This window comes from Serratia ureilytica, from assembly GCF_013375155.1.
Taxonomy (GTDB): Bacteria; Pseudomonadota; Gammaproteobacteria; order Enterobacterales; family Enterobacteriaceae; genus Serratia; species Serratia ureilytica.
Genome location: NZ_JABXOF010000006.1, coordinates 55593 through 113263, shown reverse-complemented (window position 1 = coordinate 113263; position 57671 = coordinate 55593). Strand labels below are relative to the sequence as shown.

The window sequence follows — 57671 nt, the reverse complement described above, 5'->3', positions numbered from 1 at the left end:
ATCAGTTTGTTTTGCGCTATGACCTGGGACTGGGTGACGCTGATCTCGATAATTTTTTAGCCGCACTTGAGCCGTTGCACATTAAGTTTGATCGCCAGAGCGTTAAGCCCGGTGATGCAACCTCCTTGATCCGGCTTTTCTGGCTGTTGCAGCACGAGTCATTGGGTAATGATTATCATCGGAAATTTTCCGCTTTCTTTAACGAATCGTTGTTTGAACGTTACTCAGAAATCTGGCACTTGCATAGAAATTACACAGCAGATCCGGAGCAAAAAAGATCACTGAATCGCTTCTATGCTTTTGAGCTTATCGCAGGTATCCAGCGCTATGCTAACCGCAAAGCACCTGAATTAAGTATGCAAAAAGAAGAGTTCTTCTTGGGTGAGTTTGGTGGGGTAAAAATAACCGCACCGGTAGAGGTGAAGCCTGATTGGGATGCTATCCGTAATAAACATACGGCTCATCCAACTGGCTTCGATGTCTATTTAAAGGTGGGGCGAAATCCACTGCCGCATATCCATATCGGACTTAATTTGTTCGAATTATTGGACAAGTTGAATAATGGCTATCGTCCGAATAAATACGATAAAAATGCCATCGTGTTACTGGATGAAATTGTTGAGTTGATCGCGGAGCAGGCTAAATCCAGCAGCGAAATCAAATTTTATGATGGCAGACAACGGGTTTATCGTGCAAAGGCGGATGACGATATGATCACTATTAGCGGTATGGAGGGTTAGCAGAATGTACCCTATCGCGAACGAGTTAAAAGTGGGTAACAATCAATTGGATAGTTACCTGCCTGTGCGCAATAAAAATAACGATATTAGCTGGCAATTCGTCACTGGTCTGGTCCTTAGCTACGCCCTGAAACGCAAAATCGAAGCTTACGATCCCGAACAATTCCGAGAAGATTGTAAAACACATCTCCAGGAACTGCTTGATGAGCCTGCATTCTGGTCCGTGCTGGAACGGATGTATTTTTCCAGTCAGGATATTTTCCATGTCTCCCCACTTTTTTTACTGTTCCACGCCCAGTTTAATGGTGAAAAAATAAGTGCGAGTTCAACGGCAGATAAACGACTTGGCACGCTGTTTGCCCATTTGATGGGAGATTTCAGCCTTCGTTATCCCATACAGGACAGACTGAACTTCATCGAGCAGCAAATGCTGAATAAGCTCAATGAAAAAATAAAGCTGTTGGGGAAAGGACCGTTTGCTGAAGAGCAACCGTATCTTCCGTACATGGTAACGTGTTTTCAGTCCGATTTGGCGTTTTTGGCGGAGCACCCACAATACCTTTTACAAGAATTGACCAACACCCTACGTTTGTACGCCTTTAGCTGGTGCGCTCAACTGGCGCTCAATCTGGACAACTGGCAGGACGGCGAACCACAAAGCAAATCACTGTTTTTTATTCTTGATAGCGAAAAAGCCAGCTCCGAACGTGAAAAGGTGAAACGTTATGGCTATAAGCTTTTCGCCAGCCAGAGCGAAAAACTGTTTCCGATACTTTCCGCGCTGGAGGTGTTGCAGGTAAAAGGAGAGAAAAAACGCCCTCTCTGGCAGGTATATCAGGATTGTTTGAATTATTCTGGTCCCCCAAACCAGGTGTTAGATGAGATTAATGATTACATACAGAAATTTATTAGTAAGGACGAACGAGATCTTCCTGCTCGTGACCGCGCAACAAACCTGGAAAGTGCTTTCAAACAGCTATTATCCGTTGCCATAGAGCAATTCCAGGATAAAAAAACTAACCGCGCGGATATAAATAAGAACTACATTAAGGAGCTGGAAAGCCAGATTTGCACTGACTTCATTCAGGTCCGTGGTCGGGCAGGGAAAGTGCTGGTGCTAAATCAGGATCGTCTTCTGTTACTGACTAATCTTACTGTGGGCATAAATGACAAACTCCGCCTGCATGAACTGCTGCGTGGTTTTGAACAGCGCGGTTTTTATTTGGACAACCAATCGGCGCAAACGCTGGTGGCGTTTTATGAACGCATGGGAAACGTAGAGCGAATGAGTGATAGTGGAGACGCCGTATATGTCCGTAAAACAGTATGAAACCTATCTGGCAGAAACCTTTATTGAATGGGTAGGTGGCATCATTCAGCCCGGCGAGCGCTACCAGTTCAAATCTCCCGATCCCGATAATGCCCTAAAACTCTGGGAAGCATTCGTCTCTCTGGCGGACGGCAATCAGTTGGAAATTGCGCCAGGGCAGTATATTGATTGCCTCCCCTGCAATGGTGTTCAGCTTATTCCTGTACTGCACGGAGCCGAGGCTCCAGCATTCACAGAAAACTACATTTCTCATTTGCGCGATGAAGTTGCAGGGCGCAGCGGCATTTTTGCCCAAACAGCGCTGTTGATTATTCACAACAGTATGCTCGATACCCTGATTAACAGCACAAAAGACGTAGCTGCACCGGATGCTATCTGGTATCCACAAACTTTCAGTCATCAACTGGAAAAGCTTATTACCACTGGTAGTAACCGTTCGGAATTGTCCCGTTGTTTGCTGGAGGATCAACTGGCGACGGTACTGGATGAAGGGGCGACCGTATTTGGTTTCTCTTCGCTGTATCGCTTGCTGGATGATGGCAATCTGGATTTCTCCGAGCTTCATCTGTTTAAAGATGATGAACTACTGAACTATAGCCAGAAGCAGCTACGCACCCGACTGAATGAAAACCGGAAATTATATCGCCAGATAGAAGATAGTGTTGAACGCTACAGTGGACAGCTGGAGAATGTGCTGCCTGAGTTTAGTTCAAAATTCATTCAGGAGCATTTTTACGATAAAGATGACTGGCGTGAGCTCGATTTCTCCGACTACAGAAAAGAGAAAGAACAGAATAGTGAACAAAAACTGGTGCTGGAGAACGTCTCCGTCGAAAACGGCGAGGTTTGGCAACGGGCGAAAAGCGCCAGTAAGGCAGGCAAACGAGACATCAGCCTGCTGGTGCAGGTGCAGCCAGGGCAATCAAAGGCTGAGCTGGAGTTCAGTTTTCAGGGTAATGATCTTCAGGATAACCAGATAAAGATTGCCCATAATCGGCAGTTAAAGAATGCACCTTTCTGGCGCACTAGCCGAGCGGGAGGCAAGACTTCCCGCATTATGGCATCGGTGCCTTTTGACGGGCATCCTTGTTTCTTTAGTCTTGAACTGACCAACCGCAATAATTCAGCTGAAGAGTATAAATTTCGCCTGTTGTTGGTCGAGCAGGGACAATTCTGGCTTAACGATATCCAGCACTGTTACCGCATTGAGCCAGGTAAAGACCAAATAACCCTGCAACTGGAAGATAACACTCTGCGTATTGCCGAGTCTGGCAACTTGATCTGTACGTTGGATGACGAGAGTGAAGATATCAACTGCCAGCATTATGCTCATGTGAATTTTGAGACGCTGGCAAATAAAAGTGACCTGGTTCAGTTTGCGCTCGTTTCCGGTGATTCCCGTCTGTCGTTTAACATCGAGGGGCCGGGAGCAGAAGAAGGGCTAACGTTGCCGTTGCTTTTTGACCAAAGTCGTTTCAATAAATTGTTCAAAGAAGAGGGCAATGCAACCTGGAACCGACTAAAAGGGCGCATCATTCTCGATAATACTGAACACAAGGTCGTCGGTGTACGCCAGCAGTTGTTGATACTGGAAGCCTCATTAATTGAACAACGTCTGCTGGGTAAGGGAAGTGACGATAGTGAGTTTGCGCTGGATGAACTTCTTGCTAGTTACCCCGATCTCCATAACGCCTATGAGCAGTTATTTGCCTACTATCATCGTCGTAACACCCTACCGAGTCTGGTTTCGTGGTCAGCGGAATATCGCACACTGGTCAGCTACATTGTTACTACGTTTGAACGGTCACTCCAGCAAATAGGCCTGAGCAGAGCGCTGACAGCGCAAGAGAAACGTCTTCTGCATCTGGGGATTTGCCGCAATGATAGCCATGAGCGTCTCTCACCACTGCACCCATTAGTGCTGGCCTACCATCTACAACTGGCAGACACTATCGTTGCGGAGTCGGAACAGAACGATTCGGCTTCATTTGCCATACTACCGCCGATCACTCTTGATCGCTTGATGGTTTCCGGGTTAATGCCGTTTGTTTACCACAGTGAGCATGAATATGCGCAACTACAGCCGGTGGAGGAAAACCGCTTCTGGATTGATGCGGTTCCTCAGCGGCAGGTCAGCCATGACTACGTTAAACGTTTGGTAAAAGACAAACTCAATGAGTTCACAGACGCTTATGCCCGGTTGTTCCAGAGCGCTGAAAACAGTGCGTTGATTATCAGTGCCATTAATCAAGGGAATGCTAAAGAACTGTTTCTGGGATTAGTAGAATATTTTAAGCAAGAAAAAGAGCACGCTATTTCGGTTCATGTGAACTGCTATGATGAACGTTTGCTACCCAATATGTTCGATCACTTTGCCGAAAGTGGTAGCTATGAGCAGCTTAAAAACGATCTCGATCTGAACAGCGGCGTATGGCGGGCGGAAGCCGATATGCTGATTGACCTGCTGCGTAGCCGGTTAACGTTCAGCAAATTTGTTCTGCCGTCAGAAAGCGACAAGCTGGCCTATGCACATCTGGCATTTTTCACCAATACAGCACCTGTGGATTGCCGCCAGATCCGCATTGAAGATGCGTCTAGCGGGGTATTGTGTCATGGGTTGATCGCTGGGGAAGGTGCCGAAACGCAGGGGGATGCTTACTTTACCGCGTTTGGATTGCGTGATGTGGATACTGAGTCCTACTGCGCCCTGCGTCTTGCCCGACTAATCGGCTGCCTGTGGCAACCCGCACGTCAAAGCAACAGCCAGTATCATGGACAAGGGATCGGCCTGGCCGTGAGTGGCAATTTTAAACAGCTGCTCAATTACTCTTACAATAGCGCGCTCTGGACCACCATCATTGATCCTAAAGTCACCCTCGACTTTTTTACCAGTCAGCAAGATGTGGTGCTTATCCACTATTCTGACCAGTACACCAGTTGCGCGGGCTACGATGCTGTCACTGTCACGAAGCAGGTTGATTTATTCCTGCGGTTGCTCCAGACCGGAAGCCAGTCAGGGCAACCTGCTGTTGATAGTCAGCATCTGTTGGCTGAATTTAATGCCTTTAACGGTGAATGGCTGCTGAAAATGCTGCGTTCCAGTGAAAGAGAGCGTAAAGAGAAGCATGGCATTATAGGTGCGTACAAATTTGTGCAATCTATGTTGCACCAGTCCGATATTTGCTGGATTCCGTTATCAGTAGCCGAAATGATCCGCGTGTCCGGCAATGTCGGGCTGAAAATGAAAGAGAGTGATTTATCAAGAAATTTACAGGGTTATCGTAAAGGTGCGATCTCTGATGATGTGCTCTTTGTGGGATTCAAAGAAGACCGCCTCCATCTGTTGCCTCTGGAAGTTAAAACCGGGGCACGACCGGACTACAGCTACGCGGGCCAACAGGCTCGTGAGCTGAAACGTTATTTACAGCAGGATATTCTGGAACCACAAACGCTGGCATCACAGCTGTATCGGGCGCTCTTTATACGTCAGGTGTTGATGCAGGTGGAGAAACTACGTCTGTACGGGGTGCTGGACAGTAACAAACTGTCTCCCTTGCTGGATCGACGCGAATGGTGGTTAACGGGCGACTATCAGTTAGGTGAGTTGACCGACTATGCGGACGGCTTCGTTGTGGCGCATGTGGACAGCGCAACCTGCTTCGATCTCTCTTATAAAGAGACAGCGGAGAATATCTTACAGATCGAAATCCCTTATTCACTGTTGCCTTCGCTGATTGCTGCGCAGGGGGATGAACCACCGCTGGCGGAACGTTACCGGGTGCCGGAAAAATACCTGCTTAAGCCAGAGTGTGATGCCAGTCCGTCACAACCCGAAGTTGTGGTAAAAGTCACAACGCCGATCACTGCACAGTCCATTTCGGAACCAGAGTTGTTACAGCCTGCTGTATCGGTAGCGGCTCCTGATATTAGCGATACTCCATTACGGATCTTGTTTGGTCATGATGCTACGCGTCAGAGTCCGTTATATTGGGAGCCAACCAACACCGCCAAGTTCATGAATACCAATACCGGCATTATTGGAACGATGGGCACCGGTAAAACCCAGTTTACTAAATCACTGGTCACACAGTTGATGCGTAATCAGTCCTGTAACGTTGACGGTAAACCTATTGGTTTGCTGATCTTCGATTACAAATCAGACTATGTGGATGAGGCTTTTCTTGATGCAACGGGTGCTAAAAAGTACAAGTTATTTAAGCTGCCTTACAACCCCTTATCTCTGTTTGGCGATACGCCAATGCTACCAATCCATACCGCTGGTGGACTATCGGAAACGATGGCGAAAGCTTATGGGTTGGGCCATAAGCAGCAGCTCAAATTAGAAAATCTGATTTTAGAATGCTACGAAGCGGCAGGTATTTCGCCGGAAGATCCGACAACATGGTCAAGGACTGCGCCGACGATTGAAGATGTATGGCAGCGCTTCCTCGATCAGGAGAAGGTTGAAGAAGATTCGCTTTACGCAGCACTTTCTAAACTGGCGCGTTACAAGATATTCGAGACTATCCCGGAGAAGATGACCAGTTTGTACGAATTGATTGACGGCGTCACCGTGATTGAACTGGCTGGCTACCCGCCAGAAGTGCAAAACCTGGTAGTTGCGCTCACGCTGGATCTGTTTTATGCGCAGATGCAAAAGCGCGGTAAACCAGTGGTTCGGGGGGATTATCGTCAGCTCACCAAAATGATTCTGGTGGACGAAGCCGATAACTTTATGCGTCAGGATTTTGCCAGCCTGCGTAAGATCCTTAAAGAAGGCCGTGAATATGGTGTTGGTGCGATCCTGTCAACGCAGGAGATCACTCACTTTAAGACCGGGGAAAATAATTATGCCTCCTATATTTTAACGTGGGTAATCCATCGTGTTTCTGAGATTAGGAATGCGGATATTAAGGCGGTATTTAACGTTGATGATAAAGGTGAGCAGGAGTCTTTGATGGGGCAGATTCGACAGCTTGAGAAGCATTTTAGCCTTTATATTGATGGTTCAAAAACCGTTTCAAAGTTACGTGACAAGGCGTTCTGGGAACTAGATTAGTAAAATTTACTGGAGATATTGAATGAACGTTAAACCTGAGTATATGTCCTTTGGCGAATTATTTAAGAATAGTAATATTTTCTATACGCCTACATATCAGCGAGACTATTCATGGGAAGATGAGCAGATAGAGCAATTTTGTAATGATATACAAGATGCTTTGAGGAAAAAGAAATCCCAGAAAAGTTGCGAACATTTTTTTGGAGGAGTTGTCTGTGCTCAAGAGAAAACTTTTGGAGGGCACAGAAGGATAGAGAATTTATTAGTGGATGGCCAGCAAAGACTATCCACTATTGTACTTTTCTTTTCTGTCATTCGGAATATTATTAATGCACTTAATTGTGAGGAAGAAAAAGACGCCGAATACAGAACCATGATTTTAAAGGATATCTATAAATACTTTCATCTTGATGAAAGAGAAAATCGTGAAATTAAAAAACATGTAAGAATTACAATAGGCAATGCTGATAACGAATTTTATCAATCATTAATTGATGCTAACCCATTAAAAGCTACACGGAATTCGCATGAATTAATGTTAAGAGCTAGGAAAAACTTTAATGCCTTTATTAGGGATAGTCTATTTAAAAACAAAAAAATCTCCGAATGTTTAGAAATCATAGATGACATAGTCAAGTTATTTGAAGAGTCTTTTTTAGTTATTCATATTGTAACCAATAGTATTGATGATGCATACAAATTATTTACCGTACTAAATGATAGAGGCATTAACTTAACTGAAGGGGAATTACTTAAAGCATATACAATAGGTATATGTAGCGATAACACTTCGTATCAACGGAGTATTTCAGATAATTGGGATGCCATACTTAAACATCCATCAAAGAAAGTAACTGATTATTTAAGATGGATTTTAATTATGTTAACCGGCACTAATATTACTGCCTCGTCTGTTTTGGAAGAATATAAAAAAACAGTATTTAATGAATCAATAAATAAATCAGAAATAAATAAAACAGTCGCTTACATTAGAGAGTGTGTTGAGAGGCTGGAGTATATATCAAGTGGTGAGTGGCCCTTCGAGAATGATGATAATAATAAATGGCATAAAAGCAAATTAGACCTCCTTATCAATAAATTAAAACATTTGCATGCAATGCCATTATTACTGGCTGCAAGTTTCTCATCCGAAAATAACTTTAAGCATATTGTAAATGAAACAAGCAAATTTTTTATTAGATGTAAAATGATTAGTGACTTACATGCAAGTATTTTCTCAAAATTATATGCAGCCCTAGCATTAAAAATACATACGGAGCGTGATAGATTTGATATTTCTAATTTACATAACGCGTTTAATGAAACTCTCTTAGATAAAGATCATGAAGATGTAAAGTTTAGTGCTAATGTTAGAAGTTTGATCTATCAAAAAAAAGGAGATAATAAACCGATAAAATGTTTATTAATGACAATTCAAGAAAATTGGGAGTGGTTAATACAGCCTTGTCAGGGTAATAGCCTAAATAGATTAAAGAGAGAGGATCAAACTGTGATTTTTGATTTTAACAGTATGACTCTTGAGCATATATATCCATATTCAGCACACCAAGAGGATAAAAATATGGATATGGAAAAAATTAAAAATAACATTGGGAATATTGTCCTTTTAGATCCTTCTCGGAATAATAAGAATGATAATAAGTCTTTTATAAATAAGAAGGATACATTTAAAAATACAGGAATTGGTATTCATTCATGGATTTATGAACAAGAAAAGTGGACGGAAGAGTCTGTTAAAAAACTTACAGACATGTATGTTGAAGCTGCCATAAAGGTATTTTCTTTCTCTTAGAGAAATATATAAACATGGCGCTGTTATTAGCGCCATGTTTGTTTATATATTGTTAGATAAATCTCTCAAATTTCGATAATTTCTTAATGCAGCAATCCCATCCTCAACATGCGCCGCCCACGCCTTTATTATGTCCTTCTGTGTCAACTGCGGATAAAGCATCTTCAGCACCAATTCCGTAGCTTGCAGCGTTTCCCCAAGCCACGTTATTTTATCCAGCACTAGCGAGCCATCGAGCTTCTTAGTATCACGCTCAGGCGAATAACGAAACTCACTCTCCACCGAGCGGAAGAATGCCAGTCGAGTCGCGACATTGGGCGTAATCCCAGTATATCCTTTTAACTTCTTGAGCTGGTCTTCAGTCTGACGACTAAGCACCATTCGATTCGGGAGCATCAAACAGCCTCCTTAGTTAGTTCCCAGAAATAACCGGGTTTCAGCGCAGATGATTTGGTATGCGCATTAAACACAATCTCATAAGCATGAGAAATATCATCACGCAGTCGGTCGACGAAATAACGCTCGTCCACTTCAGTATCGGTGGATAGCAGCACAACCTGATGGCTGGCCTCCGGGAAATAATGATTAATCAACTTATCCCGGTGCTGAGAATCCAGACGCCCTAACGGCGTATCAATAATCACCGGGAAATCACGCCCAGAGGTTTTTGCAAGCGCCTCAAGAATCGCAATCGCATAAATCTGCTTTTCACCCGCAGAAAGCAGCTTACGATTAATCACCGAACCTTTTTCATCCACCAGTTCAACATCAAATGTCTGTGGGTTTATGTGCGCATTAAGCTGTAAATCCTCTTTACGAGCCAGCTTATGGTAGGCAATTTCAAAGTTAGCGGATAACTTTTTCACTCGCGCCTGCGTTAACACATCGCTGTAGTAATCGAGCAGGTTAATGGTCTCCTGCGCGTTTTTAAACGCACTGCTAAGACCATGTTGGCTACGGGTTATGTCATGTGCTTTCTGTACCTGACGAACACATTCCAGTTGCTGCTGTTTCGTCCGTTTAGCCTCTTCCAGCAATGAGCGATATTTTTGCCGCTGTTTTTCACGCTTATGATCGAGATCGCGTAGTGCTGCAAAGAGATCCATTAACTGCTCGTCTTCCGGGGCGCGAGCAATATTAGCAGCGGCTTGTTCCAGTTGTTGTTCAATATCCGCTAATTGATGGCGGTACATATCAAAACGCTGCCATGCTTTTTTGCTGTCCTGCTCAATGGACTGCTGGAGCATACCGGCTTCACGTTCAGAAATATCAAACAGCAAATCACCTTTTGGTTTGGCTGCCATATATGCGTCCAAATTATTGGTAATCGCTTCGGTAGCAATGGCTCTGGTACTACTCTCACTGCTGGAACGGAACGCGATATCATTTTTGAGTTGAGTTAAAAATTGATTTAACTCCGTCTCAAAATTTTTCGCCTGCTTGATCTGTGCTTCATTGGTAATTTTTTCCAGCAACCGCGACAACGTATTAGGCGCTAACGCATAGGGCAACGATCCATCGCATTCCTGTCGTAACGCTTTTTCCAGACGCTCTTTTTCTTTTAACAGCGTTTCAACTTTCTGTTTTTCCTGTGCTTTAGTCTGGGCAAATGCGCCGCCCTGCGCATTTAACAATCCCTCATGGCGAATAATGTCCTGGGATAAAAATTCAATCCGCGAGTTGACGAAATCGGCCTCTTCCAGCAATTTCTCTGCCTGACCGGCAAGCGTTTTAATCTTTGCTTCAAGCGCTTCAACCTGCTGTTGCTGGGAGCCAGCCAACTGCGCGGTTTGCTGGCGTTTGACAAAAATCATCAGGTCATTTTGTAGTCTGGCGATCAGATCCAGTCCCAACAAACGACGCACCGCTGTACGCAGAATATTGCCAGATTCATCTTCCGCCAACTCTGCAATCTTCTCTCCATCAAAAAAGAAAAGATCGGCGACACCGTGAGGAATTAATTCATTCAAAAACCCTTGGCACTGGTCATAACTGAGTTCACTACGCGGTTGTCCATCCTGTTGCAAAGAGAGACGATCTTTCTTTCCTTTCTTCCAGCTTCGCGTGACGGTGAATTCAGTCTCATGGCCGTTTTGGTTGTAGGTAAAGGTCAGTTCTACTGCGGCCTCATCCGGACGCTCTGCTGTATACGTCCCGTTGTGCACCAGTGCCCCGAGTTGTTCAACATACTCCTGCTGCTGCATTGCCGGGCCAAACGCTAAACGCCCATACAGTGCCAGTCGAATTGCCGACAAAATAGATGTTTTCCCTGCACCATTTAAACCACCAAATAGCACAATCGGGCGAGGGTTTACTTCATGCGGACGCTTTCTGGGAGCCAGATCGATGGTGTGTGTGCCGCAAAATACGCGAAAATTATGTAATACTAGTTGCTTAATGAGCACGTTCATTTTCCTCATCGATAAGCACAGACGATTCGCCTGCATCGATAATTCTGCGCTGTAAAGTCTGGAGTTCAGCTTCTAGCTTATCCACTTCGTCCTGATGAATATCTCGGTCGTTGCGTTTTTGCAGCGTTGCCTGTTGCTGCTGGATTTCTTCCAGGCTGCCCCAGTCCTGCTTTAAAATTGTTCCGAGCTTGTCAAAAATCCCCTGGCGACGACTTAACCCTTCCATCGAGGTTTCCAGCTCAATCAGTTTCATCACCATTTCAGGTACTACGTCGAACCCTTGCGTTATCTGCGCCAGCAAATCAGCATCGCTGGCATCAAAGCGCGACTGATCGTCAACCACCCAATTCAAATCCTGCTGATATACCTCGCGGTAAATCCCCGGCAATGTGTCGTGCCAGTCTGGCTCGTTAGGATCTTTCAACCACTCCTGACGGATAGCGTGCAGCTCCGGCTGGGTAATTAACGTAATCGTGTGGCCCTGGGCGTTTAAATCACGCTCAATTTCCAGTAAGTCTTTTAACCACTGCTGGCGGTATTTGAGCCAGTAGGGGCCAGGAACATGCTTACGCTCTGCGCTACGATCTTCGCCGTCTTTAGCGTACTGATAGCTCACCTTACCAGTGCGGCGTTTATAGTTGCGATAGGTGTCTTTATTCGCCGGATCGGTGGTAAACGCCAGCAGATCACGATATTTCAGCAAAGGCGACATCCACTCTTCGCCATTTTTGATCAGACTTTCCATCGCTTTATCTTTGGTGACTACGGTACAGGTCCAGCAGCCAAAGCGAGAATTCCCGCAAGAAGGGGTACTTTCGTCGATCACCAAGGGACACTCACCCTGTGCGGAAGAGTCCATATACAACGTCCACAGAGGACGATTGTTTCCTCCCCACGGGCTTTCCCATTCGTCGATATCTTCAGGAGCATAGCGGAACGCGCCGCGTAGCAGTTTCCAGACGTCTTCTACATCCCAGGTATCAATAGGGGTATAGATAAACGCATTTGCTAGTGTGGTGTGCCGGGCCAGGCGGGAGCCATCAATTTTGTGCTTTGCGATGACCTGCGCACGGGAGGCACTCTCGCTACTACGTGAGCCGAGGACAACAATCACTTCATCAAACTGGCTGACCTTATCTTTAATAAAGTCGCTCACCGGATTGATTTTCATACGCTCGGTACACCAGCGAAAACTACGGGTTGGGGCCGGATAACCTTTTCCCAGCAAATTAACCCAGAAGGTTTCATTGGTTTTTGGCATCACGGCATGTTGGGTGATCGGCAAGCCATTGCGTTTTGCACAAGCCTCAATCTGCAACATGGTTTTCTTAATAAGATCAACAACTACTGGCGTTTCTACCAAAGTGTCGGAGGATACTAAGAAAACATCTTTGCTACGCATTTCAGGGGGTAAGCCCAGTAAGGCCAGATATACCAGCGTAATAACCGCTGAAGAGTCTTTACCACCACTGTAGCCAATTACCCATGGGCGTTTATCTGCGCAATAAATTCTCTGAACTTCAGCAACATATTCGGATAAGGGGCGTCCAGCGAACAGCTCCTGATTAATAAAATCTTCGTATTCGGCCAAATCGTAGGCCTGAACTAATTTACTCATGAGACAACCATTTGAGCTTCAAGCTCCTGTTCTTCAGGAGTGAGGGGGATTGAGAGCGCGATTTTTAGCGCATTACAGGTGAGCTGGATCGCCGTACTGGTTTTACTCAGTTTGCCGTGCTGCATCGCACGTTTGACGAGATCCGGGTTGTTTCTGCGCCAGTTAAAAGTTTTAAGTGCGGCTATTTTCTCCGGCCATTGCTCAGGATAATCCGTTAGCAGGGTATATCCCAGTTGCCCAAGTGCCTGCAATCCAATGCCATGAGCGTGAACATAATCTTGTCGTAACTGAACCGGTGAAACCTCTTTTTTAGCCGCTAGCTGCCAATCCGGCATCACGCTAAAAATAGCTTGCCAATATTGGGTAGCAATTTGGGTGCATTCCTCAAAGTTGTTCTCTTTGGGATCTTTACCCAACAATGCGCGGGTAGCCTGCTTGATGCTGCTCAACGTAAATAACTTATTCGACCGCTGACTGATGCCAGATTTTTCCAGTTCTGTCATCCCAACAAACGGCTCTATGGACATCGCCAGGTAACGTGCCAGATTTGAACTGGCATCGCGATGATCGTATAGAGACGCTAGCGACGGGCTGGGGCGAATGGCGTATTTATTCAGATCGGCGAACATCTGCTGGCTGCGTTTTAACCCTTCATCGACAAAAAACAGCACCGGAATATTATCCTGCCCCAGTTCCGGGCGAGCGTCTAAAGCGTCTTCAATTGCTTTACGGCGATGCTGGCCATCATTAATGAGGATTTGTGCATCCATTGGCACACATAACGTCCCCAGATTGTTTGTACCTGGGTGCTCATCAAACTGGACGTCAACAGCGATGGACGCTGTTAGTGCGGAAAATACATAATCTTTCGGATTTTCAAGAAGATAACGAACCATTTCGGGGATGCGTGATTTATTCAGCGTGCGCTGCGCGCGTAGCTCAGGCGGTACGTCGTTTTCATCAAAGCTGAATATCTTGGGGATGATGCGCATCGGGCACGTGGCGATGTAGAAAGGGCGACCAGCCTGAATGCCACGTATAGCTGGAAACGAGTAGCAATAATTTGCATCAATATTAGCCATACTAAAATCCGTTTAGATATCCAATGAATTTCATTACGTGATATTTTACGTAATCTACGGCTGGATTTATAGCTTTTTTACGTGAATTTTTACGTACTAAAATTCATTTTTCATCAATATGTTACTATGTTACTAATAACCAAAGTATTCTGTAGCTGTTGTGACTCCTGGGTTTTATATTTTTTATTTACAATCATAAGGTTAAAAATTTCTGGTGCTTTGGGAATCGTTCCTGCCTTGTGATCTCTTCCCTTTGTTCAGTACCGACGTAAAGTGGAGTTTCCGGCCTTTCTTTCCCTGAGCAAATGAGGTCATCCGGCATGAAAAAGAGGCGTTATACCGAAGAACAGATAGCTCTTCCCTGAAGCAGGCAGAAATAGGCACGCGGGTGGAGGAAGTCTGCAGAAAGATGGGGATTTCTGAGGCTAATTTTTACAATTGGAGAAGAAGTTTGGCGGCACGGGCGTGACGGAACCGTGTCGGCTGCTCCAGCTGGAGGAAGAGAATCACCGCCTGAAACGGCTGGTCGCCGATCTCAGTTTGGACAAGGAAATACTGTAGGGCGTCATCCGAAAAAGTTCTGAGGCCGGTGCAGAAACGCGAGGTGGTCGACTATCTGCTGGCTGCGTACTGCATCGGGGTTCGCAGGGGATGCCGGCTGATGATGCAGAGCCGAACGGTCTATAACTACCGCAGCTGCCGCGATGATAGGTCCCTCACGCAGCGGATACGGGAGATTGCAGAAACCCGCATTCGTTATGGTGTGCAGCGGATCCATATCCTGCTGCGGCGCGAGGGCTGGCTGGTTAACCACAAGAAAACTCATCGGATTTACTGTCTGGACGGGCTGAATCTGCGGTCAAAACGCCCGCGGCGGCACGTGACCGCCAGGCACAGGCGTATCCGCCCGGGCGTGACCGCTGTGGATCAGTGCTGGAGCATGGATTTCGTTGCTGATAATCTGTTCAACGGACGCCGGATCCGTGTCCTGACTGTAGTCGATAATTTTAGTCGTGAATGCGTGGCGATCGAGGTAGGCCAGGGACTTCGCGGTGACGATATGGTCACCGTGATGGAACGTATCAGGCAGACACAGCATCGTTTACCACAGCGGTACAGACGAACAATGGCAGCGGATTTATCTCGAAATTCCTCGTAAATAACCAGACTCCGGCAGAATTTATCCGAAGCCTGCAAAAAGGCCCGGTTCTCTGATTTAGCCTGGCACTGATCTTGGGAAGAGATCAGGATCACGTGGTATAAAGAAGTTTGCTTTTGATCGGTGAAAAATAGGAAACTAAAGCACCGTTTCGTCTGCAACATCAGCCTGTTCACCTTCCTGTGAAGCTCAACGTTTGAGCAGCTAAGTCTGCTACTCTGCTACGTTGCATCGAAACAAAAAATTTGATGGGTATTGAAAGTGAATAGCTGTGAGTAATTTTTGATCAAAAGCAATCAAAATGTTATCAATGGTTGTTCTGTCGTGTGTTTTTTGAATATATAACAGGTAAAACTATGTCCTGGCTTAATTCTGTCTTATTGGCGCTCACCTCGGTGCAACCTTATATGGTGCCGGCAACCGTTATCGGCCTCGTCAGTTTTGCATTCCTCTGTTTTATTTTCTTTTATCTTTTTAGATCAGTTAAAATTATTAACAACCTGAAAAAGTATACTCAGTCGATTAATAGCATCGAAAATAATGAGCCAGATGATCAACTTCAGCATCTGCAAAATTTGTTTGTACAGCCTGAGATAAAGCACGCCTGGAATGAATTCGAAGAATCATTGCACTCACAATATGAGCTGGAAGATGGGGAAGAGAAAATCGTCCGTATTCGGGCTACTGCACCAAGCGCCAGCTTCTTCTCGGAGCAACAGCTGGTCGATATTCCTCTGAACACCGAATTTTTCAAACATCTGCCCGGCATTCTGACGGGGGTAGGGATTATCGGTACCTTCTATGGTCTGATGATTGGTCTCAACCACTTCGACCCCAGCACACCAGAGCAGGTTTCCAGCAGCGTCAATAATCTGCTGCGCGATGTGTTGTACGCCTTCCTGGGATCTGCATTTGCTATTTTCGCCTCCATTCTGGTCACCTGGCTTGAAAAATTATCCATCGCTAAGTGCTACAAATATCTGGAAAAATTCACAGCTGCCCTCGACGCACTTTACGTCAGCGGCGTGGGCGAGGAGTACCTTGCCTCACTGGTAAAATCCAGTAATGAAAGCGCGACCCAGGCTCGCCATCTGAAAGAGAGTTTGGTTACCGATTTACGTGATATGTTGCTGAATCTGGCCGAACGCCAGAAAGTGGAGAACGAGCGGTTGGCAACCACGCTTAGCACGACCTATCGAGAATCAGGGCAACAGTTTGCCGAGCAAGTCAGTGGCGCGATTGAAAATAGCCTGAAGTCACCTCTGGATAAAATTGCCGGCGCAGTGCAAACCGCGAGTGGCGATCAAAGCGGCATGGTGCAGAACATGCTCCAGGATGTGCTGACGGCATTTATGGCGAAACTCGATACCACCTTTGGTCAGCAGTTTACAAATCTTAACGACATGATGGGGCAAACCGTTGGCTCGATTCAGACAATGCAAACCGGTTTTGCCACGTTGCTACAGGACATGCGTCAGGTGAGCGATGATTCCCGTCAGGGCAGCGCCCAGCTCATTGAGCAACTGTTGTCAGAGATGAAGTCTGGCCAGCAAGCTATGCAGGCTGGCATGAATGACATGCTTACTAGCCTTCAGGCCTCAGTTGCCAAAATGGGTGCTGAAGGCGAAGGTGCTGGCGAACGCATGGCCCGCCAGCTTGAGAAAATGTTTGCCGACAGTGAGGCGCGGGAAAAAGCACAGGCAGAACACATGTCCGCCTTTATTGAAGCCATTCAGAATTCAGTACAGCAGGGCCAAAGTGCCACGATGGAAAAAATGGCAACCTCTGTCGAAGCGCTCGGTGAGCAATTGGGTAGCCTGTTTGGGCAGATTGACAAGGGCCAACAACAGATTTCAGCGAATCAGCAAGCGAATCAGCAGTCCCTTCACGAACAAACACAGCGTGTAATGAGTGAGGTAGACGATCAGATTAAACAGCTGATCGACACTGTTGCCAGCCAACATCAGGGGACGACTGAAACACTCCGCTTGCTCGCAGAACAAACTAACCGACAGATTCAGGATATGCAAAACGGCGCGGAAAAAATGCGTCTGGCTGCCGAACGCTTTGAGCATGCAGGTGATCGGGTGTCGGAAGCAAACCACCTTACCGCTGACGTGCTGAATAAAGCGCAATCAGCAGGTTCATCACTCTCCCTTGCCACCAGCGAACTCACTTCCGTTGTGGCTGATTATCGTAACAATCGGGAAGCTGTTAGCAAATCCATTGCCATGCTGGAGCTGCTCGCCGCCAATACGCAGTCTGAACAAACCACACGCAATCAATTTATCGCCGATCTTAAGCAGCACGGTGAGCGTCTGCAGAGCTATAACCGGGAAGCACAGGCCTTTATGGAAAATGTCAGTAACGTGCTCGGGAAAGGGTTTGAAGACTTCTCTGAAGGAGTTTCACGCAGTCTGGATAAAACGCTGGGCAAACTGGACGTCGAAATGGCGAAGGCCTCTACTCTACTCGCGGGTTCTGTCGAACAGATCGGAGAAAGCGTCAGCGAGCTTGATGATGTCCTGTCACGCGTTCGTGCCTAAGGGGTGACGGCTGATGTTTGGAAATGCATTTGGCGTTAAAAAACGCCGCAGCGATGAAGCAGAGAAACCCTTCTGGATCTCCTATGCCGATTTGATGACTGCCATGATGGTGTTATTTCTGGTCGTTATGGTTGCTTCGCTGAGTTCCGTTACACAACGTATTCAACGTGCGGAACAAGGTGAAAAAACAAGGGGACAGGATATATCCAGACTGTGTGAGCGCCTGGAACTGCATGCCCGCAACGTGAATAAAACCATCGTGGTAGATTGCCACGATAACCGTATCAGCTTTGGCGAAGCCGGGCGTTTCAATCACAACCAATTTTTCCTGAACGCTGAAGGGCAAACAGCGTTGCAGGATGTTGTTCCTCTTGTGCTGGAAGCGTCCAACAGTGAAGAAGGCAAGAAGTGGTTTAAGCAAATTGTCATTGAAGGGTTTACCGATACCGACGGTTCGTACTTATACAACCTACATCTTTCCCTGCAACGATCTGAGTGGGTAATGTGTAGTCTGCTCGATAGCCGCAGCCCTCTGCAAAAAAATATATCTGCAGAACAGCAGCTCCAAATCCGTAAACTTTTCCTCGCGGGTGGCGTCTCCTTCAATAATGCCAAGGAAAGCAAGGAAGCTAGCCGCCGTGTCGAATTACGTATGCAGTTCTTCGGACTTAAAGATAAACGTGATGGGACCGGTGAGGTGGATTTTCCCCCCGTCGTCAATAAAGAAGTTTGCCAGTTGGTGATGCCGCAATGACACCCGCACTCAATTCTCTTTCTCAACGCATTGCAGCGAGACTCTCTTCCAGCCAACGGGATGGCCATTATCTGCATAATGATTTCCACGCGCTGGCCTCCGCTGCTATCGAAATGGAAAAGCGGTTTGATAAGGCAGAAAAAATCCCTTTACCGCCACAAGAAATGCGGCTGGCGGCTATGCGTCGCCTTCGTCTTGCACAAGAACTTTCGGAACGAGAGTGGCGGATGGTGTTTTATGGTCTCGCCGATAATGATCCGTCATATCCTGATCAGCCAATACTGCTTGAGGATGATGCTTTTTTCCCTGAAGTAAACAATGCCATCAAAAAACGTCTTGAAACTAAAACCCTGAAACGTCGAGACTGGGCCGCACTTTGTTCAAGCTATTTTGCCTACCAGAACCCATCACCTGAGACAAACCCACACTGGTGCGTGCTGCGTGGGCATATCGCTCAGGGTTACCTGGTGGTGAAAGCGGCTATACGAAGAGAAAAGTCGTGGATTAAAACCATTGATTTTTATAATGATATCTTTACCCCACAGGCGGGGGACCTGATCTCCAGACAGTTACTTGCGGGTGAGATCAATTCATTTTCGTCATTAGAAAAAATCGCACAAATCCCTGATAGCAGTTGGTTGTGGAAACGTATTTTCACGGTGCTTTTAGCTCAGCTAGACACACTTGACGATCCCCAGTTTCTGGACAAAATTAGCTGGTTGTTAGGTCTGGCTGCGCAGTGGGTACGTTTCCGTGATGACATCATGAGTGCGATCCTGACTCGTTATTACCATTCTATTTATCGCGATCAGTCTCATTCAGCTCTGAAACAGGCCGCGCTGGAATACTGGGATAACCCGCAACTGAAAAGCCAGCAGAATAAATGGCACCAGTACGTTTCTGAACCCGTAGCAGCCATGGTGCGAGGCTGGCTGGCTAAACAAGACCTGATGCATTTCTTTGAACTGCTGCGCGGTAATGGTGATGTTGATCAGGCTCGATTGCACTACTGGCTGCGTTTTGCCAATCAGATGGGATTTACTCGTATCGTCATGGGGCCGGATGCCTGGCAAGATTGTGGTAGCGATTTTGTGAAATTCCGCGAAGAGAATAAAGGGCGGTTGAGCTATTTACGAGGCGGACGCAGCCTCGATAACGCAATGATTATGCAGATCAATGATTATCTGTTCGTCGAGTTTTCCGGAACAGGCAATGCAATGTATGCCTACAGGATAGGACACGCGCCATTTAACCCTGAATCTCGTACCCTGGACATCAACCATCTAAAAGATCAGGTACGCTGTGCGATTCGCATGCCTCATACGCCACGAGCTGAGGGCTATAACAAGGTCCGTATCACGGGTTGGATGCTGAAATACGATGATGAGTTACGCAAGTTAGGCATTCGGTGGATGGCGGAGGAATCCGTTAAGTTTGTCGATAAAAATGCGTCCTCCCCTGTTTCTCTGTCTGCCATCAAAATCATCAATCCGTTGCGTGATACGGCTATACAGCACTTGGTTGATGGTAGCTCATGTGTCGTCAGCGATAATCGACAAAAAGGCGGCGTGCTGTCCGTTCAGCTCAGCATACCTGATGACACCATAGAAAGAGAGTTGTTACGATTAGGCTTTGCGCCTGTGACTAAAGAACCACATCGTTACTGGATCAAATAATGCTGAAACGTCTGTTAAGTAAACTGACGGGAAACCGTCAGCAGATAGAACGCCACCTCAAGAATCAGTACCAGGTTGAGGAAAACGGGCTCAGTTTTCCTCAATCTTTGGTGAATGATCCCGAGCTTTGGGCGCTGGCATCCTGGCTTGAGCAATTGGCAGAAGAAGACTATCTGATATCACTCACAGACCGGTGGTTGTTGAGTTGGGACTCGCTGTATCGCCTACTGGGGGATGAGGAACATGCCAGCAGCCTGCCTCTTATCGGTGTACCTGAGGTAATGCCTTTACGCGCAAGCCTGAGTTCACGTGGCGCATTAAGTGACTGTGATTTTCGCGTCTGGATTGCTGAATGGGCTTCGCTTCCCGCCCGCAAGCCGATCCGTTTTAGTCGTACCGGTGCCATTTTAACCCATGAAAATCAGCAATACCTGTTATCGCGGGAAAACTGGGCACTCTTACAGGCAACAGAGCAACTCAATGCACAGCAAAATCAGACCCCTGGCGAAACCACTAATCAATTGGGATGGGCCGCAATCCGCAAATGTGCGAAACAAGCTGCCGCAAAATTTGATGATTATTTAGAAAAAACGCATGTCGTCAAACCAACTTCACTGTCATTACGTCTGCGTAAAGCAACGGTTGCCGATACTGAAGTTATCGAAATTGAACCCCATTTCGAGGACCAGCCACCTAACTGGCTGGGCAGTTTTGACAAGAACTCGCAGGTTCACGATAGCTACCGCATCCCCGGCGAGAATGGCGAACTCAGCCATGTCATCATCCCTCCCGAAGTAAAAGAGGTATTAAATTCAATACACTCGATCCCAGGTCGTCGAGTGGCCGGAAGTGAAGCGCTTTCCTTTGTTCGCAATCCTTATACATTTTTGGGTGAAGAGGCCGCCAGTGTTATTGCCCCTGAGGAACACGAACAGGCATTGTTTGATGCCAGGATTTTCTTTCATCATTTCAGGTTGATACCGCAATTGAGTGCTGAGAATAAGATCGCGGAAGTTATGCTGATACTTGAGCCCGTTTCACCTGTTCCCCAGCCAGAAATCACTTTTGTGTTCTCAGCGCCCTGGGAGCTGGAAAAATTCATACAGCAACTCGGTATTAGCGTTGCTGCACAGATGCCTGCCGGTTCATGGCAAGGCTACGAGCTGGAATTAAGTCAGTTCACTGAACAACAGTGGCTCGATTGCCAGACACTACTCACTCGCTGGCAGCAAGAAATTGAAGGAAAAGAATTTAGCGATGTGCTGGATATTGCTAAGTATGGCGATCGGGTGATTGGCATTGGTGAGTTTGAAAAAATCTCCTCACCCTGGCTGACCAAAGCGCAGAGTGAAAACTGGCTTCCAGATGACATCGATTTCTCATTCTCAGCATTTTCAGGCGAAGTACTGGGTGGTTGGCAGCCCGAAAATTTTAACCATTTAAACGAATTGCAGGAGAGAATTGCTCAGGCAGATGCAGCTGGTGAAATGCATATTGCCGTACCGTGGAATGATAGCCAATTACCGCTGGATACAGCCAAAACCTTCAGTAAAAACTGGGAAAAACAACATAACACTGAAAATGATGCTCAAGACAACGTTGGTGATAAAGCGGTCCGAGCTGTACTCAAAATTGAGCAGAATATTGAAGAAGCTGCCTACATCAAACAGCGCCGTGATTCACTCCTTAGTGCGCGTCATGCCAAACCTGAAATTCCCCTGAGTCTGAAAGAGCACATCCGACTTAAAGACCACCAACGTGAAGGTATAGCCTGGCTCCAGCAACTCTTCCTTCGTTCTCCTGAGGAAACCGCAGGTTGCCTGCTTGCAGATGATATGGGGCTGGGAAAAACGCTGCAAATTCTGAGCTTCCTGGTATGGTTCATTGAAAAATTCCCTGATGAACCACCAAGTCTCATTGTTGCCCCCGTATCTCTTTTAGATAACTGGGAACGTGAACTGGACAATTTCTTCTACCCTGCTGGGATTTCGGTGTTGAAATTGTATGGTGACACCATTAAGGCGATGAAATATCCGAAACAGGCTATTCCTGCTCATCTGCAGTCTCAGGGGATCAAAAATCTGCTCAAACCCGGCTGGCAGGGTGAGTCGAAAATCATTCTGACAACCTACGAAACGCTTCGCGATCAGGAGTTCTCGTTGGCGCGCCAGCCGTGGTCTATCATGGTGTGCGACGAAGCACAAAAAATAAAGAACCCTGCTGCATTAATTACCCATGCCGCCAATGCGGTACAAGCTAGGTTTAAAGTGGCATGTACAGGCACGCCAGTCGAAAACACACTTGTCGATCTGTGGAGCCTATTTGATTTTGCCCAACCAGGATTGTTAGGGGCACTAAATGAATTTGGTAAACACTATGTTCGTCCTATCGAAAACGAAGCGGGCCGGGATACAGGAAGACTTGAGAATTTACGCGCGTTGATCGAGCCGCAGACGTTGCGCCGAACTAAAGAAGAGGTTGCGCGTGATTTACCACAGAAAATTGAAGTGGAAAGCTGCAAGCAATTGATGTTGTCTGGTGCGCAAAAACAGCTCTACCTTTCGTCTGTTGCAAACTGGCAACAGCAGCAAGCACTGAGCGAAGGGATGCAGCAGGCCGGAACCGGTATGTTAGGTTTGTTACACCGGCTGAAACTCATTTGCGCGCATCCTGCAGTAGTCAATCCAGAGCAACGTTTTCGTGATAACTCGCCCAAGCTTAGCTGGTTGCTGAAAATACTCTCAGAAATAAAAAACACCACTGAAGACAAGGTTATTATTTTTACCGAGCTTCGAGATTTACAGCGCGAACTTCAACATGCGATCCATCAAAAGTTTGGTTTTCGTCCTGTTATTATCAATGGTGATACCAGCACCAAAAGTCAGAACCAGAACAGCCGTCAGCGATTGATTGATGATTTCCAGGCCCAACTCGGCTTTGGCGTGATTATTCTCTCCACGGTCGCTGTTGGTTTTGGGGTTAACGTACAGAAAGCCAATCATGTCATTCATTTCACTCGCTGCTGGAACCCAGCCAAAGAAGATCAGGCAACGGACCGGGCGTACCGAATTGGGCAAACTAAAGATGTGTATGTTTATTACCCGACGGTAAGGGATACTGAAATAACCACATTTGAAGAAACTCTGGATGACCTTTTACAGCGTCGACGTGCATTAGCCAGGGATATGCTCTGCGCTACGCCTGATTTGAGTGGTGCCGATTTTGAGGTCGTTTTGAAAGGGGTATAGCTTTACCTGGTTTTGTAAGTGAATAAACGGAGCTGAAAGTGGACTGCTCTTATGCCGGTAGACGATTCTGTATTATATTTTGAGCATAGGAAGAGCGTATGGGCACACCACAATTTACACCTGAATTTAAGGAAGATACCGTCCGTCAAATAACGGAACGTGGTTATTCCGTTGCCGAAATATCTGACCTTTTGGTCGTTTCTGCATATAGCCTCATTTTTATCTCTGGCTGTCCCAGGAGGGATATGTCCAATCTCTATTACTTGAAAAGTAAATTTCAGACGAAAAGTGGGGTTTCCCAATGATAAATAACCCTCCGATACCCATGTAAGCGAAATAGGAGAGTTTTTTTCTATACAGTGAATCTATATGAAACCGGCTTCTTTCAGCTCTATTTTTTTCATTAAAATCTTATTAATGTCCTTCCCATCCACCCCGCTATGAATCCGCCGATGGCAAGTTGGGCAGATGGCGCCCACCCACTGCGGATGATCGGGGCCTTCGTCGGCTAGGCGTTTAGTGTGATGGGGTTCGAGGTAGGGCTCGCCGTTCTTTTTCTTGAACGGTGCCGGCTGCTCGCAGGCTTCGCAGATGCCATTGGCGCGCTTGAGCACGTATTTTTTTACGTCTTCGCTGCGTTTGAACCAGGATTTTTTGCTGTCGCTCTGTTGGCGCTGGCCCGATTGCTGTGAGGACTGCAGTGCCTTCTTGCGCAACTGTTCGAGCGTCTCTGTCTGCGTATCAGCTTCATCGGTTTCTGCATCTTCTTCAACCGCATGCAGTGACGAGACTTTGAAAAGGTTAAAGGTAATGCCTTGCCGCAGGTTATTTTCGAAATCTAAGCACTGAATATGATCCCAAGAATCGCACTCGAACATGCCAAGATAGCGGACGCCTTTTTCTTTTTTGTTGTCTTCAAACAGGAAGATGTCTTTGCCGTCTTTTTTATGGTCACGGATGGATTTATTACCTCGAATAAATTCCATATCGCCTTTTTGGCCTTCTCCCGTATAAGAGAAGCTGCCTTCGGCTGTCCATCCATCTTTATAGCCGTAGGTTTCGCCGCTTTCTCCGGTGAAGATAAAGATCACCGGGAATTCCCGCGGGGTCCAGATACCGCCTTGCAACTGCCCGCCGTAGAGCTCGATAAGCGCTTTGCGTGTGTACAGTTTGCCTTCGGTTAAATAGTCAAAAGGATGTGGCGTTTCGACGATCTCAAAACCGAGGCCTTTGAGAAATTGGATGGCTTTTTCCGTTCCGCTATCGGCGTTGATTCCCTTAAACGGATAACCATTCTGCTCACTGTATGCTCTAGCGGCAATGCCTCGGATGTCGTACTTTTCGCCATTATAATGAAGGGTGAATTTTTTAAATCGCTTAATTTTATGTTGTTTTAAGAATTCATCTCGGCCAAGTTTTTTATATTCTTCGATGGCTTTTAAAACGGATTCTTTTGAAGATAACGCCTCTATTGCAGTTGCCAAAACCACTCCCTCACATTGCCGAGTAGCCTCTGAGCAATGTGCTTGCTGACGAGAGCAGTATGCATCAATACCCAGCAGTTAACTCATCGATTTACCGAATGAGTTAACTATGCCAGGTAGGGGAGGAAATGCCTACCTTGATGAATGCTTTTGTTGTGATATGTCAGTCAGATCTATTGGAAAAGCGTGAGTAGGAAGGGGCGATGAGCATCGCCCTGATTGTCGCTTACGTTAGCCGCAGGCTTCCATCTCCCGCAACGCCCGCCCATAAAGATTACAAAGCGCAGGAACCAGATGCGCTGTAGCGTTGAGATAGCGGTTCAGCTGTTCCCAGCCTTCGGTATCCAACTGCGGGGTCTCTTGCAGTAAATGGCCGAACAGCATCAGCCCGTGGCACAGCCCTTCTGCTTGCTCGGCAGAAAGTGCGGCCAGGTCTAAAAGTTCTGAAGGGTTAAAAGCGCTGAGATCGAGGTGGTTGAACAGTTGGCGATAGAGAGTGAGGGTGTTGGGGATGGTTTCAGAAGCGTTGGGTAAGTTTGTGTTTTCCATATCGGCTATTTCCATTGGGAGAGAAATACCGCTACCAGAAGAGACGCTAAACTCGGGTGGTAGCTCGAACGGCGTTAGCGTACCGGCCCCAACGGATACCGGCCTTCCCGGAGGAAGCACCGCCCGAGCCACCATTGTTTGGGTGCGCATCGGCATGTTCGAATTTATACCATATTCGATCAGGGTTGGGGGATTCGGAACGCTAACTCCGGCTGCGGATTTTGCCGCAGCAGAAAAACTATAACGTTATCAGTAAAAGGAAAAAATAAGCTGTATGGAATTACAGGCTGTTTACTCATGAGGTTGGAATGCAGATCGCAGTTATTAAATTTTAATTCAGGCTAATCAGTTAGGATAATTCATTTGCTAAATGAATTATTAAATCTGTGAATTTTGTTGTCACGAAATACGTTGAAGTGAATGAATGTAAAAAGAATGGTTGAATGTTTATCCTGTGTACCTAGGGTGCTATTATCAACCTCTTTGTTAATACTCGCGGTAGTGAGTTTTTTAAAATAATGACAGGGATGCACTACGATGGAAAAGAAAGAGGGGGCTTTAAGGCTATTAACCTCCGGGGAGATCGGCCTTGCGAAGTCGGTATTTGGTGGTTCAATTATTTATGGGAAAGTCTGGGTTCATCACGATAGCTACTTCCCCTTTGGCTTACAAAATCGAAACACTGCGATGTCACCCAATGGTGAGCTGTATTTTAGAGACTGGTACGTGCCCGATTTCTCAAAGGAAGGGTATAGTCATAAACATCTTTTCATCCATGAAATGGTTCATGTTTGGCAATACCAGCGTGGTATGTGGGTTAAGACTCGAGGCCTCTACAGTTGGTTGGCAAATTACAGTTATGAACTGGATGGATCCAAACATCTAAAGAACTACGCTATGGAGCAACAGGCTCAGATCGTTGCTGATTATCATTTGTTGACCTCTTCAGGTTATGCTGTTTGGAGAAATCGCTTCGGCAAGGAAGTGACTTATAGCGGTAATGACTATGCCGATGTGAGAAAAGTAAAAGAAAAATATGAGAAAGTGTTAGTCGGTTTTCCTTACAAGTAAGAGGATTGATTATGAAGGCGAGATTGTTCTGTGCCGTTGTTGGTGTGACCTTGCTAAGCGCCTGTGTAGGCGATCGTCTCGATCAGCGCTATGCGCCGGATATCCCTATCACCGCCCATGCTAAAGCGAATGGCGACATCTGCATCTATCCGTCACCAAAGGAAAACGAAAGGCCAGATACGCTCTTTCTCAGTGGTGATGCTGATGAGAAATTGATTGAGGCGGGGAATCAGGATCTTAAAAAGGGTATTTGCGTTATGCAGAACGATTACCCGTTTCAGGAAAATCATACCTACAGCATGAGGCTAAATTTTGTGCCGATTGAGAAGCGCAGAAACCTGCAGGATGTTTCCGGCAGGGCCTTTATTGCTCACTTCAAAGTGACAAAGCTCAATGGTGTTTACGAAATTGAAAATATCACACAGGGCAGCAGATAACGCAGAGACAAAATGAAACGGATCTTCCCCCTCGCATTCCCCTTCCTGCTCGCCGGCTGTCCGTCGATAGGCGAGCGTATCCCCGTAGACTATCCCGCTACCGCCGGCCTGCGTGAGGGCAAAGTATGCATCACCGTTCAGCCGCAGGGAGATGAAAAGCTTGCGGGCATCTCGATCTACCGATTGGATGAGGCGCAGAGCCGCACGTTCAAATTCTTCGATCCGCTGCGGGATGTCGCTCCCAATCAGTGCGTCCCTGATGAGGGCTACGTATTTACGCCGGGGCAGCAATACCATTTCTCCGTGAAGCTGGTCTCCCAGAAGAAAGAACAGGCAGGTGAGTTCCCCTCTGCACGTGAATTTGTCGCCGAATTCGTTATGCAGCAGGAAGGCGATCAACTTAGGTTGGAAGCCCTCCGCACCCCACGCTAACCCCACCGCCCCAACCTACCCCAAATCCCCCCCATTGCTGGCGATCACTTTCTTATACCACCAGAACGATTTCTTGCGGGTGCGAGCGAGGGTGCCGTTGCCCTGGTCGTCGCGGTCGACGTAGACAAAGCCGTAGCGCTTGCTCATTTCGCCGGTCGAGGCGGCCACCAGGTCGATGCAGCCCCAGGTAGTGTAACCCAGCACCGGCACGCCGTCGGCGATGGCGTCGGCCATGGCGCGGATGTGTTCGCGCAGGTAGCTGATGCGGTAGTCGTCCTCAATCTCGCCTGCTGCATTGAACTCGTCGTGCGCGCCCAGGCCGTTTTCCACCAGGAACAGCGGCTTTTGGTAGCGGTCGTACATCATGTTCATGGTGATGCGCAGCCCTAGTGGATCGATGCCCCAGCCCCAGTCGCTGCGAGGCAGGTGCGGGTTCGCCAGCGATTTCACCACGTTGGCGGCGCTGCTGTTGTTGTCGTTCATGTCGGCGGAGGCGCAGCGCGAGGCGTAGTAGCTAAAGGAGACGAAGTCGACGGTGTGCTTCAGGATGTCGGCGTCTTCCGGTGCCATTGCGATGCTCACGCCTTTCTCGCGGAAGACGCGGGCGGCGTAGGAGGGGTAAGCGCCGCGCGCCTGCACGTCGATAAAGAACAGGTTCTCGCGGTCTTTCTCCAGCGCGGCCCACACGTCTTCCGGCTTGCTGGACCACGGGTAGAAGTTGCCGCCGGCCAGCATGCAGCCCACCTGGTTGGCGGGGTTCACTTCGTGGGCGATGCGCGTCGCCAGCGCGCTGGCCACCAGTTCGTGGTGCGCGGCCTGGTATTTCACCTGTTCGGGGTTTTCGTCCGCTTCAAACACCAGCCCGGCGCCGGAGAACGGGCTGTGCAGCAGGATGTTGATCTCGTTGAAGGTCAGCCAGTATTTCACCAGCCCGTCGAAGGCTTCGAAGCAGGTGCGGGCGTAGCGGGTGAAAAATTCCACCATCTTGCGGCTGCGCCAGGAGCCGTATTCGGTCACCAGGTGCATCGGCACGTCGAAATGGCACAGGGTCACCAGCGGCTCGATGCCGTATTGGCGGCACTCTTCGAACAGGCTGCGGTAGAAGGCGATGCCCTCGGGGTTGGGCGTCAGCTCGTCGCCGTTGGGGTAAATCCGGCTCCAGGCGATGGAGGTGCGGAACACGGTAAAGCCCATCTCCGCCATCAGCGCGATGTCGTCGCGGTAGCGGTGGTAGAAATCGATGGCGTCGTGGCTAGGGTAAAACTCGTCGTCGCGCAGGTTAAAGCGCTTCTCCAGCCCGAGTTTGACCGCCATGCGGTTGGCGCCGTGCGGGATCATATCGACGGTGGTCAGCCCTTTGCCGCCCTCGCGATAGCCACCTTCCGCCTGGTTGGCGGCTAAAGCGCCGCCCCATAAAAATCCTTTAGGGAATGTTGAATTGGACATGCAATCCTCTGGTGTCTCAATGCGTTGCGCTGGCGGCGTTCGCCGCCGGTGCGGTTTGGCCGGGCGCGGCGGCGTTTTCCGGCAGATCCTCGAAGCCCAGCATCAGCGTGAGCGCGAACGACAGCACCACCGAGAGCGCCATCACCGCCACCACCCACACGATGCTCATCGGGTTGGCCGGATCGAAGAACTGCACGCTGGTGAACAGCCCGGGCGAGGCCATCGAATGGCTGGCCAACCCGCCGATGCCGGCGACCGCGCCGCAGACGAAGCCGCTGATCAGACTGGCGATCAGCGGCCGCTTCAGGCGCACCGCCACACCGTACAGCGCCGGTTCGGAAATCCCCGCCACGATGGCGGAAGCGGCGGCGGCCAGCGCGGTCTGGCGCAGCTCGCGGTTCTTGGTTTTCAGCGCCACCGCCAGCGAAGCGCCGCCCAGCGACAGGTTGGCGCCGATCTCCGAAGGCATCACCATGCCCTCTTTGCCGGTCTCGGCGATGGTCTGGATGATGGTCGGGGTGAACACCCGGTGCATACCGGTGATCACCAGCAGCGGCCAAATCGCCCCCATGATGGCCACGGAAAGCCAGCCCAGGTAGCCGTGCACGGTGTAGACCAGCGCCGAAATGCCGCTACCGATCCAGATGCCGAGCGGCCCGATAAGCAGAATGGCGATCGGCGCGGCGATCAGCACGATCAGCATCGGCTTGAGGAAGTTTTTGGTCACCGCCGGGGTGATACGATCCACCCCGCGTTCGATGTGCGACAGGATCCAGGTCATCACCAGCGCCGGGATCACCGTGTAGGTGTATTTCACCGCCGTCACCGGGATGAAGGCGAATTCCACCGCCTGGCCCTGCGCCGCCTTGGCCATCAGATCGATAAAGTTGGGATGCACCAGCACTCCGGCGATGGCGATCGCCAGCGACATGTTGGTTTTGAACTTCAGCGCTGCCGAGGCGGCGACCATCACCGGCAGGAAGAAGAACGCGCCGTCGCCGATCACATTGAGGATGACGAGGGTCGAGGAGCCTTTCTCAAATACCCCGGCCATATCCAGGATCATCGCCAGCAGCTTCACCATCGAGCCGCCGATGATGGCGGGGATCAGGGGCGACATGGTGCCCACCAGCGCGTCGAGAATGCCGGCGCCGATGCCCTTCAGGGTGAGCTTGCGCTTCACCGGGGCGGCGGGGGCCGCCGCGCCCGGCATGCCGAGCGCCAGCACCGCCTGATAGGCTTTGGCCACCTCGTTGCCGATGATCACCTGGCACTGCTCGCCGCTGTGCACCACGCCCAGCACGCCGTCGATGGCCTTCAGCGCCGGCGTGTCGATCTGCGCTTTGTCTTTCACCACGAATCTCAGGCGGGTCATGCAGTGGGTCACGGCCTCGATATTGCCCGTGCCGCCTAGGGCGGCCACGATGGCGTGCGAGATCTCTGCGTAGTTCTTCGGCATGGCGTGTCGTCTCTCAGATAGCAATTCGGATAGCCCAAAGGCGAATATTTACTGCCTGGGCGATCCGTCGTTCCATCCGTATGAAACGCCCATAAGAAACCGGTTTCACAAAATCATGTATTTGTGTTTTGTAGTTGGCAAGAACTATGATTTTTGGCGTTTCGTTTTCGTGATCTGGATCGTCAGGGATAAGTGCGCACCGACGCGCAGGGGCGCGAAAGCGTTCCAAACGCCGGGCGTCTTGGGTAGACTGCGCTGAACCCATGGATTTTGGCGGCGCACAGATGGCAACGATACTCGAGGTGGCGAAAAAGGCCGGCGTTTCAAAGGCGACGGTGTCGCGCGTTTTGTCCGGCAGCGGCTATGTCAGCGAGGAGAAACGCGCGTTGGTGGATAAAGCCATCGCGGAAACCGGCTATCGGCCCAACCTGCTGGCGCGCAGCCTGGCGACCAACACCACCCAAACCCTCGGCCTGGTGGTTACCAACACCCTCTACAGCGGCAACTATTTCAGCGAACTGATGGCGCAGTCGGCGCGCATCATGGAGGCGAACGGCCGCCAGCTGATCCTGGCGGACGGCAAGCACACCGCCGAAGAGGAGCGGGCCGCCATTCAGTTTTTGCTGGATCTGCGCTGCGACGGGGTGATCATCTATCCGCGTTTTCTGTCGATCGCGGAAATGGACGAGATCGTCTCCCAACACCGCCAGCCGATTCTGGTGATCAACCGGCGGCTGCGGCTGAACGACAGCTACTGCATCTTCAGCGATCAGCACGCTGCCGGCGCGGCGGCGGTGGCGCACCTGATCGCGCGCGGCCATCGCGACATCGCCTTTATCACCGGTTCGCTCGATTCCCCCACCGGGCTGGAGCGGCTTTCCGGCTACAAGTCCGCGCTGGCGCAGCAGGGCATTGCGGTTAACGAGGCGTTGATCGTCGAAGGAAAATGGAACGCGCAAAGCGGCGTGGCGGCGGTCGATGCGCTGCTGGCCGGCGGGCAGCCGTTCAGCGCCATCGTCGCCGGCAACGACGAAATGGCCATCGGCGCGATGAAGCGGCTGGCGGAGCGCGGCGTGGCGGTGCCGGAGGCGGTATCGGTCGTCGGCTTCGACGACATCCCGCTGGCGCCCTATACCGTGCCGTCGCTGTCGAGCATGAAGATGCCGGTCACCGAGATGATCCAGGAGACCATCAACCGCCTGCTGTCGATGCTGGACGGCGGCGAGCTCAGCAAGCGCCCCAGCTTCCCGGCCAGCCTGATCGAGCGCGAGTCGGTAGCGGCGGGGCCGTATTTTCAAAAGGGGTAAAACGGTAGGGTTGGCTTATTGTTCGCCACGGTAAGTCATATAAATTTTCTGTACTTCAGGATCGTCCATGCTGCCGTAGGAGATATTTTCTTTATCTAAACCATCCAGTCCTTTTATTCCACCGATGATGTTTGGCCAATCATCGCGGCTGGCTATGTCGATGACAAAAGGTTGCAGATATTGGTCGAGATGTCTCTGAGCGGGGGCGTTTATCTCGTCAGTCATAGCCTGGAGGTAGTCATGCTTATTCGTTTCCGCCCAGTTAATGCTGAACCCGGCACGGAAGCTGAGCTCCATGAAGACTAACAAAATTGTGCGGCCGTTGCCGTCCAGAAAGGGATGTGCGAAAGCCAATAATCCCATGACTTCCCCTGGCCGTTCCCTGAAGCGTTGTTCGTCTGCTGCAAGCCGCAGCGCATAATCAACGGCTCTGCGGATAGAATCAGGACGTTCGAAGACCGTATGGCGCGGTTCGTTCTTTGAGCCTTTGAAGACGGCAAGATGGGGGACCAGCGTGTTTCTGTCCTTTCCCGCCCAAGGATAGAAACCAGAGAACAGGATTTCGTGAACTTTCAGAATAGACGGGTAGTCTATGCGCTGCGTTTGGGCGAGGTAGCTGAGGGCGTCTTCGATGCTTAATTCGAATGAAAGATGTTCTGCCTTTTTTATTTCATCGGGATCTTTAAGCTTCAGGCTATTTTGCAAATAGCCGTTGGCATCAAAATCGCCGAAAGGATCAAACATCATGCTTTGAATTTCTTACGAACGGCCCTCTGTTCGCGGAAATAACGCCCCTGAAGGCTGAGAATTTCAGATTTGGTCAGGATACCTTTTCGTTTAAGGTTAACCAGTAATTGTTCCACCTCATCCAATTCGACAGCGTCGTCAGCCAGGCCGGTAATGGCCACCGCCATACGGCTCATGCCGTCGCGGGAATGTGTAATTTCATGGTCTTTAGCCAGTTGATGAACATAGTTGGCAACGCTAACGATGGCTCTTTGGGTCATGGGGCATCCTCCATTATTGGTCATATTTTAGCATGCCAATACGGCGATGTCGCCAAAGCGCAGCGCGTTGCGATGCGTCAGCGTGCCCCATGGGCGCGTTTTTTCGCCCTTACCCCAACCCCCCAATCTGCTCCCGAATCTCCTCCTCCGGCAAATCCACACCGATAAACACCAGCGTGCTCTTGCGCTCTTCCTCAGGCAGCCATTCCCGATCCCAGTCGGCGTTATACAACCGCTGCACGCCCTGGAACAGCAGGCGGCGCGGCTCGTCTTCGATAGACAGAATGCCTTTGTAGCGCAGCAGGTTGTCGGCGTATTCCAGCAGCAGGCCTTCCATCACGTCGGAGATTTGCATCAGCGGCAGCGGGCGCTCCAGCGTCACGACAATTGAGCGGATGTCGCTCTGTGGCTGCGGGATACGGCGGAACAGCGGGGTGGCTGGCGTCAGGTTCAGCTTGTCGTTCAGCGTGAAGCCTTCGATGTCGAACAGCACGCTTAGATCGATATCGCCGTGCGTGACCTTGTAGACCGGCGCGCGGGCGTTCATCCGCTGCAGCCGCTGGATCAGCGCCTCGCAGTCCGGCGCCACGTCGGTTTTGGTCAGCAGGATGCGGTCGGCGTAGCCCACCTGCGCCTGGGCGATGCTGAACTGGCTCAGCTGCTGCTCGGCGTGCGCCGCGTCCACCAGGGTGATGATGCCGTCCAGCAGGAAGCGCTCGCACAGGATTTCGTGCGAGAAAAAGGTCTGGGTAATCGGGCCGGGATCGGCCATGCCAGTGCATTCGATGATCAGCCGGTCGAACGCCAGCTGGCCGCTGTCGACGCCGTCCAGCAGATCCAGCAGCGCGTCCGCCAGTTCGTTGGACTTGCTGCAGCAGATGCAACCGTTGCTCAGGGTGGTAATGCGGCTGGCGCGATCGCCGATCAGTGCGTCATCGATCGGCACTTCGCCGAACTCGTTCTCGATGACCGCGATTTTATAGCCGTGTTCGGCGTTCAGGATGTGGCGCAGCAGGGTGGTTTTGCCGGCGCCCAAAAAGCCGGTCAGGATGGTGACTGCAATGGGTTTCATACGGGTCCTTGTGACTGCGGGTTAACAGCAGCGCATGCCGCCTTTGCCGTCGCCGCCGTAGCGCGCTTGCTGGCGCTCGCGGAAAAATTCTTTATAGGTCATCACCGGCTTGTCCGGGTGGTTGTCTTTCATGTGCTGGACGTAGGTATCGTAGTCAGGCACGCCCACCAACATGCGCGCCGCCTGCCCGAGGTACTTCCCCGCCTGGCCGAGATTTCCGAACATAAACCTTCTCCAACTTTACCCTGCATCACTACAGCGCTTGCTTAAGCCTGATATTAGGGGAAGCCGGGGGATGGGGTTCCCGCAGGGATGCCCCACCTCCGGGTCGCCCCGGGTATCTCGATTGCATCGCGCCGCACGCCTGGCATCTTGCGATACGCAGGCCGTGCGGCTTTGGGTACTACTTAACGTTTATTATGCAGGGTATCCGTTAAATCACATCAATGCTGGGTCGAAACTTTGACCTCCCCCTCAGTTACGCCGTCGGTGGGCGCCGCCTGCGGCACCGGCACGTAAGGCGTTTCCTGATCGGTGCGTTTCGGGTTCTTGTGCGCCGCCATCGCGGTTTTCACCCCGTAGAAGATGATGCTGTACACCACCAGCAGGAACAGAATGCTCAGCCCGGCGTTGGTGTAGTTGTTCACCACGATGTGGTTCATGTTGGCGATCTGCTGGGCGCTCAGCTCGGCGCCGCCCTCGGCGATCTTGCGTTTGTATTCGCCGGCCAGGAAGAAGAAGCCTTCCAACTGCGGGTTATCGCTGAACAGCTTCAGGCCCAGCGCATAGGTGGTGCAGATCAGCAGCCACACCGCCGGCAGCACGGTCACCCAGATGTATTGCGCGCGCTTCATCTTAATCAGCACCACGGTGCCCAGCACCAGCGCCACGGCGGCCAGCATCTGGTTGGAGATGCCGAACAGCGGCCACAGGCTCTTCACGCCGCCGAGCGGATCCACCACGCCCTGATACAGCAGGTAGCCCCACAGCCCGACGCAGCCGGCGGTGCCGATGATGCCGGCCACCAGCGAGTCGGTTTTCTTCAGGAATGGCACGAAGTTGCCCAGCAGATCCTGCAGCATAAAGCGGCCGGAGCGGGTGCCGGCGTCCAGCGCGGTCAGGATGAACAGCGCCTCGAACAGAATGCCGAAGTGATACCAGAAGCCCATGTTGGCGCCCGGAATGATCTGGTGGAACACGTGGGCGATGCCCACCGCCAGCGTTGGCGCGCCGCCGGCGCGGTTCAGCACCGAAGGTTCGCCGATGTCGGTGGCGGTCTGCAGGATCTGTTCCGGGCTGATGACGAAGCCCCAGGAGCTGACCGCCGCCGCCGCGTGCACGGTCACGTCCTTCAGCGAAGCCATGATCATCGGCGCGTCTTCAGTGCCCAGGCGGTGCAGGTCCGGCATGGTGATGCCCAGCGCCGCCGGCGGGGTGTTCATGGCGAAGTACAGGCCCGGCTCGATGATGGAAGCCGCCACCAGCGCCATGATGGCGACGAAGGACTCCATCAGCATCGCGCCGTAGCCGATAAAGCGCGCGTCGGTCTCATTGGCCAGCAGCTTCGGCGTGGTGCCGGAGGCGATCAGCGCGTGGAAGCCGGAGACCGCGCCGCAGGCGATGGTGATGAACAGGAACGGGAACAGCGTGCCTTTCCACACCGGGCCGGTGCCGTCGACGAACTGGGTCACCGCCGGCATTTTCAGCTCAGGGTTGAGGATCACGATGCCGATCGCCAGCCCGACGATCACGCCGATTTTCAGGAAGGTGGCCAGGTAGTCGCGCGGCGCCAGGATCAGCCACACCGGCAGCAGAGCGGAGACGAACGCGTAGCCGATCAGCGTGAAGGTGATGGTGGTGTCTTTAAAGGTCAGCGCCGGGCCCCAGTACGGGTCGTGCGCCACCACGCCGCCGAACCAGATGGCGGCCACCAGCAGCACGATGCCGATGATTGACACTTCACCCACGCGGCCGGGGCGCAGGTAGCGCATGTAGATGCCCATAAACAGCGCGATCGGCACGGTGGAGCAGACGGTGAACACGCCCCACGGGCTTTCCGCCAGCGCTTTCACCACGATCAGCGCCAGCACCGCCAGGATGATGATCATGATCAGGAAGCAGCCGAACAGCGCGATGGTGCCCGGTATCGGCCCCATCTCTTTTTTGATGATCTCACCGAGCGAGGCGCCGTTGCGGCGCGAGGAGATGAACAGCACCATAAAGTCCTGCACCGCCCCCGCCAGCACTACGCCGCCCAGCAGCCACAGCGTGCCGGGCAGGTAGCCGACCTGCGCGGCCAGCACCGGCCCCACCAGCGGCCCGGCGCCGGCGATGGCGGCGAAGTGGTGGCCGAACAGCACGTTCTTGTTGGTCGGCACGTAGTTGAGGCCGTCGTTGTTGACCACCGCCGGGGTGGCACGGCCGGCGTCCAGCTTCATCACCCTGGTGGCGATGTACAGGCTGTAGTAGCGGTAGGCCACCAGATACACCGCCACCGAAGCGACGACGATCCACAGCGCGCTGATGTGTTCGCCGCGGCGCAGCGCCACCACGCCGAGGCAGGCTGCGCCGAGTATCCCCAGCAGCATCCACGGAATGTGCTTTAAAATCCCCTCTCGTTTCATGAGGTATCCTTAATTCCAGTCTGCAAAATATGAATGAACTCATCCGCTTGTAAGAGATGTCAGAGTGGCGCGGTGAGCCGTAGCGTCTTTCCCGAGGTAAGGCGGGTTTAGGAACAGCTCATCATCGCCGGGGGTTAGGGGGGAAGACAGGCGTATTTCGGTCAGCGGTCAGATCCGCCGGGTGAACGGTTGGATTGGCGGGGTGAGCGGTTTGTTGCATAACCAACAGCCGCCCGTCAGCCGCTGTTGCCAATGCAGCACCCGCCCGCACCCGTCGGCTTTAAACGCCCGGTTTTTCAGCCAGATGCCTTAACGTGGCGATTGGCACGCATCCTGCTATCGGTTTTATAACCAAAACAAGGTTTTCAATATTTGGAAATCAATAATGGTTATATGCGCGCCGCATAACGGCGCCGACGGTCAGAGGGAGAGAAGCATGTCAGCAGCAAACCACTCGCAGCAGCCGATTCAGTTCGCCTACTGGGTGCCGAACGTTTCCGGCGGCCTGGTGATCAGCAATATCCCGCAGCGCACCGGTTGGGACATCGGTTATAACCGCAAGCTGGCGCAGATCGCCGAGCGCGCCGGTTTCGACTACGCGCTTACCCAGATCCGCTTCACCGCCGGTTACGGCGCGGAGAACCAGCACGAGTCGGTGTCGTTCTCACAGGCCCTGCTGGACGCCACCGAAAAGCTGAAAGTGATCGCCGCGCTGCTGCCGGGGCCGTGGAACCCCACGTTGGCGGCCAAACAGATCGCCACCATCAGCCATCTTTCCAACGCGCGCATCGCGGTGAACATTGTCAGCGGCTGGTTCCGAGGCGAGTTCAAGGCCATCGGCGAGCCGTGGCTGGATCATGAGGAGCGCTACCTGCGCTCGGAAGAGTTTATCCGCTGCCTGCGCGGCATCTGGACTGAGCCCAGCTTCACCTTCGCCGGCGATTTCTACCGTTTCCGCGACTACTCGCTGAAGCCGAAGCCGCTGGCGCCGTTGCCGGAAATTTTCCAGGGCGGCAGCTCACGCGCGGCGCGCGACATGGCGGCGCGGGTCTCGGACTGGTATTTCACCAACGGCAACAGCGTGGAGGGCATTCGCCGGCAGGTGGAGGACATCCAGAGCAAGGCGCAGGCCAATCACCATCGGGTGAAGGTGGGGGTGAACGGTTTTGTCATCGCCCGCGAGAGCGAACAGGCGGCGCAGGCGGTGCTGCAGGAGATCATCGATCACGCCAACCCGGAGGCGGTGCAGGGCTTCGGGCACGAGGTGAAGAACGCCGGGGCGGCCTCGCCCGAGGGCGAGGGCAACTGGGCCAAGTCCACCTTCGAAGACTTGGTGCAGTATAACGACGGCTTTAAAACCAACCTGATCGGCACGCCGCAGCAGATCGCCGAGCGCATCATCGCGTTGAAAGACGCCGGGGTGGATCTGCTGTTGCTGGCGTTTCTGCACTTCCAGGAAGAGGTGGAGTACTTCGGCCGCGAAGTGATCCCGCTGGTGCGCGAACTGGAGCGCCAGCGGGCGGCGGCCTGAGCGTTAACCCGTTTGCAGGGTTTGCAGCAGGTGGATAAAGGCGGCGCTGAGCGGCGGCGTGGCCGGCTCATGGCGGGTAAAGACATAAAAGCGCGCGCTGATGTCGATCCCCTGCGTCGGGATTTTCTGCAGGTGCAGCTGCGGGGCGTAGTGCGCGACGACCCGATCGCTCAGCAGCGCGATATAGCCCTGCTGCCTGACCAGGCACCAGGTCGCCAGAAAGGAGTCGGTCTCGACGATCTGGCCGTGCGGCGTGTAACGCTCGGCGATCTCGCGGATGGCGGCGTGCCCCACCGAGCAGGAGCGCGGCACCACCCATTTGGCTTCGGCCGGCGGCTGCCCGGCGGCGGTCAGGTCGCCCCCTTGATAGAGCGAGAAGCGCTCGCTCTTCAGCGCCTGCATGGCCAGATCGGCGCCGCCCGCCGCGCCGTTCAGGCTGCTGACCGCCAAATCCAGCTCGCAGTTTCTCAGCCGGGCGAGCAGGCCTTCCGGGCCGTCTTCCACCACCGTCACCCGGGTATGCGGGTAGCGGCGGTTGAAGCCTTCGAGCACCTGGGGCAGGTAGCACAGCAGCGGATCGACGCTCATTCCCACCCGCAGGCGCTTCTCGCCGCCGGCGCTCATGCCGCGCAGCTCGTCAAACGCGCTGAGCAACTGATTGGTGGCGGCGTCTATCCGCCGGTAAAACAGCTCGCCGACCGCCGTCAGGCGCACGCCGCGGTTGCTGCGCTCCAGCAACCGCGCGCCGATGGACATTTCCAGCTCTTTGAGCACCCGGCTTAGCGTCGGTTGCGAGACGGCCAGTTTTTTCGCGGCATCGTGCAAACTTCCGCAGTGAACGATGTCTTTGAACATCGTCAGATGAGCCAGTTTTGGCATGGTTTTCATGGTGGATCTCCCTGGAAGTGAACGGCATTAGCCGGAGCCGGCGATGCGGCTGTAATAGGCCTGTTTCATCATGCTGTCGTTCAGCAGTTTATTGATGGTCTGGTCGAGCACCGGCGTGGTGACGGAGGCCGGCATCAGCGTGGCGGTGATCTCCACGTCGTCGTCGCCAAAGGGTTCGATATCCAGATGCGAGATAAAGCAGTTTTCTCCTTGCAGCACCTGTTTGAATTTGGCCAGCGCTTCACGCTGTTCATGCTCGAAGGCAATGACGCAAATCTGGTAGGTGGATTCGCCGTTAACGTCATTGAAGGGCTGTTTGTTGACCATATTGACCAGCGGGCGCAGCAGGGTGTTGGCGGCGAGCACGAACAGCGTGGCGGCCAGCGCATCGCCGTACAGGCCGCAGCCGGCGCAGGCGCCGACCGCCGCGGAGCCCCAGAGCGTGGCGGCGGTGTTCAGGCCGCGGATGTTCATCCCTTCTTTCATGATGGCCCCGGCACCGAGAAAGCCGACGCCGGAGACCACGTAGGAGATGACGCGCACCGCGCCGCCGCTGCCGTCGATGGTCATGGCCAGGTGGACGAAGATCGCCGCGCTGGTGGCCACCAGCGTATTGGTACGCAGCCCGGCGGTGCGCTGGCGGAATTGTCTTTCATAGCCGATGGCGGCGCCCAGGACGGACGCGGTCAGCAGCGTCAGCAGTGTATGAATGAAATGCATGATAATAACTCGATGTATTATCCGCTTATCATGAGCCACCCGTGGCGGGGTGACTCTTGATAAACAGGTAGTTAAGTTGGCGGGATCCGTCCCGCCAGGCCAGGGCGGCGCTCAGTGCGCGGCGGCGATCTGCCGGCTGAGCGTCTCGCTGATTTTGTCCGTCAGCGGCTGCATCCCCTCGCGGGTGCGCGTCTCGCGGCGCTGCGCGATGTGATAGCAGCCGTCGAGGGTGCCGGCGCCCAGCAGGAGGATGCGATCAGACATCATCACCGCTTCCTCTACGCTGTGGGTCACCAGCACGATGGAGCGGGTTTTGATCTGGCGCGTGCTCCAGATGCGCAGCAGATCGCTGCGCAGGTGTTCGCCGGTATAGACGTCCAGCGCGGAAAACGGCTCATCCAGCAACAGCAGCATCGGTTCTACCGCCAGCGCGCGCGCAAAGCCGACCCGTTGGCGCATGCCGCCGGAAAGCTCGCGCGGGTAGGCGTCGCGGTAGGGCGCGAGCCCGACCAGATCGAGCATTTTCAGCGTCTGGGTTTCGACCACCTGCGGCGGCAGATCCTGCGCCTGCAGCCCGAAGGCGATATTTTGGTAGACGTTCAGCCACGGGAAAATGGCGAAGGTCTGGAACACCATGTTGATCTGCGGATTCGGCCCCGAGACTTTTTTATCCCCCAGCATCACGGTGCCCAGATCCGGCGCGATCAGGCCGGAAAGTATGCGCAGCAGGGTGGACTTGCCCGAGCCGGACTGCCCCAAAATGCTGACGACCTCGTTGTCGTAGAGGCGCAGGTTGATTTCATTCAGCACCAGGCGTTTTTCTTTACCGGTAGGCTGAACGCTTTTGCTGACGTTATTAACCGTCAGCAGCGTGGTTTTTTTTACCATCATGATGTTTCTCCACTCAATTAAAAATATGAGCATGGAAAAATGGCCGATAGTTATCGCCGCGCAGGGGTAAAATAAATGCGAGCGCAAATAAGCCTGAGCGTTATCGGACTGTTAATAAGCGTATGCTGGAAGGATTAGCCTGTCAGGCGCGCCGGAGCGGCGTGCGCGTAGGCCATGCGCTGAAGGGGTAAAGCGAAGGGATGTGGTAACTGACGCATATCCTGACACTTTCAGGATGCAATGGGATGACTATTGCTCCTGTGACCTCAGCGATTCCAACAATAAAATAAACAACCAACTGTCGCCGTCCATATCATTTCCCCGTTATTTTTCGTGTGGCCATAATACGCGTGATATTGCCTGTGATTCAATGTGGTTAGGCGGAATTATCGCGGCAAAATGTAATTTAATATGAATGCGGGAAAGTTTTTCTTTATTTATTAAACGGGGCGTCAACGAAAATCATGAGAGTGAATATAGGCGCTATTTTATGGAAATATAAACCTGAATTAAACGAGAGAATAACAGGGCGGGCGCAAGACAAATAATGAACCGGCCGCAGCGGGTGCTGCGGCCGGTATCGGGTCAGAACTGATACATGATGCCGGTTTCGACAATGTCGTCGGCGCCGGCGCCGACGGCGTTCTGCCGTTGCAGCAGGTTGAGCTTGTACTCCACGTAGGTCGACATATTGGCGTTGAAGCTGTAGTTCAGCGCCAGATCCAGGTATTTGACCAGATCGGCGTCGCCGATGCCGGGCAGGTTACGGCCGCGCGTTTGCAGGTAGGCCACCGAGGGCGTGACGCCGGAATCGAAGTGATACTGCGCGACCGCCTCGACGGCGTCTGCGCGGGGGGCGAAGCCGGCGTAGCGATCGCCGTCGACATAGGTCATGTTTTCGGTGCGCGCATAGCTGGCCGCCAGGTAGAGGTTGTCCAGATCGTATTTCAGCCCCAGCGTCCAGGCCCGGGCGCGATCGCCGTCAGCCAGGCCGAAGCGCTGCTGCGCCAGGGTGCGCGCAGAGTTGGCGTAGGCGGCGCCAAAGTTTAGCCCCGCGCCGGTGTCGTAGGTGGCGGAAAAGGCGTAGCCATCGCCGTTTTGCGTTTGAATATCCTTCGCCCGCAGAGCGTCGTCCCCCCGATTCTTCCCCTGATATTGCAGGCCGAGATCCAGACCGTCCAACAGCCCGCCCAGGCTGCGGTTGTGGTAGGTCAGCAGGCCGTTGGCGCGGCCGGTCATGAAGTTGTCGGCCGCTTCGTAGCTGTCGTTGCCGAATTCGGGCAGCACGTCCGTCCAGCCGGCCACGTCATACAGCAGGCCGTAGTTGCGGCCGTAGTCCAGGCTGCCCCAGCGGCCGAACGTCAGCCCGGCGAAGCCCAGCCGGGTATAGCTATTGCCCGGCCCGGCGCTTTCCGGCTGATCGAGCCCCGCCTGATATTCCCATTGGCCATACCCTGTCAGCCCGTCGGCGATCTGCGTCTCGCCTTTGAAACCGAAACGGGTGTAGGAGCGATCGCCGTTATTGTCGGCATCGCTGCTGAAGTAATGCACCCCGTTCAGTTGGCCGTAGAGATCCAGTTTATTGCCGTCTTTGTTGACGATTTCTGCCCCGGCGGCGGCCGCCGGCATCAGGATGACCAACGCCATCAGTAAGCTTTTATGTTTCATTTCACTACCCTGAGTTAACGAAAATGCGGCCTTATCCGGCCGGTTGCGCCCGCGCGATTTTTCTGTACAGGCAGCTGCGGATCCGATCGGTGAGGTGCCGCAGGCTGTCCCGGTTGCGCGCCGCGCGGGGAATATTGATGCTGAATTCGTCATCGATCCGTTTGCTGGTCGCGTCCAGGATCAGCACCCGATCGGACATCAGCACCGCCTCTTCGACGTCGTGCGTCACCATCACCATGGCGCGCGTGCGCAGCCGGTTGTCTCCCCACAGCGCCAGCAGATCGCTGCGCAGTTTTTGCGCGGTAAAGATATCGAGGGCGGAGAAGGGCTCGTCCAGCAGCAAGACATCGGGCTCTACCGCCAACGCCCGGGCGAAGCCCACCCGTTGGCGCATGCCGCCCGACAGCTCGCGCGGCCAGGCGTGCTCATAGCCGCTCAGCCCCACCAGGCGCAGCAGCGCCTCCAGCCGTTCGGCGATCGTCTGCGGCGGCAGCTTTTGCGCCAGCAGGCCGAAGGCGATGTTGTCGTACACCGTCAGCCAGGGGTAGAGCGCGTAGGATTGAAACACCATGCCGGCGTTGGCGCTCGGGCCGCAGACCGGTTTGCCCGCCAGGGTGAGCGTGCCGCTGTCCGGCGGGATCAGCCCGGCCAGCATGCGCAGTAGCGTGGACTTGCCCGAACCGGATTGCCCCAGAATGGTGACGAACTCGCCGGCGTGCACGGTCAGCGACACGTCGCGCAGCACGGGGGTGGGGCGCTTGTTTTCGCCGATAAACGTCTTGTTCAACCGACGGGCGCTGATAATCACGTCTTGAGTCAGCATGTTGTTCCCCCTTGATCAGTCATATTTGAATTTGGTTTCCGCAATGCGATACAGCGGTTGCCAGACGAAGATGATGCACAGCGCCACCAGCGCGCACATCGCGGCGCAGCCCAGTGCGGACTCCGGGTTCTTGCCGGCGTCGGTGACGACGGAAATGAACGCGCCCAGCCCGGTGGCGCTGAGGGTGGTGCTGCCCCATTGGATCACTTCGGCGGCGATGGCGCTGTTCCAGGCGCCGCCGGCGGCGGAGATGATGCCGGTCACGATGTAGGGGAAGATCGCCGGCAGCATGTAGTAGCGCCACCAGCGGAAACGGCGCAGCCCGAAGGTTTCGCTGACCTCGGTGATCTGCGTCGGAATGGCGGAAACGCCGGCGATCACGTTGAACAACACGTACCACTGGGTGCCCAGCATGATCATCGGAATGGCCCACCAACCGAGATCCTGATGATAAATGGCGATGAAGGCGGCGATCAGCGGGTAGAAAATGTTGGGCGGAATGGCCGCCAGGATCTGGATGATCGGCTGGAAGATCTTCACCAGGCGCGGATTCAGGCCGATCCACACCCCCAGCGGCGTGAAGATCGCCACGCTGAGCAGCATGGCCGCGGCCACGCGCGCGGTGGTGAGCAGCATCCACTCCGGCAGCATGGCGAAGTACTGTTTGGGGAAGTATTCCCACAGCCGGTAACCGAACCAGACGCAGGCCAGCACCACGCCGAGATACCACAGGCTGCGCCACAGCCAATTGCCTTTGGCGGCGAGGCGAAACAGGCGGTGCAGGCCGAGGGCGTACCACAGCCGCGGCAGCTTGAACAGCCACAGATCAGCCAGCGCGCGCAGCGTGCGGCCGAGCGCCGCGCCGACGTGCGAAAAGGCCAGACTGTTGTAGAACCACGGATTGCCGAGCGCCCGATTGGCGGTGACGTCTTCGTATTTGAAGCGGGCGGTGTAACGCACCAGCGGGCGGAAAACCAGCTGATCGAGCAGCACGATGTTGGCGGCCAGCGCGACGATCGCATACAGGATCGCCGGCACGTTCTGCTGCGCCAGCGCTTCGGCGATATAGGAGCCGACGCCGGGCAGTTCGACCGAGCGATCGCCGACCGGAATGGCTTCGGAGGCCACCAGGGCGAACCAGGCGGCGGATTGCGACACCATGGCGTTCCACAGCAGGCCCGGCACCGAATAGATGAATTCCAGCCGCCAGAAACGTTGCCACGGGTTGTAATTGAAGCTGCGGGCGGCTTCGTCCAGCTCCTTGGGCACGATGCGCAGCGTCTGATACAGCGTCAGCATCATGTTCCAGGCCTGGCCGGTAAACACCGCGAAGATGGCGGTGCACTCCAGCCCCATCACGCTGTGTGGGTAGAGGTTGAGAAAGTACACGGTCGTGAAGGTCAGGAACCCCACCAGCGGCACCGACTCCATAAAGTTGACGAAGGGCAGGATCACCCGGCGCAGCGGCGCATAGCGCGCGGCCAGCACGGCGAACACCACAGAAAACAGCAGCGACCAGGCCATGCCGAGGAGAAAACGCATGCTGGTTCTGAGCGAATAATAAAGCAGGTTCCAGGCATCGAGACTAATGGCAGAGACGTTTTGTTCATTGAAGTCGCCGTGCATGTCGCCCCACGCGCGAATAAAAAAGGCAATGAAGAAAACGCCGATGGCGATAACGATAAAGTCATTTAAATAAGACTTTCTGAAAACAGATGTACCCCGGTTATTTTGCATAACGCAATACCTTATTTTTCCCATAAGAAATCCGTCGGCGCTCGGGTAATAGGCCCGGCGACATCAGATAAATACCGCCACAGCGGTTGAGACAAACGTTATTTTCGCAGCGAGGCGATGGGCGGGCAGGCAGAGCGGGAAAGGCCGTCAGAAGGGGAGCGGTTGCCGCATTCCGTATCTTTCAGAATGCAACGTGGATGGCATTACTGAAAGGTGCCCAATAGCATTAGCGTAAAACTAAAACTTTCATCGCCCATAGGGCCCTCCTCGGTTTAAATATGGCACGGAGAGGGTAATGTGTTTTGCTAATAAAAAGCAATTGGCGGCGCGCGGTTTTTATGGTTGATATGTAACAGGATGAATATTCATTTTTTAATCGCTATATTCAGAAAATAAAATAACCTATTTTGATGGCGGTAAATGCGGTGAAAATAAATCGCGGCGAAATAAAACGGCGCGCCTGAATACCGCGCGCCGTAACATTAATAAACCTGCCTGCCGTTGATGCCGGCGGGGAAAATGCCGGTGGCGAAGAGATGCCCGTTGGCCTGGATCTGGTCGTCGGCCAGCATCTCCAGCGGAAACTCGGCCGCCAGGCAGTTGAGAAAGGCGTTGCGATCGTCGGTGGTGGTAAAGCCGATCCGATCGTAGAACAGCAGCGAAGCGATCAGCTGGCGATGTTCCGGGATGCGCCGCAGCAGCGCCGCCGACGGGAACGGCAGATGGAAAAAGAACGCGCAGTCGTTCAGCAGCCCCTGTTCCTTCAGCGCCTGGGCGCAGGGCAGCAGTTGGTAATCGTCGATGCAGACGATGTCGCCCGGGCACAGGTGTTCGCAGGCGATATCGGCAAAACGGCGATTCAGCTGCCGGTAGGCGCGGTAGTTTTCCGGCGTGAAGTGCGCCTTCTCCGGCTGGTTGTGGAACACCGGCCACAGGCCGTCGTGGTAGTAGCCCTGATAGTGGCGGCGAAACTCTTCGATCGACAGCGGGAAGGTCACCTGATCGTAACCGGCGTCTTGACGGCAGTGGATCGGGCGCTGCGCGAAATTCTGTACGTCGCCATTCCAGCCGAGCCACAGCCCCGGTTCGGCGTCGGCCGCCAGCGTCCGGCCGGCGCAGGCCAGATCCTTACCATCGCACTGCTTGTTGGAAATCAGCACCAAACGAGACATGGGGGTCTCCTTATCAGTGAAGGGCGCGCGGGGCGTGCGCCGCGCAGTCGGCGCGCCAGGGCGCTTGCAGCGCGGGCAGCGTGACGCGCAGGCCGCGCAATGCCGGATGCGCCAGGCAGCAGCGCGTCAGCCAGCTTCCCAGCCCGACGCCGCGGTATTCGGCGCTGACGAACAGTTCGCTCACCGAGGCGAAGGTGGCGTAATCGGTCACCATGCGGGCGAAGCCGAGCTGGTGGCGTTTGCGATACAGGCCAAAGCACAGGCCGTGGCGCGCCAGGCGCTCCGCCGCCGCTCGATCCTGCAGGCTGAGAAAACGCTGGATCGCGTCGATATCCAACAACTGCCGATCGGTGCTGATATGAAAAACGCCTTTGCGCCAGCAGAGCAGCGGCTGTGCGGGCGCCCGTTGCGGTTGCATATTCATGATTATCCTTAAGTTAACGAATCAGTGGGCGGTTACAGCATCCAGCCGAGTTCGGCGGCGGTGACCTGTTCCTCGAAGCGGCGCAGTTCGGCGCTTTTGCAGGTGAGCCACAGGGTGCAGAACGCCGGGCCGAGCAGTTCGCGCAGCGGATCGCTGTGGCGGAACAGCGCCAGCGCCTCCTGCTGGCCGAGCGGCAAGGGCGCGGCGTTGTCGCTCTCGCAGCCGTTGGCGGCGGGCGGCAGCGGCAGCGGGTGTTCCAGCCCGTGCAGCAGGCCGCCGAGCATTACCGCCAGCGCCAGATAGGGGTTGGCGTCGGCGCCGGCCAGGCGGTATTCGATGCGCTGGTTGGCGCTGTCGGCGCAGGGCAGGCGCAGCGCCACCGTGCGATTGTTGTGGCCCCAGGAGGCGCGCAGCGGCACGTGCATGCCGGGGCGGAAGCGGCGAAACGCGTTGATGTTGGGCGCCAGGATCGCCATCGACGCCGGCATCAGCGCCAGCATGCCCGCCATCGCCTGCTGCATGTTGTCGCTCAGTTCGCCCGGCGCGCCGGTCAGCAGGTTCTCGCCGTGCTCGTTCTGCAGGCTGATGTGAAAATGCAGCCCGCTGCCGGCGGCATGGGCGCAGGGCTTGGCCATAAAGCAGGCGTGCTGGTGATGTTGCTCGGCAATCTGCCGCGTCAGGCGCTTCAGCGCCATGATCTGGTCGCAGGCTTCCAGGACGCGCCGGCTGTGATGCAGGTTCAGCTCGTACTGGCCGGAAGCGGCTTCGGCCACCACGCCGGTCAGCGGCAGGCTTTGCAGCCGCGCGTGCCGTTCGATGTCGCTCAGCAGCGCATGGTGGCGCTCGGGCGCATCCACCGCGAAGCTCTGCGTCGGGCAGGCTTCCGCCTCGGCGGGGCGCTGTGGATCCTGCAGGTAGAACTCCAGTTCGGCCGCCACCACCGGGAAGCAGTTGCGCTCGTGCAGGCGCTTCAGCACCCGTTGCAGCACCACACGCGGCTCCAGCTCGCAGGCGTCGCCGTCGGCGTTTTGCATCGTCAGCAGCAGCTGGGCGTGGCGTTCGGGATCGCGCGCGCAGGGGCGCAGCGTGCCGGGCACCGGCAGGCACAGCCGATCCGGCTCGCCCGCCCGTTGCCCCAGCCCGCTTTCTTCAATCACCCGGCCGTGCAGATCCAGGGCGTAGATCGACAGCGGGAAGTAGCAGCCTTTTTCCAGGCCAAAGGCTTCGGCGATCGGCAGGCGCTTGCCGCGCAGCTGGCCGTTCAGATCGTGCAGATAAATATCCAGCTGTTCGGTATCCGGATAGCGCTGCAGGTAGTGTTCCAGCTCTTTGCGGAAGGTACGCGTCGGCGATGCGGGCAGCTCTGCCAGCAGAGGATTGAACCCGATAATATTAGAATGCATGGCGCGCTCCAGAACGAAGACCGGTCACGGCCAGAGGCAGGGATAAACGCATGAGACAACTCTCTTGTGAGGCCATAGCGGCGATGTGGAAAGGGTATCTGCGGCGGCAAAAACTGTCTGTAAAAACGCCGTAACGTTAACGGGGCGCGGAATAAAAATGCCGTAAAGAGCGCGGCGGGTTGGCCGGGTCGGCACGGTCTATACTGGCGAGACGGGCCGTAGAAGGAGAGATAACAATGAAGAGAATAGGGCTGCTTATCGCCGCGCTGGCCGCGTTCCACGCCACCGCGTCTTCCCCACAGGCGTGGGCCGAGAGCGAACGGGCGATGCGCGCCGCCTGCCTGAAAGCCAGCGGGCTAAAAAACGCCAGGGTGGAAGGGGCGATCGTTCACTACGGCGATGACGTCGGCTATTCGGCGCTGTTTATCGGCGGGCGCTACCCGCAGCCGTTTATGAAAAACCAGCCGGGCAGGGAGCTGTGCTTATATCAGCGCGCCACGCAGAAGGCGGCGGTGCAGGCGGTGGAGGGGGAATAAATAATCCCAGTCTCCTTACTGTAGCTGTATTTCTCCCTTGGGATTAATTATTAAGTTGAATTCTTTCATGTATTTACGCCTTTTCGTGTCGTTATTCATCGAGACGCCGAGCAAGACCGAGTATTCTCCCGCAGCCCAGTTTACCTGCGGATAAGTGGCGCATTGTCCCGGTTTCAGGTCGGGCAACGGAGTGACTTCTGGTGAGGCCCAGACGATATGCCATTGCTGTTGTTCCTGTCGTGAGACGATCACCCCCCGGTTTTGCAGGCTGTCACCGCTGCGAACGCTGTTGATAGGCACGGCAAAGCAAGGTTGGTTGTCTTTGAGCGAGACATCCAACGGATGGTACCAGGGCTGAGTGGATTGGCAGCCGTTCAGTAGCAGTGCGCACAGTAAAGAGAGATAAAGTTTTGTCATAGCAAGGTGTTCCGGTTCTTTGGATTGTTCAGGAAAGCTCGCAATACCCATTCATAACGTTTTAATGCCGCTGTAGTTGGTGGCTACGTGGAAGCGATGGGCGGCACGCTGCGCCTGGACATTGAACTGCCGGACGGCAAGCACGTCGGGTTTACGGTTTAAGCGCAGGCTGCCCGCCACTCCCCGCCATCTCCCGTTCGATCACCGTCGCCAGCGCCTGCGCGGCGGAAGAGAGTTGGTGCTGCGCCAGGCGGATCAGGCCCACGCGCCGTTCGATAATCGGGCCGATCAGCGGCACGCAGACCGCCCCCAGCTCATCCATCTGTTGCTCGCACAGCGCCGGCACCGCGCTGGCGCCGAGGCCGTTGGCCACCATGCGCCCGACCGTCACCAACTGGTGGCTCTCAAACGCCACCTCCAGCGTTCGCCCGCTGCGGGCCAGTTCCTGCTCCAGCAGCAGCCGCACCGCCGATGGCCGCTGGAGGGTGATGAAATCCAGCGTCAGTAGCTCCTTCCAGCTCACCTGCGCCTTGCGCGCCAGCGCCGAATCCTTCGGCACCACAGCCAGAAAGCGATCGCGGCACAGCGGGGTGAAGTGCAGGGTGTCGCTCGGCTCCGGCTCGAAGGCGATGCCCATCTCCACCCGGCCTTCGCGGATCATTTCAAACACCTGTTCGTTGATGACGTCGTGCACCGCCACGTTGATGCCGGCATAGCGATCGCGAAACGCCTTGAGGATCGGCGGCAGCGGGTTGCCGGCGAACGACGGCATGGCGGCGATCGCCACCTTGCCCATCTGCAGGGTGAAGCGCTGACGCATCGCCTCTTCCGCGTTATCCCAATCCGCCAGCAGCTGGCGCGCCATCGGGAAGAAGGTTTCTCCTTCCGGCGTCAGCGTCACCCGGCGGGTGGTGCGCAGCAACAGCGGCCCGCCCAGCGCGTCTTCCAGCCCACGGATCGCCAGGCTGAGCGCCGGCTGAGAAATATTCAGCCGCTCGCTGGCCTGGGCGAAATTCAGAGTGTGAGCTACCGCTAAAAACGCGCGTAACTGTTTGATGCTCATTTTCATTTTGGTTGGCGTTAACTCTTTGTTAATTTTCGGTTAACGGTTGATTAATAAAAATTCTAAATGAATGCGGCATAAAAACAAAATTAACAAATCATTTTTGTGACCTGAAGATGCCCTCACGCAAGCCAGGGCATTTCGCCCTGCGCCGCAACATGCAGGGGCAACGATATGGCAGGGCTCGACAAACGCGTCGGCAGCTACCAGGAAGCGCTGGCAGGCCTGACGGACAACATGACGGTGCTGGCGGGCGGCTTTGGCCTGTGCGGCATCCCGGAGAATCTGATCGAAGAGATCCGCCGGCGTGGCGTGCGCGGGTTGACGGTGGTTTCCAACAACTGCGGCGTCGACGGGTTCGGCCTCGGGCGGCTGCTGGAAACCCATCAGATCCGCAAGGTGGTGGGATCTTACGTCGGCGAAAACGCGCTGTTCGAACAGCAGGCGCTCAGCGGCGAGCTGGAGGTGGATCTCACGCCGCAGGGCACGCTGGCGGAGAAGATCCGCGCCGGCGGCGCCGGCATCCCGGCATTCTTCACTGCCACCGGTTACGGCACGCCGATCGCCGAAGGCAAAGAGGTGCGCGAGTTCAACGGCCGCCCCTACATCATGGAAACCGCCATCACCGGCGATTTCGCCATCGTGAAAGGCTGGAAGGCCGATCACTTCGGCAACGTCATCTACCGCCACACCGCGCAGAACTTCAATCCGCTGATGGCGACCGCCGGGCGCATCACGGTGGTGGAAGTGGAAGAGATCGTCGCGCCGGGCGAGCTGGATCCGGCGGCGATCCACACCCCCGGCATCTATGTCGATCGGCTGATCCAGGGCACATTCGAAAAGCGTATCGAACAACGCACCCTGCGGGCATAAGGAGAATTCGCATGCTTACCCGTGAACAAATGGCGCAGCGCGTGGCGCAAGAGCTGAGGGACGGTTACTACGTCAATCTGGGCATCGGCATCCCGACGTTGGTGGCCAACTACGTGCCGGCGGGCATGGACGTGATGCTGCAGTCGGAAAACGGCCTGCTGGGGATGGGCGAGTTCCCGACCGAGCAACAGCTGGACGCCGACATGATCAACGCCGGCAAGCAGACGGTCACCGCGCGCCTCGGCGCGTCGATCTTCGATTCGGCGCAGTCGTTCGCCATGATCCGCGGCGGCCATGTCGATCTGACCGTGCTGGGGGCGTTTGAAGTGGACGTCGAGGGCAACATCGCCTCGTGGATGATCCCCGGCAAGATGGTCAAGGGCATGGGCGGCGCGATGGATCTGGTGGCGGGGGCGGAGAACATCATCGTGGTGATGACCCACGCAGCGAAGGGCGGCGAGTCCAAGTTGCTGCCGCGCTGCACGCTGCCGCTGACCGGTGCCAACTGCATCCGCAAGGTATTGACCGATCTGGCCTATCTGGAAATTGAAGACGGCGCCTTCGTGCTGCGCGAACGCGCGCCGGGCGTCAGCGTGGCGGAGATTGTCGCCAAAACCGCCGGCCGGCTGATCGTGCCGGAGCATGTGCCGGAAATGCGTTTCTGGAACGGGAGGTGAATGTGCAACAACGTGAAGTGGTGATTGTGGCGGCGACGCGCACGCCGGTCGGCAGTTTTCATGGCGCGCTGGCGCCGCTGACGGCGGTGGAACTGGGCACGGCGGCGGTGCAGGGGCTGCTGGCGCAAAGCGGCGTGGCGCCGCAGCAGATCGATGAAGTGATCCTCGGTCAGGTGCTGACCGCCGGCTGCGGGCAGAATCCGGCGCGCCAGACCGCGCTGAACGCCGGGCTGCCGTTTACGACGCCGGCGCTGACCATCAACAAGGTGTGCGGCTCCGGTTTGAAGGCGGTGCATCTGGCGGTGCAGGCGATCCGCAGCGGTGACGCCGACGCGGTGATCGCCGGCGGCCAGGAGAGCATGAGCCGGTCGCCTTACCTGATGGCCGGCGCGCGCGCCGGTCTGCGCCTCGGTCACGCGCAGATGGTGGACAGCGTGATCCACGATGGCCTGTGGGACGCGTTCAACGACTATCACATGGGCATCACCGCCGAAAACCTGGCGGAGAAATACGCCATCAGCAGAGAAGAACAAGACAGGTTCGCGCTGCGTTCGCAGCAGAAGGCGCAGGCGGCGCAGCAGGCCGGGCGTTTCGCGCAGGAGATCACGCCGGTGACGGTGCCGAAGCCGAAGGGCGAAGCGCTGCGGGTAGAGCGCGACGAACAGCCGCGCGACACCAGCCTGGAAGCGCTGGCGCGGCTGCGTCCGGCGTTTCGCAAGGAGGGCACGGTGACCGCCGGCAACGCCTCGTCGCTCAACGACGGCGCCGCCGTGGTGCTGCTGATGAGCGCGGAAAAAGCCGCCGCGCTGCGCTTGCCGGTGCTGGCGCGCATCGCGGGTTACGCCTCGTCGGGCGTCGATCCGGCGATCATGGGCATCGGCCCGGCGCCGGCCACTCGGCGCTGCCTGGAGAAAGCCGGCTGGCGGCTGGAGGAGGTCGATCTGATCGAAGCTAACGAAGCCTTTGCCGCGCAGGCGCTGGCGGTGGGCAAAGAACTGGGCTGGGAGGCGGAGCGGGTCAACGTCAACGGCGGGGCGATCGCGCTGGGGCATCCGATCGGCGCGTCCGGCTGTCGCATTTTGGTGTCGCTGCTGTACGAAATGCAGCGCCGCGGGGTGAACAAGGGGCTGGCGATGCTGTGCATCGGCGGCGGGCAGGGCGTGGCGCTGGCGGTAGAGCGCCCGTAAACAACCGAGGAGGGCACCATGCAGTCATCTGACTATGCGGTACTGGGCGCCGGGCTGATGGGGGTGGGTATCGCCACCCACTTTATTCGCCACGGCCATGAGGTGCTGCTGTATGACCCGGATCCGCAGCGGCGGGTGGAAGCGCCGGCGGTGGCGAGCGGCATTCTGGCCGAGCTGAGCGACGTCGGGCAGTTTGATCGCGGTGAGCGCGAAGCGGCGCTGGCGCGCCTGCGCGTGACCGGCGATCTGAACGACGTGGAGCGCGCCCGACTGCTTATCGAGGCGATCCCGGAACGGCTCGAGCTGAAGCACGCGCTGTATGAGCAGTTGGAAGGGCTGATCGCCGACGACGCGGTGATTGCCAGCAACACCAGCGGCCTGCCGCCGGACGAACTGGCGGCGCGCATGACTCATCCGCAGCGCCTGCTGATCGCCCACTTCTGGCACCCGCCGCACCTGATCCCGCTGGTGGAGATCGTGCCCGGCCGCGCCACCGAGCCGCGCCATCTGGCGGCGGTGCAGGCGCTGCTGGGCGAGATGGCGCTGGAGGCGGTGCTGCTGGAACGTGCCGCGCCGGGGTTTGTCGGCAATCGGCTGCAGTTTGCGGTGCTGCGTGAAGCGCTGCACATCGTCCACAGCGGCATCGCCAGCGCTGAGGTGGTGGATCAGGTGATGCGCGCCTCGCTGGGGCGGCGCTACGCCATGGTCGGCCCGCTGGAGGCCGCCGACATGACCGGGCTCCCGACGGTGGCGGACATCGCCCGCCACCTGTTCCCGGAACTGGCGACCGGCGACGAGATGATGGTGCTGGTGGAACAGCGGCTGCAGCGCGGCGATATCGGCCAGCGCAGCGGCCGGGGATTTTATCTTTGGGATGAAGCGCGCAGGGAACGCATTCAACGGCGACGGGCGCATCAGCTGCGCTTTGCGCTGAAACCGTAATTTCGCACGCCGTACCTGACAATAACAACGATAGCGAGGTGCCTGATGAGCGTTTTGATTGCCCTGGCAGCACTGGGATTACTGATGCTGGCCGCCTACCGCGGCTACAGCGTGATTTTGTTCGCCCCGATCGCCGCGCTGGGCGCGGTGCTGTTGACCGACCCCGGCGCGGTGGCGCCGACCTTCACCGGGCTGTTTATGGAGAAGATGGTCGGCTTCGTGAAGCTCTACTTCCCGGTGTTCCTGCTGGGGGCGGTGTTCGGCAAGCTGATCGAGCTGTCCGGCTTTTCCCGTTCGATTGTCGCGGCGGCGATCCGCATTCTCGGCCGGCGTCACGCCATTCCGGTGATCGTGCTGGTGTGCGCGCTGCTGACCTACGGCGGGGTGTCGCTGTTCGTGGTGGCGTTCGCGGTCTATCCGTTCGCCGCCGAGCTGTTCCGCCAGAGCGGCATCCCCAAGCGGCTGATCCCGGCCACCGTGGCGCTCGGCGCCTTCTCCTTCACCATGGACGCCTTGCCGGGCACGCCGCAGATCCAAAACATCATCCCGACCAGCTTCTTCGGCACCAATGCCTGGGCCGCGCCCTGGCTGGGGCTGATCGGCTCGCTGTTCATCATCGCGGTCGGTCTGCTGTATCTTGAACGCCAGCGGCGCAAGGCGCAGCTGAAGGGAGAAGGGTACGGTACCGATCTGCTGAACGAGCCGGAAACCCCGGACGATATCAATCTGCCGAACCCGCTGATCGCCATCCTGCCGTTGATTTTGGTCGGGGTATTCAACCTTGGCTTCACCCATTGGATCCCGCAGTGGTACGGCGCCAGCCACGAGCTGACGCTGCCGGGGCTGGCCAAACCGATCACCACCGACGTGGCGAAAATCACCGCCATCTGGGCGGTGGAAGCGGCGCTGGTGTCGGGTATTCTGCTGGTGGTGGCGTTCGGCTTTCGCAATATTCGCGGCCGGCTGGCGGAAGGCAGCAAGACGGCGGTCGGCGGCGCGATCCTGGCGGCGATGAACACCGCCTCCGAATACGGCTTCGGCGCGGTGATCGCCGCCCTGCCGGGCTTTTTGGTGCTGTCGCAGGCGCTGTCGGCGATCCCCAATCCGCTGCTGAACGAAGCGATCAGCGTCACCCTGCTGGCCGGCATCACCGGGTCGGCCTCCGGCGGCATGAGCATCGCGCTGGCGGCGATGGCCGATAACTTCGTGGCCGCCGCCCATGCGGCACACATTCCGCTGGAGGTGCTGCACCGGGTGGCCTCGATGGCCAGCGGCGGCATGGACACCTTGCCGCACAACGGCGCGGTGATCACCCTGCTGGCGATCACCGGCCTTAGCCACCGGCAGGCCTATGGCGGCATCTTCGCCATCACCCTGATCAAAAGCGCCGCGGTGCTGTTTGTGATTGGCGTGTTCTACCTGACCGGCATTGTTTAAAGGAGCGATACCATGAGTGTACAAGGCAAAACCGCGCTGGTGACCGGCTCGACCAGCGGCATCGGCCTCGGGATAGCGTCCGTGCTGGCCGCCGCCGGCGTGCGTGTGATCCTCAACGGCTTTGGCGATGTGGAAGCGGCGAAGGCGCAGGTTGCCCGGCTGGGCACCGCGCCGGGGTATCACGGCGCCGATCTCGGCGATGCGGCCCAGATAGCGGACATGATGCACTATGCCGAGCGTGAGTTCGGCGGCGCGGACATTCTGGTGAACAACGCCGGCATTCAGCACGTGGCGCCGCTGGATCAGTTCCCGGTGGAGAAATGGAACGCGATCCTCGCCATCAACCTGTCGGCGGTGTTCCACACCTGCCGATTGGCGCTGCCGGGTATGCGCGAGCGCAACTGGGGGCGCATCATCAACGTGGCGTCGGTGCACGGGCTGGTGGCGTCGAAAGACAAATCGGCCTATGTGGCGGCCAAGCACGGCGTGGTGGGGCTGACCAAGACGCTGGCGCTGGAAACCGCCCGCACGCCCGTCACCTGCAACGCCATCTGCCCCGGCTGGGTGCTGACGCCGCTGGTGCAACAGCAGATCGACAAGCGCATTGCCGCCGGCATCGATCCGCAGCGGGCGCGCGATGAGCTGCTGGCGGAGAAGCAGCCGTCGCAAGCGTTCGTCACGCCGGAGCAGCTCGGCGAACTGGCGCTGTTCCTGTGCAGCGATGCGGCGGCGCAGGTGCGCGGCGCCGCCTGGAACATGGACGGCGGCTGGCTGGCGCAGTAGTGAGGGCATTTTCCCGGAGCGCGCAATGCGCTCCGTCGTTATTTCCCGCCATTAATTAATTCCCTCGCGTGACGGTTTACCTGCGGCAATAATATTTATTTGTTATTTGCTATTTTTATTCCCAGATAATCACGCCGGGTTATTTTGGGTAAAAGATGCGGATTGGTTTATTTCGTGCTGCGGTTATTACATTATTTTTCTCCGTGTTACAGGTGAACACGTTTCTGCTGAAAATAAGCCCAACCTGAAATAATGGCAGATTATGACGTGAATTTTTATATCTTGCGTGCGCTGTTGACATCGGGTAATTATTTCCGCGTGGCTTAAGACCACCGTGTTTATAACAATAATTTTTTCGGGCAGGGGTAATAATGAGAAAGAATACAACGCCAATATTCATTGGCGGCGTCTTGCTGTCGGCGTTATCCGCCGGCGCACAGGCCGAGATCACCATTCTGGATAAAAACCCGCAGAGCAATGTGTTGCTGGCGCCGCTCAGTTTAAAGGTGGGCGGCAGCATTCGCCCCGAGTGGATCTTCAATAACGGCCCGGAGCCGGGCTATGACAAAAACGGTCACGACGGCGGCACGCGTTTTCGCTTCAGCGGCGACTATGCGCTGACGCAGGACACCTCGATCATCGGCTATTACGAGTGGGGCGTCGATCTGGCGCACGCGCTCAGCTGGGACGGGCACTACAATGAGGACGGCAAACGCGACTATCAGCGCCAGCTGTACGCCGGTTTCAAGGACGATCGTTACGGCACCCTGACCTATGGCCACCAGTACGGCATCTATTATTCTGTGGTCGGCATCAAAAGCGACGTCTGGGATAACGACGGCCACGCGGGCGGCACCGGCATCGGTATTTCCGGCGATTATGACGGCGGCAATAAACCGAAAAACAGCATCAAATACACCAATGATTTCGGGCCGGTAACGCTGTACGCCAACTATTTATTGCCGGAAGACGATCTGCACACCGCGGATAACCTGATTTACCGCCGCAAGGGCGGTGGCGGGCTGGGCTTCGATTATAAGGTGACGAAGGATTTCACCTTCAGCGCCGCCTACAGTTATACCGACGCGAAGATCAAAGATAATCTGTACAACGAAAAGGATTATCACCAGCAGCTGTCCGGCACCGCGTTGACCTGGCAGCCGAACAACTGGTACATCGTCGGCACCGCCAGCTATTACAAAGACTATGTGCCGAGCACCCGCCAGCGCACGCTGTCGCACTTCTTCGCCGGCGACGGCTACGGGCTGGAAGGCTTCGTCGGTTACACCTTCAATATCGACAAGCCGTTCCTCAAATCCGTTCAGCCTTACGTCGCGGCGGACTCGCTGCGGCTGAAAGGAGACGAGGCGTATCACGCCAACCACGTCTACCTCGGCGCGGGCACCACCATCGGTTACGGTCTGTCGGTGTATGTGGAGCGCACGCTGGCCAACAGCAGCGACAACGAGCCGGATTCCACCTGGATAACGGTGTTCTACGACTTCTGATCCGCCTCTTGCCAGGCCGGCGCGGGTGCCGGCCGTTCACATGCTGATCGCGCCGCCCAGGGGTTGCCCTGAGGCGTTGCGTTCCGCCAGGTAGCGCGCCGGCGGTTTGCCCACCGCCTTTCTGAACATGGTGACGAAGCCGCTGGCGCTCTCGTAACCCAGATCCAGCGCCACCGTCTGTACGCTCTCGCCCTGCGTCAAGCGCTGCAGCGCCAGCATCACGTGCAGCTGACGCCGCCAGTGGCCGAAGCTCATGCCCATCTGCTGTTGCAGCGTGCGGCTGAGGGAGCGCTCGCTCATGCCGATGCGCTGCGCCCACTGGCCGAGGGTGGATTTGTCCGCCGGGCAGCTCAGCATGCCTTCGGTCAACTGCCGTATGCGCGCGTCGTCGGATACCGGCAGATGCAGATTCTCGATCGGTGCGGCCACCAGCTGATCCAGCAACACCGCCGTCAGGCGCCCTTCGGCGCCCTGTTCGTCGTAGAGCGGTTCGAAGGTGGTGGCCTGCAGCAGCAGTTCGCGCAGCAGCGGCGAGACCGACAGCGTGCAGCAACTCTGCGGCAAGCCGGCGACGACGTGTTGATCGACGAACAGGCAGTAAGCCTCGGTCGAGCCGGCGCCCTGGGCGTTGTGCAACACGTTGCCCGGCATCCACAGCGCGCACTGC

Annotated in this window: 46 protein-coding genes and 2 pseudogenes (2 of these 48 cut by a window edge); 23 read left to right on the top strand and 25 right to left on the bottom strand. The window is 54.7% G+C overall.

Annotation, left to right across the window (positions count from 1 at the left end; genetic code table 11):
• The 4 genes in view from dptF to HWW83_RS12680 are tightly spaced (at most 22 nt apart) and all read left to right on the top strand, a layout consistent with a single transcriptional unit that may run on beyond the window.
• Window positions 1–740: the end of a DNA phosphorothioation-dependent restriction protein DptF gene (dptF, locus tag HWW83_RS12695; protein WP_176589347.1), read on the top strand. The gene continues 910 nt to the left of window position 1, outside the view; only the last 740 of its 1650 coding nucleotides appear in the window; the start codon falls outside the window, past its left edge; its stop codon occupies window positions 738–740.
• A gap of 4 nt (window positions 741–744) precedes the next feature.
• Window positions 745–2070 (top strand): DNA phosphorothioation-dependent restriction protein DptG, encoded by a 1326-nt coding sequence (gene dptG, locus HWW83_RS12690; protein ID WP_176589346.1) that lies wholly within the window; start codon window positions 745–747, stop codon window positions 2068–2070.
• Window positions 2051–7129: a DNA phosphorothioation-dependent restriction protein DptH gene (dptH, locus tag HWW83_RS12685; protein ID WP_176589345.1), complete on the top strand. Its 5079-nt coding sequence runs from the start codon at window positions 2051–2053 to the stop codon at window positions 7127–7129. Before dptG ends, dptH begins: the two co-directional genes overlap by 20 nt.
• A 22-nt stretch (window positions 7130–7151) precedes the next feature.
• Entirely contained in the window at window positions 7152–8942 is a 1791-nt protein-coding gene (locus HWW83_RS12680) for a DUF262 domain-containing protein (protein ID WP_176589344.1), read from the top strand.
• A 42-nt stretch (window positions 8943–8984) separates the two neighbouring features.
• Here the strand turns inward: HWW83_RS12680 and dndE are convergent, their stop codons facing one another.
• The 4 genes from dndE to dndB are packed head-to-tail and all read right to left on the bottom strand — an operon-like array spanning window position 8985 to window position 14053.
• A complete protein-coding gene (gene dndE / locus HWW83_RS12675; protein WP_176589343.1) occupies window positions 8985–9338 on the bottom strand; it encodes a DNA sulfur modification protein DndE in 354 nt (117 codons plus the stop codon).
• Complete coding sequence (gene dndD, locus HWW83_RS12670; protein ID WP_176589367.1) at window positions 9338–11347, bottom strand: DNA sulfur modification protein DndD; 2010 nt, start codon at window positions 11345–11347, stop codon at window positions 9338–9340. The genes dndE and dndD overlap by 1 nt, the downstream gene beginning before the upstream one ends.
• Window positions 11337–12971 (bottom strand): DNA phosphorothioation system sulfurtransferase DndC, encoded by a 1635-nt coding sequence (dndC, locus tag HWW83_RS12665; protein WP_176589342.1) that lies wholly within the window; start codon window positions 12969–12971, stop codon window positions 11337–11339. The genes dndD and dndC overlap by 11 nt, the downstream gene beginning before the upstream one ends.
• Window positions 12968–14053, bottom strand: coding sequence for a DNA sulfur modification protein DndB (gene dndB / locus HWW83_RS12660; RefSeq protein WP_176589341.1), 1086 nt, complete (start codon window positions 14051–14053; stop codon window positions 12968–12970). The genes dndC and dndB overlap by 4 nt, the downstream gene beginning before the upstream one ends.
• Before the next feature lie 320 nt (window positions 14054–14373).
• Between dndB and HWW83_RS12655 the strand changes: the two are divergent.
• The 6 genes and pseudogenes from HWW83_RS12655 to HWW83_RS12630 form a co-directional block, all read left to right on the top strand.
• Window positions 14374–15202 (top strand): annotated as a pseudogene (locus HWW83_RS12655) (IS3 family transposase); the annotation flags it as partial.
• A gap of 366 nt (window positions 15203–15568) precedes the next feature.
• A complete protein-coding gene (gene zorA1 / locus HWW83_RS12650; RefSeq protein ID WP_176589340.1) occupies window positions 15569–17758 on the top strand; it encodes a type I Zorya anti-phage system protein ZorA1 in 2190 nt (729 codons plus the stop codon).
• Between the two features lie 13 nt (window positions 17759–17771).
• Complete coding sequence (gene zorB1, locus HWW83_RS12645) at window positions 17772–18512, top strand: type I Zorya anti-phage system protein ZorB1 (RefSeq protein WP_164052191.1); 741 nt, start codon at window positions 17772–17774, stop codon at window positions 18510–18512.
• Entirely contained in the window at window positions 18509–20188 is a 1680-nt protein-coding gene (zorC, locus tag HWW83_RS12640; protein ID WP_176589339.1) for a type I Zorya anti-phage system protein ZorC, read from the top strand. Before zorB1 ends, zorC begins: the two co-directional genes overlap by 4 nt.
• Window positions 20188–23436, top strand: a complete 3249-nt coding sequence (zorD, locus tag HWW83_RS12635; RefSeq protein ID WP_176589338.1) for a type I Zorya anti-phage system protein ZorD — start codon at window positions 20188–20190, stop codon at window positions 23434–23436. The genes zorC and zorD overlap by 1 nt, the downstream gene beginning before the upstream one ends.
• A 98-nt stretch (window positions 23437–23534) precedes the next feature.
• Window positions 23535–23651 (top strand): annotated as a pseudogene (locus HWW83_RS12630) (transposase); the annotation flags it as partial.
• Window positions 23652–23801: 150 nt separating this feature from the next.
• Here the strand turns inward: HWW83_RS12630 and HWW83_RS12625 are convergent.
• Both HWW83_RS12625 and HWW83_RS25720 read right to left on the bottom strand, forming a co-directional pair.
• Window positions 23802–24926 (bottom strand): HNH endonuclease, encoded by a 1125-nt coding sequence (locus tag HWW83_RS12625; protein WP_332108106.1) that lies wholly within the window; start codon window positions 24924–24926, stop codon window positions 23802–23804.
• Window positions 24927–25151: 225 nt separating this feature from the next.
• The gene (locus tag HWW83_RS25720; protein WP_096242760.1) at window positions 25152–25469 is read right to left on the bottom strand and encodes a hypothetical protein; all 318 of its coding nucleotides are present in this window, start codon (window positions 25467–25469) and stop codon (window positions 25152–25154) included.
• 537 nt (window positions 25470–26006) lie between these two features.
• Between HWW83_RS25720 and HWW83_RS12615 the strand changes: the two genes are divergently transcribed.
• From HWW83_RS12615 to HWW83_RS12605, 3 genes are read left to right on the top strand one after another with little or no spacing between them, the layout of a single operon-like run.
• Window positions 26007–26540 (top strand): type IV secretion protein Rhs, encoded by a 534-nt coding sequence (locus HWW83_RS12615; RefSeq protein ID WP_170852945.1) that lies wholly within the window; start codon window positions 26007–26009, stop codon window positions 26538–26540.
• Window positions 26541–26551: 11 nt separating this feature from the next.
• Window positions 26552–26977 (top strand): putative T6SS immunity periplasmic lipoprotein, encoded by a 426-nt coding sequence (locus HWW83_RS12610; RefSeq protein ID WP_169539868.1) that lies wholly within the window; start codon window positions 26552–26554, stop codon window positions 26975–26977.
• A gap of 12 nt (window positions 26978–26989) precedes the next feature.
• Window positions 26990–27409, top strand: coding sequence for a putative T6SS immunity periplasmic lipoprotein (locus HWW83_RS12605; RefSeq protein ID WP_170852943.1), 420 nt, complete (start codon window positions 26990–26992; stop codon window positions 27407–27409).
• A gap of 15 nt (window positions 27410–27424) precedes the next feature.
• On the opposite strand, the gene HWW83_RS12600 is transcribed toward HWW83_RS12605, so the two are convergent.
• Together HWW83_RS12600 and ascF are read right to left on the bottom strand one after the other, a co-directional pair.
• Window positions 27425–28855 carry a 6-phospho-beta-glucosidase gene (locus HWW83_RS12600; RefSeq protein ID WP_176589336.1) on the bottom strand — a complete coding sequence of 477 codons (1431 nt, stop codon included), beginning with the start codon at window positions 28853–28855 and terminating at the stop codon, window positions 27425–27427.
• Window positions 28856–28871: 16 nt separating this feature from the next.
• Window positions 28872–30314 (bottom strand): PTS cellobiose/arbutin/salicin transporter subunit IIBC, encoded by a 1443-nt coding sequence (gene ascF / locus HWW83_RS12595; protein WP_160203939.1) that lies wholly within the window; start codon window positions 30312–30314, stop codon window positions 28872–28874.
• 284 nt (window positions 30315–30598) lie between these two features.
• Here ascF and HWW83_RS12590 point away from each other — a divergent pair, with 284 nt between their 5' ends.
• Window positions 30599–31621 (top strand): LacI family DNA-binding transcriptional regulator, encoded by a 1023-nt coding sequence (locus tag HWW83_RS12590; protein WP_122004269.1) that lies wholly within the window; start codon window positions 30599–30601, stop codon window positions 31619–31621.
• A gap of 15 nt (window positions 31622–31636) precedes the next feature.
• Here the strand turns inward: HWW83_RS12590 and HWW83_RS12585 are convergent, their stop codons facing one another.
• The 5 genes from HWW83_RS12585 to HWW83_RS12565 form a co-directional block, all read right to left on the bottom strand.
• On the bottom strand, window positions 31637–32368 hold the full coding sequence (locus HWW83_RS12585) for a Fic/DOC family protein (RefSeq protein ID WP_103101788.1): 732 nt from the start codon (window positions 32366–32368) through the stop codon (window positions 31637–31639).
• Window positions 32365–32628: a hypothetical protein gene (locus tag HWW83_RS12580; RefSeq protein ID WP_047025142.1), complete on the bottom strand. Its 264-nt coding sequence runs from the start codon at window positions 32626–32628 to the stop codon at window positions 32365–32367. Before HWW83_RS12580 ends, HWW83_RS12585 begins: the two co-directional genes overlap by 4 nt.
• A 109-nt stretch (window positions 32629–32737) precedes the next feature.
• Entirely contained in the window at window positions 32738–33700 is a 963-nt protein-coding gene (yjiA, locus tag HWW83_RS12575) for a GTPase (protein ID WP_089195416.1), read from the bottom strand.
• A gap of 21 nt (window positions 33701–33721) precedes the next feature.
• Window positions 33722–33925: a YbdD/YjiX family protein gene (locus HWW83_RS12570; RefSeq protein ID WP_004953088.1), complete on the bottom strand. Its 204-nt coding sequence runs from the start codon at window positions 33923–33925 to the stop codon at window positions 33722–33724.
• Between the two features lie 218 nt (window positions 33926–34143).
• Entirely contained in the window at window positions 34144–36324 is a 2181-nt protein-coding gene (locus tag HWW83_RS12565) for a carbon starvation CstA family protein (protein ID WP_072626654.1), read from the bottom strand.
• A gap of 436 nt (window positions 36325–36760) precedes the next feature.
• Between HWW83_RS12565 and sfnG the strand changes: the two genes are divergently transcribed.
• On the top strand, window positions 36761–37855 hold the full coding sequence (sfnG, locus tag HWW83_RS12560) for a dimethylsulfone monooxygenase SfnG (protein WP_025305137.1): 1095 nt from the start codon (window positions 36761–36763) through the stop codon (window positions 37853–37855).
• Between the two features lie 3 nt (window positions 37856–37858).
• Here sfnG and HWW83_RS12555 read toward each other — a convergent pair whose 3' ends face one another.
• From HWW83_RS12555 to HWW83_RS12515, 9 genes are all read right to left on the bottom strand, one after another.
• Complete coding sequence (locus tag HWW83_RS12555; protein WP_033641720.1) at window positions 37859–38743, bottom strand: LysR family transcriptional regulator; 885 nt, start codon at window positions 38741–38743, stop codon at window positions 37859–37861.
• Between the two features lie 27 nt (window positions 38744–38770).
• The gene (locus HWW83_RS12550; protein WP_019453282.1) at window positions 38771–39463 is read right to left on the bottom strand and encodes an MgtC/SapB family protein; all 693 of its coding nucleotides are present in this window, start codon (window positions 39461–39463) and stop codon (window positions 38771–38773) included.
• Window positions 39464–39574: 111 nt separating this feature from the next.
• Entirely contained in the window at window positions 39575–40354 is a 780-nt protein-coding gene (locus HWW83_RS12545; protein ID WP_033641721.1) for an ABC transporter ATP-binding protein, read from the bottom strand.
• 585 nt (window positions 40355–40939) lie between these two features.
• Window positions 40940–42022, bottom strand: coding sequence for a porin (locus HWW83_RS12540; protein WP_094142342.1), 1083 nt, complete (start codon window positions 42020–42022; stop codon window positions 40940–40942).
• A gap of 31 nt (window positions 42023–42053) precedes the next feature.
• The gene (locus HWW83_RS12535) at window positions 42054–42845 is read right to left on the bottom strand and encodes an ABC transporter ATP-binding protein (protein ID WP_103101789.1); all 792 of its coding nucleotides are present in this window, start codon (window positions 42843–42845) and stop codon (window positions 42054–42056) included.
• Between the two features lie 15 nt (window positions 42846–42860).
• Window positions 42861–44582 (bottom strand): ABC transporter permease, encoded by a 1722-nt coding sequence (locus HWW83_RS12530; RefSeq protein ID WP_033641724.1) that lies wholly within the window; start codon window positions 44580–44582, stop codon window positions 42861–42863.
• 482 nt (window positions 44583–45064) lie between these two features.
• The gene (locus HWW83_RS12525) at window positions 45065–45754 is read right to left on the bottom strand and encodes a trehalose-6-phosphate synthase (RefSeq protein WP_176589335.1); all 690 of its coding nucleotides are present in this window, start codon (window positions 45752–45754) and stop codon (window positions 45065–45067) included.
• Window positions 45755–45767: 13 nt separating this feature from the next.
• Window positions 45768–46178, bottom strand: coding sequence for a GNAT family N-acetyltransferase (locus tag HWW83_RS12520; RefSeq protein WP_047025147.1), 411 nt, complete (start codon window positions 46176–46178; stop codon window positions 45768–45770).
• Between the two features lie 32 nt (window positions 46179–46210).
• Complete coding sequence (locus tag HWW83_RS12515) at window positions 46211–47581, bottom strand: glutamine synthetase family protein (RefSeq protein WP_122016555.1); 1371 nt, start codon at window positions 47579–47581, stop codon at window positions 46211–46213.
• 236 nt (window positions 47582–47817) lie between these two features.
• Here HWW83_RS12515 and HWW83_RS12510 point away from each other — a divergent pair, with 236 nt between their 5' ends.
• On the top strand, window positions 47818–48117 hold the full coding sequence (locus tag HWW83_RS12510) for a hypothetical protein (RefSeq protein ID WP_049204564.1): 300 nt from the start codon (window positions 47818–47820) through the stop codon (window positions 48115–48117).
• Between the two features lie 15 nt (window positions 48118–48132).
• On the opposite strand, the gene HWW83_RS12505 is transcribed toward HWW83_RS12510, so the two are convergent.
• Window positions 48133–48534 carry a putative T6SS immunity periplasmic lipoprotein gene (locus HWW83_RS12505; RefSeq protein ID WP_046688163.1) on the bottom strand — a complete coding sequence of 134 codons (402 nt, stop codon included), beginning with the start codon at window positions 48532–48534 and terminating at the stop codon, window positions 48133–48135.
• A 151-nt stretch (window positions 48535–48685) separates the two neighbouring features.
• Window positions 48686–49603 (bottom strand): LysR family transcriptional regulator, encoded by a 918-nt coding sequence (locus tag HWW83_RS12500; RefSeq protein WP_047572821.1) that lies wholly within the window; start codon window positions 49601–49603, stop codon window positions 48686–48688.
• A gap of 168 nt (window positions 49604–49771) precedes the next feature.
• Here HWW83_RS12500 and HWW83_RS12495 point away from each other — a divergent pair, with 168 nt between their 5' ends.
• The 7 genes from HWW83_RS12495 to HWW83_RS12465 all read left to right on the top strand — a co-directional run bounded on the left by HWW83_RS12495 (window position 49772) and on the right by HWW83_RS12465 (window position 57004).
• On the top strand, window positions 49772–50470 hold the full coding sequence (locus tag HWW83_RS12495) for a CoA transferase subunit A (RefSeq protein ID WP_004933280.1): 699 nt from the start codon (window positions 49772–49774) through the stop codon (window positions 50468–50470).
• An 11-nt stretch (window positions 50471–50481) separates the two neighbouring features.
• Window positions 50482–51147 (top strand): CoA transferase subunit B, encoded by a 666-nt coding sequence (locus HWW83_RS12490; RefSeq protein WP_069100375.1) that lies wholly within the window; start codon window positions 50482–50484, stop codon window positions 51145–51147.
• A gap of 2 nt (window positions 51148–51149) precedes the next feature.
• Complete coding sequence (locus HWW83_RS12485; RefSeq protein WP_160203940.1) at window positions 51150–52334, top strand: acetyl-CoA C-acetyltransferase; 1185 nt, start codon at window positions 51150–51152, stop codon at window positions 52332–52334.
• Between the two features lie 18 nt (window positions 52335–52352).
• Window positions 52353–53276, top strand: coding sequence for a 3-hydroxyacyl-CoA dehydrogenase family protein (locus tag HWW83_RS12480; protein ID WP_160203941.1), 924 nt, complete (start codon window positions 52353–52355; stop codon window positions 53274–53276).
• A 42-nt stretch (window positions 53277–53318) separates the two neighbouring features.
• A complete protein-coding gene (locus HWW83_RS12475) occupies window positions 53319–54713 on the top strand; it encodes a GntP family permease (RefSeq protein ID WP_197666623.1) in 1395 nt (464 codons plus the stop codon).
• A gap of 12 nt (window positions 54714–54725) precedes the next feature.
• Entirely contained in the window at window positions 54726–55496 is a 771-nt protein-coding gene (locus HWW83_RS12470) for a 3-hydroxybutyrate dehydrogenase (protein ID WP_101453565.1), read from the top strand.
• A gap of 371 nt (window positions 55497–55867) precedes the next feature.
• The gene (locus HWW83_RS12465) at window positions 55868–57004 is read left to right on the top strand and encodes a porin (RefSeq protein ID WP_046688171.1); all 1137 of its coding nucleotides are present in this window, start codon (window positions 55868–55870) and stop codon (window positions 57002–57004) included.
• 36 nt (window positions 57005–57040) lie between these two features.
• On the opposite strand, the gene HWW83_RS12460 is transcribed toward HWW83_RS12465, so the two are convergent.
• Window positions 57041–57671, bottom strand: partial view of an AraC family transcriptional regulator gene (locus tag HWW83_RS12460; protein WP_176589334.1) — the 3' portion only. 191 nt of this gene lie beyond the right edge of the window; 631 of the gene's 822 nt are visible here — the last part of the coding sequence; the start codon falls outside the window, past its right edge; its stop codon occupies window positions 57041–57043.

Excerpts from the sequence above, each read along its gene's own strand:
- HWW83_RS12520 (WP_047025147.1), bottom strand. The coding sequence starts at position 46,178 with ATGAATATGCAACCGCAACGGGCGCCCGCACAGCCGCTGCTCTGCTGG.
- yjiA (WP_089195416.1), bottom strand. The coding sequence starts at position 33,700 with ATGAAACCCATTGCAGTCACCATCCTGACCGGCTTTTTGGGCGCCGGC.
- dptH (WP_176589345.1), top strand. The coding sequence starts at position 2,051 with ATGTCCGTAAAACAGTATGAAACCTATCTGGCAGAAACCTTTATTGAA.
- HWW83_RS12610 (WP_169539868.1), top strand. The coding sequence starts at position 26,552 with ATGAAGGCGAGATTGTTCTGTGCCGTTGTTGGTGTGACCTTGCTAAGC.
- HWW83_RS12470 (WP_101453565.1), top strand. The coding sequence starts at position 54,726 with ATGAGTGTACAAGGCAAAACCGCGCTGGTGACCGGCTCGACCAGCGGC.
- HWW83_RS12525 (WP_176589335.1), bottom strand. The coding sequence starts at position 45,754 with ATGTCTCGTTTGGTGCTGATTTCCAACAAGCAGTGCGATGGTAAGGAT.
- HWW83_RS12615 (WP_170852945.1), top strand. The coding sequence starts at position 26,007 with ATGGAAAAGAAAGAGGGGGCTTTAAGGCTATTAACCTCCGGGGAGATC.
- HWW83_RS12500 (WP_047572821.1), bottom strand. The coding sequence starts at position 49,603 with ATGAAAATGAGCATCAAACAGTTACGCGCGTTTTTAGCGGTAGCTCAC.
- HWW83_RS12540 (WP_094142342.1), bottom strand. The coding sequence starts at position 42,022 with ATGAAACATAAAAGCTTACTGATGGCGTTGGTCATCCTGATGCCGGCG.
- dndB (WP_176589341.1), bottom strand. The coding sequence starts at position 14,053 with ATGGCTAATATTGATGCAAATTATTGCTACTCGTTTCCAGCTATACGT.
- zorA1 (WP_176589340.1), top strand. The coding sequence starts at position 15,569 with ATGTCCTGGCTTAATTCTGTCTTATTGGCGCTCACCTCGGTGCAACCT.
- HWW83_RS12565 (WP_072626654.1), bottom strand. The coding sequence starts at position 36,324 with ATGAAACGAGAGGGGATTTTAAAGCACATTCCGTGGATGCTGCTGGGG.
- HWW83_RS12570 (WP_004953088.1), bottom strand. The coding sequence starts at position 33,925 with ATGTTCGGAAATCTCGGCCAGGCGGGGAAGTACCTCGGGCAGGCGGCG.
- HWW83_RS12550 (WP_019453282.1), bottom strand. The coding sequence starts at position 39,463 with ATGCATTTCATTCATACACTGCTGACGCTGCTGACCGCGTCCGTCCTG.
- ascF (WP_160203939.1), bottom strand. The coding sequence starts at position 30,314 with ATGCCGAAGAACTACGCAGAGATCTCGCACGCCATCGTGGCCGCCCTA.
- HWW83_RS12590 (WP_122004269.1), top strand. The coding sequence starts at position 30,599 with ATGGCAACGATACTCGAGGTGGCGAAAAAGGCCGGCGTTTCAAAGGCG.
- HWW83_RS12535 (WP_103101789.1), bottom strand. The coding sequence starts at position 42,845 with ATGCTGACTCAAGACGTGATTATCAGCGCCCGTCGGTTGAACAAGACG.
- HWW83_RS12600 (WP_176589336.1), bottom strand. The coding sequence starts at position 28,855 with ATGTCCAATTCAACATTCCCTAAAGGATTTTTATGGGGCGGCGCTTTA.
- dptG (WP_176589346.1), top strand. The coding sequence starts at position 745 with ATGTACCCTATCGCGAACGAGTTAAAAGTGGGTAACAATCAATTGGAT.
- dndE (WP_176589343.1), bottom strand. The coding sequence starts at position 9,338 with ATGCTCCCGAATCGAATGGTGCTTAGTCGTCAGACTGAAGACCAGCTC.
- HWW83_RS12515 (WP_122016555.1), bottom strand. The coding sequence starts at position 47,581 with ATGCATTCTAATATTATCGGGTTCAATCCTCTGCTGGCAGAGCTGCCC.
- HWW83_RS12605 (WP_170852943.1), top strand. The coding sequence starts at position 26,990 with ATGAAACGGATCTTCCCCCTCGCATTCCCCTTCCTGCTCGCCGGCTGT.
- HWW83_RS12495 (WP_004933280.1), top strand. The coding sequence starts at position 49,772 with ATGGCAGGGCTCGACAAACGCGTCGGCAGCTACCAGGAAGCGCTGGCA.
- HWW83_RS12465 (WP_046688171.1), top strand. The coding sequence starts at position 55,868 with ATGAGAAAGAATACAACGCCAATATTCATTGGCGGCGTCTTGCTGTCG.
- HWW83_RS12545 (WP_033641721.1), bottom strand. The coding sequence starts at position 40,354 with ATGATGGTAAAAAAAACCACGCTGCTGACGGTTAATAACGTCAGCAAA.
- sfnG (WP_025305137.1), top strand. The coding sequence starts at position 36,761 with ATGTCAGCAGCAAACCACTCGCAGCAGCCGATTCAGTTCGCCTACTGG.
- HWW83_RS12505 (WP_046688163.1), bottom strand. The coding sequence starts at position 48,534 with ATGACAAAACTTTATCTCTCTTTACTGTGCGCACTGCTACTGAACGGC.
- zorB1 (WP_164052191.1), top strand. The coding sequence starts at position 17,772 with ATGTTTGGAAATGCATTTGGCGTTAAAAAACGCCGCAGCGATGAAGCA.
- HWW83_RS12680 (WP_176589344.1), top strand. The coding sequence starts at position 7,152 with ATGAACGTTAAACCTGAGTATATGTCCTTTGGCGAATTATTTAAGAAT.
- HWW83_RS12580 (WP_047025142.1), bottom strand. The coding sequence starts at position 32,628 with ATGACCCAAAGAGCCATCGTTAGCGTTGCCAACTATGTTCATCAACTG.
- HWW83_RS12510 (WP_049204564.1), top strand. The coding sequence starts at position 47,818 with ATGAAGAGAATAGGGCTGCTTATCGCCGCGCTGGCCGCGTTCCACGCC.
- zorC (WP_176589339.1), top strand. The coding sequence starts at position 18,509 with ATGACACCCGCACTCAATTCTCTTTCTCAACGCATTGCAGCGAGACTC.
- dndC (WP_176589342.1), bottom strand. The coding sequence starts at position 12,971 with ATGAGTAAATTAGTTCAGGCCTACGATTTGGCCGAATACGAAGATTTT.
- HWW83_RS12530 (WP_033641724.1), bottom strand. The coding sequence starts at position 44,582 with ATGCAAAATAACCGGGGTACATCTGTTTTCAGAAAGTCTTATTTAAAT.
- HWW83_RS12480 (WP_160203941.1), top strand. The coding sequence starts at position 52,353 with ATGCAGTCATCTGACTATGCGGTACTGGGCGCCGGGCTGATGGGGGTG.
- zorD (WP_176589338.1), top strand. The coding sequence starts at position 20,188 with ATGCTGAAACGTCTGTTAAGTAAACTGACGGGAAACCGTCAGCAGATA.
- HWW83_RS12585 (WP_103101788.1), bottom strand. The coding sequence starts at position 32,368 with ATGATGTTTGATCCTTTCGGCGATTTTGATGCCAACGGCTATTTGCAA.
- HWW83_RS25720 (WP_096242760.1), bottom strand. The coding sequence starts at position 25,469 with ATGGAAAACACAAACTTACCCAACGCTTCTGAAACCATCCCCAACACC.
- HWW83_RS12490 (WP_069100375.1), top strand. The coding sequence starts at position 50,482 with ATGCTTACCCGTGAACAAATGGCGCAGCGCGTGGCGCAAGAGCTGAGG.
- HWW83_RS12555 (WP_033641720.1), bottom strand. The coding sequence starts at position 38,743 with ATGAAAACCATGCCAAAACTGGCTCATCTGACGATGTTCAAAGACATC.